This is a genomic window from Gilliamella sp. BG3, from assembly GCF_046635605.1.
In the GTDB taxonomy this organism is placed as follows: Bacteria; Pseudomonadota; Gammaproteobacteria; order Enterobacterales; family Orbaceae; genus Gilliamella; species Gilliamella bombi.
On the sequence record NZ_JBIDFE010000001.1, the window covers coordinates 115,343 to 173,013 of the forward strand.

47 protein-coding genes, 6 tRNA genes, 1 other RNA gene, 1 pseudogene and 1 riboswitch (2 of these 56 running past the window's edge) are annotated in these 57,671 nt (G+C 34.5%); of the genes and pseudogenes, 18 read left to right on the forward strand and 37 right to left on the reverse strand.

Annotated features, from left to right (window positions below; translation table 11 throughout):
• On the forward strand, positions 1-1,502 hold the 3' portion of the coding sequence (gene cydC, locus ACGH6S_RS00545; protein ID WP_411578157.1) for a heme ABC transporter ATP-binding protein/permease CydC. It extends 130 nt beyond the left edge of the window; 1,502 of the gene's 1,632 nt are visible here — the last part of the coding sequence; its start codon lies beyond the left edge, outside the window; its stop codon occupies positions 1,500-1,502.
• Between the two features lie 473 nt (positions 1,503-1,975).
• On the opposite strand, the gene ACGH6S_RS00550 is transcribed toward cydC, so the two are convergent.
• The 7 genes from ACGH6S_RS00550 to ACGH6S_RS00580 all read right to left on the reverse strand — a co-directional run bounded on the left by ACGH6S_RS00550 (position 1,976) and on the right by ACGH6S_RS00580 (position 4,363).
• Positions 1,976-2,050 (reverse strand) — tRNA-Gln (locus tag ACGH6S_RS00550).
• A 26-nt stretch (positions 2,051-2,076) separates the two neighbouring features.
• Positions 2,077-2,158 (reverse strand) — tRNA-Leu (locus ACGH6S_RS00555).
• A gap of 77 nt (positions 2,159-2,235) precedes the next feature.
• Positions 2,236-2,310, reverse strand: a tRNA-Gln gene (locus tag ACGH6S_RS00560).
• 25 nt (positions 2,311-2,335) lie between these two features.
• Positions 2,336-2,420: transfer RNA gene (locus tag ACGH6S_RS00565), tRNA-Leu, on the reverse strand.
• Positions 2,421-2,457: 37 nt separating this feature from the next.
• Positions 2,458-2,534, reverse strand: a tRNA-Met gene (locus tag ACGH6S_RS00570).
• A gap of 116 nt (positions 2,535-2,650) precedes the next feature.
• Positions 2,651-3,748, reverse strand: coding sequence for a multifunctional CCA addition/repair protein (locus ACGH6S_RS00575; RefSeq protein WP_174799479.1), 1,098 nt, complete (start codon positions 3,746-3,748; stop codon positions 2,651-2,653).
• Positions 3,749-4,363: a TIGR04211 family SH3 domain-containing protein gene (locus ACGH6S_RS00580; protein ID WP_174799480.1), complete on the reverse strand. Its 615-nt coding sequence runs from the start codon at positions 4,361-4,363 to the stop codon at positions 3,749-3,751.
• A 230-nt stretch (positions 4,364-4,593) separates the two neighbouring features.
• Between ACGH6S_RS00580 and ACGH6S_RS00585 the strand changes: the two are divergent.
• Together ACGH6S_RS00585 and ACGH6S_RS00590 are read left to right on the forward strand one after the other, a co-directional pair.
• Positions 4,594-6,719: pseudogene (locus tag ACGH6S_RS00585) on the forward strand (alpha-galactosidase).
• Positions 6,720-7,058: 339 nt separating this feature from the next.
• Complete coding sequence (locus tag ACGH6S_RS00590) at positions 7,059-8,066, forward strand: substrate-binding domain-containing protein (RefSeq protein WP_296302760.1); 1,008 nt, start codon at positions 7,059-7,061, stop codon at positions 8,064-8,066.
• A 101-nt stretch (positions 8,067-8,167) separates the two neighbouring features.
• Here ACGH6S_RS00590 and ACGH6S_RS00595 read toward each other — a convergent pair whose 3' ends face one another.
• Entirely contained in the window at positions 8,168-9,886 is a 1,719-nt protein-coding gene (locus tag ACGH6S_RS00595; RefSeq protein WP_411578158.1) for a carbohydrate porin, read from the reverse strand.
• 196 nt (positions 9,887-10,082) lie between these two features.
• On the opposite strand from ACGH6S_RS00595, the gene ACGH6S_RS00600 reads away from it, so the two are divergent.
• Entirely contained in the window at positions 10,083-10,556 is a 474-nt protein-coding gene (locus ACGH6S_RS00600) for a hypothetical protein (RefSeq protein WP_296317607.1), read from the forward strand.
• An 86-nt stretch (positions 10,557-10,642) separates the two neighbouring features.
• Here ACGH6S_RS00600 and recB read toward each other — a convergent pair whose 3' ends face one another.
• From recB to proQ, 15 genes are all read right to left on the reverse strand, one after another.
• The gene (gene recB / locus ACGH6S_RS00605; RefSeq protein WP_411578159.1) at positions 10,643-14,119 is read right to left on the reverse strand and encodes an exodeoxyribonuclease V subunit beta; all 3,477 of its coding nucleotides are present in this window, start codon (positions 14,117-14,119) and stop codon (positions 10,643-10,645) included.
• Positions 14,098-14,556 (reverse strand): phosphohistidine phosphatase SixA, encoded by a 459-nt coding sequence (gene sixA, locus ACGH6S_RS00610; RefSeq protein ID WP_411578160.1) that lies wholly within the window; start codon positions 14,554-14,556, stop codon positions 14,098-14,100. The genes recB and sixA overlap by 22 nt, the downstream gene beginning before the upstream one ends.
• Positions 14,557-14,566: 10 nt before the next feature.
• Positions 14,567-14,863 carry a YfcZ/YiiS family protein gene (locus ACGH6S_RS00615; protein ID WP_065560648.1) on the reverse strand — a complete coding sequence of 99 codons (297 nt, stop codon included), beginning with the start codon at positions 14,861-14,863 and terminating at the stop codon, positions 14,567-14,569.
• Positions 14,864-15,045: 182 nt separating this feature from the next.
• On the reverse strand, positions 15,046-16,812 hold the full coding sequence (locus tag ACGH6S_RS00620) for a DEAD/DEAH family ATP-dependent RNA helicase (RefSeq protein ID WP_174799485.1): 1,767 nt from the start codon (positions 16,810-16,812) through the stop codon (positions 15,046-15,048).
• Between the two features lie 346 nt (positions 16,813-17,158).
• On the reverse strand, positions 17,159-18,019 hold the full coding sequence (gene nlpI, locus ACGH6S_RS00625) for a lipoprotein NlpI (RefSeq protein ID WP_065589550.1): 861 nt from the start codon (positions 18,017-18,019) through the stop codon (positions 17,159-17,161).
• Positions 18,020-18,044: 25 nt separating this feature from the next.
• Complete coding sequence (gene pnp, locus ACGH6S_RS00630) at positions 18,045-20,159, reverse strand: polyribonucleotide nucleotidyltransferase (RefSeq protein WP_411578161.1); 2,115 nt, start codon at positions 20,157-20,159, stop codon at positions 18,045-18,047.
• Positions 20,160-20,466: 307 nt separating this feature from the next.
• Complete coding sequence (gene rpsO / locus ACGH6S_RS00635) at positions 20,467-20,736, reverse strand: 30S ribosomal protein S15 (protein ID WP_085164450.1); 270 nt, start codon at positions 20,734-20,736, stop codon at positions 20,467-20,469.
• Between the two features lie 149 nt (positions 20,737-20,885).
• Complete coding sequence (locus ACGH6S_RS00640; protein WP_085164482.1) at positions 20,886-21,809, reverse strand: LysR family transcriptional regulator; 924 nt, start codon at positions 21,807-21,809, stop codon at positions 20,886-20,888.
• Between the two features lie 242 nt (positions 21,810-22,051).
• A complete protein-coding gene (locus tag ACGH6S_RS00645; RefSeq protein ID WP_085164448.1) occupies positions 22,052-22,804 on the reverse strand; it encodes a TSUP family transporter in 753 nt (250 codons plus the stop codon).
• The gene (aroC, locus tag ACGH6S_RS00650; protein ID WP_065589546.1) at positions 22,801-23,874 is read right to left on the reverse strand and encodes a chorismate synthase; all 1,074 of its coding nucleotides are present in this window, start codon (positions 23,872-23,874) and stop codon (positions 22,801-22,803) included. Before aroC ends, ACGH6S_RS00645 begins: the two co-directional genes overlap by 4 nt.
• A gap of 30 nt (positions 23,875-23,904) precedes the next feature.
• Complete coding sequence (gene prmB / locus ACGH6S_RS00655) at positions 23,905-24,798, reverse strand: 50S ribosomal protein L3 N(5)-glutamine methyltransferase (RefSeq protein ID WP_174799487.1); 894 nt, start codon at positions 24,796-24,798, stop codon at positions 23,905-23,907.
• Between the two features lie 141 nt (positions 24,799-24,939).
• Positions 24,940-25,027 (reverse strand) — tRNA-Ser (locus ACGH6S_RS00660).
• A gap of 68 nt (positions 25,028-25,095) precedes the next feature.
• Positions 25,096-25,185, reverse strand: coding sequence for a YnhF family membrane protein (locus tag ACGH6S_RS00665; RefSeq protein WP_141672672.1), 90 nt, complete (start codon positions 25,183-25,185; stop codon positions 25,096-25,098).
• 14 nt (positions 25,186-25,199) lie between these two features.
• Complete coding sequence (gene prc, locus ACGH6S_RS00670; RefSeq protein WP_174799488.1) at positions 25,200-27,284, reverse strand: carboxy terminal-processing peptidase; 2,085 nt, start codon at positions 27,282-27,284, stop codon at positions 25,200-25,202.
• A gap of 9 nt (positions 27,285-27,293) precedes the next feature.
• Positions 27,294-27,842, reverse strand: coding sequence for an RNA chaperone ProQ (proQ, locus tag ACGH6S_RS00675; protein ID WP_065589543.1), 549 nt, complete (start codon positions 27,840-27,842; stop codon positions 27,294-27,296).
• Between the two features lie 479 nt (positions 27,843-28,321).
• On the opposite strand from proQ, the gene bamE reads away from it, so the two are divergent.
• Together bamE and rnpB are read left to right on the forward strand one after the other, a co-directional pair.
• Positions 28,322-28,684 carry an outer membrane protein assembly factor BamE gene (gene bamE / locus ACGH6S_RS00680; RefSeq protein ID WP_174799489.1) on the forward strand — a complete coding sequence of 121 codons (363 nt, stop codon included), beginning with the start codon at positions 28,322-28,324 and terminating at the stop codon, positions 28,682-28,684.
• Positions 28,685-28,846: 162 nt separating this feature from the next.
• Positions 28,847-29,229: RNase P RNA component class A (rnpB, locus tag ACGH6S_RS00685), an RNA gene on the forward strand.
• A 1-nt stretch (position 29,230) separates the two neighbouring features.
• Here rnpB and ACGH6S_RS00690 read toward each other — a convergent pair.
• The 6 genes from ACGH6S_RS00690 to ACGH6S_RS00715 all read right to left on the reverse strand — a co-directional run bounded on the left by ACGH6S_RS00690 (position 29,231) and on the right by ACGH6S_RS00715 (position 35,543).
• A complete protein-coding gene (locus tag ACGH6S_RS00690; protein ID WP_174799490.1) occupies positions 29,231-29,926 on the reverse strand; it encodes a DedA family protein in 696 nt (231 codons plus the stop codon).
• A 30-nt stretch (positions 29,927-29,956) separates the two neighbouring features.
• Complete coding sequence (gene tldD / locus ACGH6S_RS00695; protein ID WP_174799491.1) at positions 29,957-31,414, reverse strand: metalloprotease TldD; 1,458 nt, start codon at positions 31,412-31,414, stop codon at positions 29,957-29,959.
• A 138-nt stretch (positions 31,415-31,552) separates the two neighbouring features.
• Positions 31,553-33,028, reverse strand: a complete 1,476-nt coding sequence (gene rng, locus ACGH6S_RS00700; protein WP_034909694.1) for a ribonuclease G — start codon at positions 33,026-33,028, stop codon at positions 31,553-31,555.
• A gap of 10 nt (positions 33,029-33,038) precedes the next feature.
• On the reverse strand, positions 33,039-33,524 hold the full coding sequence (mreD, locus tag ACGH6S_RS00705; RefSeq protein ID WP_034909696.1) for a rod shape-determining protein MreD: 486 nt from the start codon (positions 33,522-33,524) through the stop codon (positions 33,039-33,041).
• On the reverse strand, positions 33,511-34,353 hold the full coding sequence (gene mreC, locus ACGH6S_RS00710) for a rod shape-determining protein MreC (protein WP_411578162.1): 843 nt from the start codon (positions 34,351-34,353) through the stop codon (positions 33,511-33,513). The genes mreD and mreC overlap by 14 nt, the downstream gene beginning before the upstream one ends.
• 143 nt (positions 34,354-34,496) lie before the next feature.
• On the reverse strand, positions 34,497-35,543 hold the full coding sequence (locus ACGH6S_RS00715) for a rod shape-determining protein (RefSeq protein WP_034909698.1): 1,047 nt from the start codon (positions 35,541-35,543) through the stop codon (positions 34,497-34,499).
• A 368-nt stretch (positions 35,544-35,911) separates the two neighbouring features.
• Between ACGH6S_RS00715 and accB the strand changes: the two genes are divergently transcribed.
• From accB to ACGH6S_RS00730, 3 genes are all read left to right on the forward strand, one after another.
• Positions 35,912-36,367 (forward strand): acetyl-CoA carboxylase biotin carboxyl carrier protein, encoded by a 456-nt coding sequence (gene accB, locus ACGH6S_RS00720; RefSeq protein ID WP_034909700.1) that lies wholly within the window; start codon positions 35,912-35,914, stop codon positions 36,365-36,367.
• Positions 36,368-36,406: 39 nt separating this feature from the next.
• Positions 36,407-37,753, forward strand: a complete 1,347-nt coding sequence (gene accC, locus ACGH6S_RS00725) for an acetyl-CoA carboxylase biotin carboxylase subunit (protein WP_174799493.1) — start codon at positions 36,407-36,409, stop codon at positions 37,751-37,753.
• A 65-nt stretch (positions 37,754-37,818) separates the two neighbouring features.
• Entirely contained in the window at positions 37,819-38,457 is a 639-nt protein-coding gene (locus ACGH6S_RS00730; RefSeq protein ID WP_296207069.1) for a bifunctional 4-hydroxy-2-oxoglutarate aldolase/2-dehydro-3-deoxy-phosphogluconate aldolase, read from the forward strand.
• A gap of 60 nt (positions 38,458-38,517) precedes the next feature.
• On the opposite strand, the gene ACGH6S_RS00735 is transcribed toward ACGH6S_RS00730, so the two are convergent.
• Together ACGH6S_RS00735 and ACGH6S_RS00740 are read right to left on the reverse strand one after the other, a co-directional pair.
• Positions 38,518-39,288, reverse strand: coding sequence for an ABC transporter permease (locus ACGH6S_RS00735; RefSeq protein ID WP_085164429.1), 771 nt, complete (start codon positions 39,286-39,288; stop codon positions 38,518-38,520).
• On the reverse strand, positions 39,281-40,225 hold the full coding sequence (locus ACGH6S_RS00740; protein WP_411578163.1) for an ABC transporter ATP-binding protein: 945 nt from the start codon (positions 40,223-40,225) through the stop codon (positions 39,281-39,283). The genes ACGH6S_RS00735 and ACGH6S_RS00740 overlap by 8 nt, the downstream gene beginning before the upstream one ends.
• Positions 40,226-40,445: 220 nt before the next feature.
• Between ACGH6S_RS00740 and mog the strand changes: the two genes are divergently transcribed.
• The 5 genes from mog (at position 40,446) to cysS (ending at position 45,565) form a co-directional block, all read left to right on the forward strand.
• Positions 40,446-41,024, forward strand: coding sequence for a molybdopterin adenylyltransferase (gene mog / locus ACGH6S_RS00745; RefSeq protein WP_065589534.1), 579 nt, complete (start codon positions 40,446-40,448; stop codon positions 41,022-41,024).
• Positions 41,025-41,187: 163 nt separating this feature from the next.
• Entirely contained in the window at positions 41,188-41,646 is a 459-nt protein-coding gene (argR, locus tag ACGH6S_RS00750; RefSeq protein WP_065560627.1) for a transcriptional regulator ArgR, read from the forward strand.
• 108 nt (positions 41,647-41,754) lie between these two features.
• Positions 41,755-41,928: riboswitch (Lysine riboswitch) on the forward strand.
• Between the two features lie 74 nt (positions 41,929-42,002).
• Positions 42,003-43,367, forward strand: a complete 1,365-nt coding sequence (lysC, locus tag ACGH6S_RS00755) for a lysine-sensitive aspartokinase 3 (protein ID WP_085164425.1) — start codon at positions 42,003-42,005, stop codon at positions 43,365-43,367.
• 305 nt (positions 43,368-43,672) lie between these two features.
• Entirely contained in the window at positions 43,673-43,918 is a 246-nt protein-coding gene (locus tag ACGH6S_RS00760) for a GlsB/YeaQ/YmgE family stress response membrane protein (RefSeq protein WP_065560625.1), read from the forward strand.
• 249 nt (positions 43,919-44,167) lie between these two features.
• Positions 44,168-45,565 carry a cysteine--tRNA ligase gene (gene cysS, locus ACGH6S_RS00765; RefSeq protein WP_411578164.1) on the forward strand — a complete coding sequence of 466 codons (1,398 nt, stop codon included), beginning with the start codon at positions 44,168-44,170 and terminating at the stop codon, positions 45,563-45,565.
• Positions 45,566-45,666: 101 nt separating this feature from the next.
• On the opposite strand, the gene trmJ is transcribed toward cysS, so the two are convergent.
• From trmJ to ACGH6S_RS00780, 3 genes are all read right to left on the reverse strand, one after another.
• A complete protein-coding gene (gene trmJ, locus ACGH6S_RS00770) occupies positions 45,667-46,356 on the reverse strand; it encodes a tRNA (cytosine(32)/uridine(32)-2'-O)-methyltransferase TrmJ (RefSeq protein ID WP_051634114.1) in 690 nt (229 codons plus the stop codon).
• A 533-nt stretch (positions 46,357-46,889) separates the two neighbouring features.
• On the reverse strand, positions 46,890-47,396 hold the full coding sequence (locus ACGH6S_RS00775) for a transposase (protein WP_411578165.1): 507 nt from the start codon (positions 47,394-47,396) through the stop codon (positions 46,890-46,892).
• Positions 47,397-47,677: 281 nt separating this feature from the next.
• Positions 47,678-49,240 carry a hypothetical protein gene (locus ACGH6S_RS00780; protein ID WP_411578166.1) on the reverse strand — a complete coding sequence of 521 codons (1,563 nt, stop codon included), beginning with the start codon at positions 49,238-49,240 and terminating at the stop codon, positions 47,678-47,680.
• Positions 49,241-49,478: 238 nt separating this feature from the next.
• On the opposite strand from ACGH6S_RS00780, the gene pheA reads away from it, so the two are divergent.
• Positions 49,479-50,630, forward strand: a complete 1,152-nt coding sequence (gene pheA, locus ACGH6S_RS00785) for a bifunctional chorismate mutase/prephenate dehydratase (protein ID WP_411578167.1) — start codon at positions 49,479-49,481, stop codon at positions 50,628-50,630.
• A 5-nt stretch (positions 50,631-50,635) separates the two neighbouring features.
• Positions 50,636-51,676 (forward strand): A/G-specific adenine glycosylase, encoded by a 1,041-nt coding sequence (gene mutY / locus ACGH6S_RS00790; protein ID WP_411578201.1) that lies wholly within the window; start codon positions 50,636-50,638, stop codon positions 51,674-51,676.
• A 241-nt stretch (positions 51,677-51,917) separates the two neighbouring features.
• Here the strand turns inward: mutY and ACGH6S_RS00795 are convergent, their stop codons facing one another.
• Positions 51,918-53,102, reverse strand: a complete 1,185-nt coding sequence (locus tag ACGH6S_RS00795; RefSeq protein WP_411578168.1) for an FAD-dependent monooxygenase — start codon at positions 53,100-53,102, stop codon at positions 51,918-51,920.
• A 15-nt stretch (positions 53,103-53,117) separates the two neighbouring features.
• Positions 53,118-53,297 carry a Sec-independent protein translocase subunit TatA gene (locus ACGH6S_RS00800; protein ID WP_034909727.1) on the reverse strand — a complete coding sequence of 60 codons (180 nt, stop codon included), beginning with the start codon at positions 53,295-53,297 and terminating at the stop codon, positions 53,118-53,120.
• A 619-nt stretch (positions 53,298-53,916) separates the two neighbouring features.
• Between ACGH6S_RS00800 and ACGH6S_RS00805 the strand changes: the two genes are divergently transcribed.
• Together ACGH6S_RS00805 and ACGH6S_RS00810 are read left to right on the forward strand one after the other, a co-directional pair.
• A complete protein-coding gene (locus tag ACGH6S_RS00805) occupies positions 53,917-54,606 on the forward strand; it encodes a helix-turn-helix transcriptional regulator (RefSeq protein WP_034909729.1) in 690 nt (229 codons plus the stop codon).
• 235 nt (positions 54,607-54,841) lie between these two features.
• The gene (locus tag ACGH6S_RS00810) at positions 54,842-56,677 is read left to right on the forward strand and encodes an ABC transporter ATP-binding protein (RefSeq protein ID WP_411578169.1); all 1,836 of its coding nucleotides are present in this window, start codon (positions 54,842-54,844) and stop codon (positions 56,675-56,677) included.
• Positions 56,678-56,738: 61 nt separating this feature from the next.
• On the opposite strand, the gene dacB is transcribed toward ACGH6S_RS00810, so the two are convergent.
• Positions 56,739-57,671, reverse strand: the 3' portion of a protein-coding gene (gene dacB, locus ACGH6S_RS00815) for a serine-type D-Ala-D-Ala carboxypeptidase (protein WP_065589526.1). It continues 504 nt past the right edge of the window; the window shows 933 of its 1,437 coding nt (coding positions 505-1,437); its start codon lies off the right edge, out of view; its stop codon occupies positions 56,739-56,741.

Below are 57,671 nucleotides of genomic sequence, written 5' to 3' on the forward strand. Positions count from 1 at the left end.
TGGCTTCTACCGCTTTTGTTGGCGTTGCAGGTTTGTATACTTTCAATTATATGTTGCCTGCTGCTGGTGTTCGTGCTGCGGCAATTATTCGAACCGCCGCTCGCTATATGGAGCGTTTAGTTGATCATAATACTACATTTAAAATCTTAGCTTATTTAAGAACGTTAGCTTTTCGTAAGATTTTGCCCTTAAGTGCCAATCAATTAGCCCACTATCAACGGGCTGACTTGCTTAATCGCTTTATTGTCGATATTGACGCACTTGATCACTTATACCTAAAACTTTTTTCACCTATTGTAACCGCACTTGTTACCATTGTTGTTTTGTTTGTTGGGTTAGCAAATATAAACTTACCTATTGCGTTAATTATTACTATTATCCTTACAACCACCTTACTTGTGGTTCCGGTCATTTTTTATCAAGCAGGAAAACAACTCGGCAAAACACTAGCTAAACAACAAAGTGAATATCGTTTATTATTAATTAATTATCTACAAGGACAAGCTGAACTTATCCTATTTAATGCACAACCACGCTATCGTGCTAAACTTGATGAGCTTGAATCAAACTGGCTTTATAACCAGCAACGTCAATCAACATTAATGGCACTATCAAGCGCATTGATTGTGCTGATTGCTGGTTTTTTAACGTTGCTTGTTCTGTGGCTAATTACCCAATACACCCTATCCCCTTTAGTGGCACTATTTGTATTTGTTAGTCTTGCAAGTGCTGAAATACTCATGCCAATTCCTGGCGCATTTATCTTTTTAGGGCAAGTACTTACTTCTGCCACACGCACAACGGCTATTTTTAATCAAACGCCCGACATTCAATTTGTTTCTAAAGGTAAAGCGATAGATTTAACTACAGCAAAATTAAAATTTGAACAAATTAATTTCAGCTACCCAAATCAACCTTTTGCGATATTAACTGATTTTTCCTTAACGGTTGAACAAGGTGAACATATTGGAATAATTGGTAAAACAGGTTGTGGTAAATCAACTTTATTAAGCCTAGTAAATCGGACTTGGGAGGCAAGCTCCGGCAATATTTATTTTAATGATACTCCAATAAATCAACTGGATGAAAAAACTTTGCGACAAGCCATTGCAATGGTTCCGCAAGTTATTACCATTTTTAGTGAGACTTTACGGCAAAATTTACTCATTGGTAATCCTAATGCAACTGATCAACAGCTTATTGAGGTTCTACATCAAGTTGAATTGGACAAATTACTAACTACAGAACAAGGTTTAAATATGCTAATTGGACAAGGTGGGCGTACTTTATCTGGCGGTGAAATTCGTCGTATAGGCATTGCAAGAGCATTACTGCATAATTCCCCTTTAATTTTAATGGACGAACCAACAGAAAGCCTTGATCAACGAACAGAACAACAAATTATCCAATTGATAAAGCAGACATGTAAAGGCAAAACACTAATCATGGTTACGCATCGTTTGACTGATAATCCGCTGTTTGATCGAATTATTTCACTTTGATTAATGGTTTAATTTATATGTCATTCATTGCTGATAAAGGGCAATATTAGCTTTCCGTAATTGTAAAAATTCGAAAGTTTTGCTTATAAAAACGTTCAGATAGACTATTGATTTTATTTGATTTTAAATTAGATAGTTATAAGAAAGTAGTTTGAATGTGGTCTCTTTTTGGGGTTAAGTTATGATATTTAAAGTAGTTACACGAAACCTTCCCAAAATTCGAGTAATCTATTAAAAAGACAATCAAAATTTTTCCTTTTTAAATCTAGCTATTTAAATTGACTTAAAAAATAGTATTTCAATATAGTAAATAGCTCAATTTTTCTTGTTTAAATCTACTTTAGTACTCATTACATGTAGGAAAACACAGAGCTGAACTATTTATAAGATGAACTACTATTCTACCGCCATCAAGCTAATAACAAGGGATATCTTCAAATAGTTTTAAATCATAATTAATTGTTTTATTTTATTGGCTGGGGTACCAGGATTCGAACCTGGGCGTGGCGGGATCAAAACCCGCTGCCTTACCGCTTGGCTATACCCCACTATAGAAAGTGAAAATCACTTTTGATACGAGCAGTGAGATTTGAACTCGCACATATTTCCAAGCTAGACCTTGAATCTAGCACATCTACCAATTCCATTATGCTCACATGAAAATAGTGAATAATTAACACATCAAACATTGATATAAATCAAGAATGAAATACCAAAATTATGCATATTGGAATGGCTGGGGTACCAGGATTCGAACCTGGGCGTGGCGGGATCAAAACCCGCTGCCTTACCGCTTGGCTATACCCCAATAAAGGATAGATATTAAGATAAAATGGTGCGGGTGGAGAGACTTGAACTCACACGCCTTGCGGCGCCAGAACCTAAATCTGGTGCGTCTACCAATTTCGCCACACCCGCACTGAACACTTTCGGTAAAAGTACTACCTAATCCTAATGGTGGCTACGACGGGATTCGAACCTGTGACCCCATCATTATGAGTGATGTGCTCTAACCAGCTGAGCTACGTAGCCATTCATTCGCAACGTCGTAACCAACACTGCGAGGCGCATTATGCTAGGGTTACGCCAAATCGTCAACTATTTTTTTAAGATATTTTGAAAAAAAATGACGATTGATTAAGATGCAATCAAATCCAGTTTAATAACGCTTCGATTCGCCTTTTTTGTAACTCAAAATGAATTTGTTTTCCTGTATAACCATCAGAAATAATTTGCTGCACATTGATGCCATTGGCGATTTTATAAGCTTCTTTTATATAATTTGCTTGTGCAAACGATGTTGTTTTAGTAAAAGCTTGGCTTGCAATAATTAATTGTTCAAGGTGCGAAGGGTTGCGCCATACATCAATGCTATTTAGCAAAGAAATAATTTGTTCAGCTGTCAGGGTTTGCACTTGTTCAAGATTATTTCGATTCTGCTGAACCATGACGGCAACTTTAGTATAGTTGTTAGGTACTTTAATTTTTGCACATAATGCTTCGACCGCTAATTTATTAGATAACTGTGCACACAGTACAGCAAAACGGATTGTTAAATCATTAGTTAATATAGCAGATTTTTTTAGTGCATCACTAATAGTGTCTGTTAAGTCTAATGATGAAAATAATAATGGAAGCGCTCCACATTGTTCTAGTACTTGAAAATAGATCTGTGGATTTGATGTCAACAATGCTTTTTCAGTTTCTTTCCACACACGTTCTGGTGTTAAGTAACTAACCTCACCGGCTAATACCATTTGTTTCATTAGATCTAGAGTTTGAGGAGCTACAGTAAAACCGAATTGATGAAAACGAGCTGCAAAACGAGCTACGCGCAAAATACGTAGAGGATCTTCTCGGAAGGCTGGCGATACATGGCGTAAGATTTTATGTTTGATGTCATCAACGCCATGATATGGATCAATTATATTGCCATCTTCGTCCATTGCAATGGCGTTAATGGTTAAATCACGGCGAATCAGATCTTGTTCTAATGTAATCTCTTTACCAAAATCACAGATAAATCCAGTATAACCTCTACCGGATTTACGCTCAGTGCGAGCCAACGCATATTCTTCTTTCGTATGAGGGTGTAAAAAAACTGGAAAGTCTTTACCGACTTGTTGATAACCTAATGCTAAAAGCTCGTCTGGCGTAGCGCCAACAACAACCCAGTCATGATCAGCAACAGGTTGGTGCAACAATTTATCGCGCACACTCCCTCCTACAAGATAGATTTTACTCATCTATCTCATCCAACGATCTTTTTTGCGTCGGTTTGGTATAATTCTTGGTAATATAAGCCCTAAAATAAGACCGCCTCCAGCAACAAGACCACCATAGGTAAACCAAGTTACAATAAGGTCACGGCGTTTATCATCAACTTGATTTAGCATTGATTCAATTCGTGAATTTTGCTCCTTAACTTGTTGTTCTAGTGCTTCATTTTTATTTTGAAGTGTTTCTATAGATTTTTCAGCCGTCTGCAACTTTTGGATATAGTCACTTAACAATTTTTGTTGATTTGCCTCAGCATTATCAACTTTATCTTGATATTCTGCTAGTTTTGCTTCTAGCACTGGAAAGCGTTCTTTATAACTAGGTTGTTCATTTAGTTTGCTTGTTTCAATCCAAGCGGTGCTACCATTATTAAGTTGAATGCGAGTAAATTTGCCATCTGCACTTTTTTCAAGCTCAACAACTTTTTCTCCAGCTTTAACTGCATTAGAATACGCATATTGCGAACCAGGACCTCTACGCAAATAAATATCGACATTATCAGTCACATATTTGTCTATAGCGTAACCATTAAAAGAAATCGCAAAAAACGAAAGTAGTGCAATAATATTCTGTTTTTTCATATATTTCCAATAAGCATCTATAAATAGTTTCATGATAACATAAAATAATAGCAAGTCGCATATTCATTTTATAATAAATAGTTTTAAAAACTAAAATAAATATAACCTTCAATAATGAAATCGTTTACATTTTTGTGAAATCTTAATCACAAAATATGAAATTAAAAATATTATTTTATATAAATAGCTATTATTTTATATAAGTGACATATTACAAACTTGGAGCCATTATGAATTATCGTCTTAGCAATAATAATATAGATATCCTTTTTCGCACTGAACCGTATGCCGAATTGTGTTATTTTGGTAAACGATTACAAAACTTTCAACCTGAAATGATTGACATGCTTTACCCTGCTGTACCCTGCTGTACCTAATTCTCGTATAGATGTCAACGTTCCATTTACTCTATGCCCAGAAGAAGGTTTAGGTAATTTTAGCACACCTGGACTTGAAGGACACCGAAATAGTAAAGATTGGTCTCCCGTTTTTACAACTAAAGAAGTTAATAAAACTGACAATAGCATTACCATTATTAGTGAAGATAACATTGCTAAACTTCGTTTAACCAGTTTTTTTATTTTAGATAAAAGTAGTGTATTGCAGTGTCAAAATACTTTAACCAATTTAGGTGATGAACCATATCAAGTTAATCGTTTTTCTATTACGTTACCTATCCCTGAACGGGCACAAGAATTAATGGCTTTTAGTGGTCGTTGGATTAAAGAATTTTTCCCTCATCGAACTAAAATATCACATTGTGGTTATTTACAAGAAAATCGACGAGGACGAACATCACACGAATATTTCCCTGGGATGATGGTTGGTACCGAAGGTTTTAAAGAACAAACTGGCGAAGTTTGGGGGATCCACTTGGGATGGAGTGGTAATCATCGCATTCAAGTTGCAGTTAAAAGTAACGGTAAACGTTTTATTCAAGCTGAAGCTCTGTATTATGCAGGAGAAATATCACTAGCTAAAGGTGAATCTTTAAGTACGCCTTGGTTATATGCTACCTATAGCGATGAAGGCTTAAATAAAATGAGTCAACATTTCCACCAGTTTCTACGCAGTAATATTATTAAATTCACCAAAAATAAAGCTCGTCCTGTTCATCTTAATACGTGGGAAGGTATCTTTTTTGACCATAATCCTGATTACATTATGAAAATGGCGACTAATGCGGCTCAAATTGGTGTTGAACGCTTTATCATTGATGACGGTTGGTTTGGTAAACGTGATGATGATTACCAAGGATTAGGTGATTGGTATTTAGATGAGCGAAAATATCCAATGGTTTAGAACCAGTTATTAAACATGTTAAAGATCTTGGTATGGAGTTTGGTATTTGGGTTGAGCCAGAAATGATTAATAAAAACTCAGATCTTTATCGTGCCCATCCAGATTGGTTACTTGAACTACCTGGTTATCAACAACCAGAAGGTCGCCATCAGTATTTACTTGATTTACAAAACCCAGCTGTTTTTGAATATCTACTTGAAAGACTAACTTGGTTACTCAGTAGTTATGACGTTGATTATATAAAATGGGATATGAATCGTGAAATTGTTCAACCTGGTCATGAAGGTAATCCTGCTATTGTTGGTCAAACTAAAGCACTTTACCGATTGCTTGATATTTTGCAAGAAAAATTCCCTACCGTTGAAATAGAATCTTGTTCATCAGGTGGAGGTCGAATTGATTATGAGATTTTAAAGCGTACACAACGTTTTGGACTTCAGATTCTAACGATGCATTAGATAGACAAATAATTCAACGCGGAATGAGTTATTTCTTCCCTCCTGAAGTGATGGGTGCTCATATTGGCGGTGCATTATGTCATACTACATTCCGTGAGCTACATATGAATTTACGCGGTCTAACTGCTTTATTTGGTCATATGGGAGTTGAACTCGATCCAGTAAAAGTATCTGAGCAAGAACAGAACGGTTTTGCATATTATATTAATTTACATAAACAATTGCGTCCTTTATTACATAGCGGTAACTTTGTAAGATTGGATGTTGATGATAACCCTGCTATGCAAAGTTATGGTGTTGTTAGCCAAGACCAAAAAGAAGCTGTGTTTATTATTGCTCAACTAACATTACCAACCTATGCGTTAAGCGGTAATTTACGATTGACAGGTTTGTTGGCCGATAAACAATACCAAATTGAAGTGCTAGATATGCCTGATAACATTGATCCTAAAATAAATGGTCATGTTATGAAAGCATTACCTCAATGGATGAAGAACAAAACGACTCTATCTGGTGATTGGTTAATGGATGTCGGATTACCTTTACCAGTACTTGACCCAGCAACGGCTATGTTAATAAAAGTAACCGCTAAATAATATTATTGATACTTTTAAATTAATTATTTAGCGACTATCAGGGGATTTGCTAATTGCTGTCCCCTTAATATTTAGTCTTTAATGAAACAATTCTAGTTTTTAATTCGCCAATAATATCATTGGCAAAGTTTTTATTTTACCTTATTATGATCAATTAATTCAGTCATATATCAAGAGTATTGCAAATAAATTAACTTCAAGACAGTAAAAAAGATAACCCTTTCACTTTCAGTACTTTTTGTCTTATATTATTGTTAATCTACAGAACTCTATATTGATAAGCATTAAATATTATAATTATCGATATTTTATGGATAGTAATTAATTAAAAGGTTTTTTATGGCGACAATAAAAGATGTTGCGCGTTTAGCTAAAGTTTCAGTTGCAACTGTATCTCGCGTAATTAATAACGCAAATAACGTTCGAGATAATACAAGAGATACCGTAAAAGAAGCTATGCAAAAATTAAACTACTATCCTGATGCTAATGCACGCGCTTTGTCACAACAAAATTCGAATACTATTGGTATTGTTGTAGCTGATGTATCGGATCCATTTTTTGGTGCCATGGTTAGTACCGTTGAAAAAGTTGCCTCACGAACAGGTCATTTTTTGTTGATCGGTAATGGCTATCATAATGAGCAACAAGAATATAATGCAATTACTCAATTAATTGAACATCGCTGTTCGTCGTTAGTTGTACATGCCAAAATGCTCTCTGATAGCGATCTAGAAAAATTGATGCAACAAGTACCCGGTATGGTTCTAATTAATCGTATCGTAAAAGGATTTGAAAAACGCTGTATTGCTCTTGATGACCGTTACGGCTCTTATCTTGCAGTCAAACATTTAATTCAACATGGGCATACTAGAATTGGTTATTTATGTTCAAATCATAATATTTCTGACTCATCTGATCGTTTACAAGGCTATAAAGACGCATTGTTAGAACATGGTATTGATGTTAATGAGAATCTGATTGCAATTGGTTTACCAAATGAAATAGGTGGCGAACAAGCAATGATGTCATTACTTGAACGTAACTGTCATATCTCTGCAATTGCTTGTTATAACGATTCAATGGCCGCCGGTGCAATGTCTGTGCTTTACGATAATGATATTAAAATTCCAAACGATATTTCGATCATTGGTTTTGATGATCTTATTTTATCACGTTATTTACATCCAAAATTAACTACCATTCGTTATCCTTTACAGACAATGGCTGAACAAGCTGCTGAATTAGCACTAAAACTTGCAAAAGGAGAAAGTATTCCAACAAATTTGATTAACGTCTATATACCAACCTTAACTAAACGTTATTCAGTAGCTTTTATCAATAGTTAAAAATAAAGTAGCTATACATCAAAAAAGTATCCATTTTTCATCTGAACCATATATTTTACATCTATAATATAGTTCAGATGATAAGTCTTATTTTATATCACTTAAAACCAAACTTCTGTTTGTACACCAAAACTAATTTGATGATCTTTACCATTAAAATCAAATTTACTAATATCATTTTGTAGTGCTTCTATATAAGAAACATAAAAACGAATATCAGGTCGTGAAGATAAAATACTTTTTCCGACTTTAAATGAATGGTAAAGTGTTGTTTTATATCCTTCTTCGACATAAGTTTTACTTTTAACTTTGTCTTTCTGACGAAAGTAACCTAGTTCAACACCGCTTTGATTATAAGTATCCCAGATATAAGCTGGTCTTATTGCTGATTTAAAACTTGTAAAATCGGTATGTGGAAGATTAAGATCATAAGAATAAACATCATTTCCTGAAGTTAAAGCCAAAGCATGGGCAACAATGATATTATCGCTTAAATAAGCTTCACCTTCCGATACAAAACGATAAGCTTTACCACCAGTATGTGTACCTATATAGTCATTATCCGAATTACTGGCAAACTCTGGGTTATTAGTATTAATGTTAGCCAGCTGTGATGCAACAGAATTGGTTGCTGTCTGTAATGTAAACTGATTAAATCCGCCAAAAAATTCATTTTGACGCAAAACAAGGCTACCAAGCCAAGCATTTTTAACAGATATACTATTTTGAATTTTAGATTTATTTGGTGCTGAATAACGAACATTCAAACCAAGCGTTGCATTTTGCCATAATGGGATATCACGATAGCGAATTTCTAGTTCGTTTAAATCAACTTCTTCCTTTTTATATTGTTCAATTTTATTTACTTTACTATCATCAGTACTAATTATTTCTTTTTTATTTTTCACATTTACATCTGCTCTAACTAATGATAAATCAAGAGCACCAACACCGACTTTAAGATTTTCAATACCAATACCTCCACCTGCTGGCGTTTTTTGTGTTTTCCAATCAAGCATTTGTATTTCATTATAAGGCAAAGAATGTTTACCCACCCATAATTTCGCATCAGGAAAACGTGGCACAAATCCTTTTGTTTCTAAATATATATCTGAAAATTGCATAATATTGTCATCTTGCGTATTAAATAAACCCGCAGCTTTATTTGTTGCCACGTTTCCATCAATCATAACAATTGCATCAACTCGCCTTCCATCTTGATCATAGACTTTTTGCTTAAAGATAAGATCATACCAACCACCATATTCATTACCAAATCGACCTAATGCACCTTCAGCATAATTTTTAGGTTTACCATTGCTTGAAGTTGACCAACCACCACGGAAGTAACCATTATAAGAAAATCCTATTTCTTCTTTAATATAATCTTTAAATTCAGCTAAAGTAAATGAAGTCTTTTCTGGATGATTGCTGTCTTGCATAGTATCGGTTTTTGGTGTACTAACTAGTAAAATTTGATTATTATTTGCTTGTACAGGATTAACTGGAGGCTGTTGCTTTGTAATTGCTACATTTTGACTATTTTTAAGCGCTTTTTTCTGATTATTTATAATAATTTGTTGTTTTTGAAGATTATTATTTAATTTAGCAAGTTGCTTATTAGAATCAATCACTTGCTTTTTCAAATCATTAGACTCTTGACTAAGAACTAATAACTTTTGCTCTAATAACGCAATTCTTGCTTCTAGCTCATCTTGAGTTGCTGCCATCGCATTGGGTAAATAACACAAACCTAGCATAGTCATTAAAACAACTCGTTTTGGTTTGATTTTATATACTATTTTTTTTGAAAATTTCATTTCTCCCCTCCCCTAAACTTATTATTAAAAAATATTTAAAAATCTTTTAAATTTGAGACAAAAAAAAACCTAAAAAATAGTCATAACTATTCTTTAGGTTTTGCCCGCTATAAATCGGTAACAATCCAATACCTTTTATTAGGTAGTTTAAATATAACCAATAAGAGCGACTATTCAAAAACTAAACACTAATATTGTGATAGATATCACATTAAAAATTATCATTTTATATACAGTATTAATCGGTTTATGTTATCAAATGAAACAGATTCCTAAAAAAGTAAAATGGCTTGGCTTAGGACCTCATGAAAATTATCCTGATCGAAAAACATCAGCTATTTTTGGTGATTGGTCGTTACCTTTTGCAGAACTTTATACACCTTATATTTATCCATGTGAAAATGGATTGCGTTGCGAGGTTAAAAGATTGCAACTTAATGAGATGATCATAACTGGACATCAGTTTAAATTTAACGTTAATCAATATGGGACAGAGCAATTAATAGAAAAAACTCATCGTCATTTATTGGAACCTAGGTCATGCGCTTATATAAGTATTGATGCTTATCATATGGGAATTGGTGGAGATGATTCTTGGACACCAAATGTACATCATAAATTTTTACTGACAGATAAACACTATAGCTATCAGCTTATGTTTAAATGTTAAATAAGCCATCTAAAAATAAGGCACCGTTTTGGGTGCCTTATTTTTATTCAATTGTATTTTTCGATATGGTTATTTCTTAATAATTGTTATATTCCATTTAACATTTCACCATCAAACAGCTTATCAAGTTCTTCGATAAATTCTTGCTGAGGTAGGTGATAAAAGATGCCTTGCTCGGGCATTCCTCGTAAAAAGAGATAGTATACCCCTCCAAAATGCGTTTGGTATTGGTAATTAGACAAACGTCCTTTTAAAAAACGATGCAATGCTAAACAGTAAAGTTGATATTGTAGGTCATAGCGATGATCGCACATCACTTTTTCAAGTGCTTCTTGGCTATAAGCATCAACACATTCACCTAACCAATTAGATTTATAATCAACCACATAATATTTCCCTTCAAATTTGAAGACTAAATCGATAAAGCCTCTTAGCATACCTTGTACCGACTCAAAATCTAATTCGGGACATAATCTTGATAAATGATCATATTGTTTACACAAACTATCTAATTGCTGACTAGTGACTGTTTTGCGTATAGGGAGATAGAATTGCAATTCGTTAATATGTTGCCCCATTAACGCTTGCGATAATATTAAATTTGGATCATGCAGTTTTGTAGTCAATATCTGTTGCATCCAATTTGTTACTACGCTATTCCACTCTGTTTCTAAATTGAGCTTTTTTACCATCTGATTACATAATTCAACAAGATTATCTGATGTGATATCTTCCATAATGCTGTGCATTAATGTACCGACATATGCTCCTTTAGGAAAATGGTGGATATCATATAGTGTGTCGTTTGATTGTACTCTATCGGATTCGTATGGGGACTCGTCCCAGTCATTAATAAGATCAGGCTTATAAGCCAATACATTATGATTATGCCTTTGTAATTCAGTATAACTTGTAACCCGCCAACTGTTTGAAATATTACGCGAAAATACGTTAGCCGATAATGATTGGTCTGGCAAAATTGCCGGAATATACTGTTCGCTCTCTATTGGTAATTGGACATCAATTAAATTAGCTATATTGGCAATTGATCTTAATTCACTTTTTAATAAATGATTAATAGCCGATTGGCTTTTTTTCAATGAAGCAAGTCCAATACTACAATGATAAACCGAGCGAGTCATTGCAACATATAATAGCCGCAAATCTTCAGCAAGTCGCTCTTTTTCTATCTGCTCTTTAATCTCATCAGACAGTAACCATGCATAAGTTGGCTGATACTCATTATCTTTATCATGATAAAATTGGCTATCGGATGCACGATATATTGAAATAAATGGTAACCAAACAATTGGAAACTCTAATCCCTTTGATTTATGAATAGTAATAATCTTGACAAGGTTTTCATCACTTTCAAGGCGTTGTTGATGATTTTCTAAATTTGGATCTGGGTTAACAATTTGTTTTGTCAACCACCGAATTAAGGCGTGTGGACCATCTAACTCATTTGATGTTTCTTGAAGTAATTCACCTAAATGCATTAAGTTAGTTAATGTTCGTTCACCACCTTGGCGAGCTAAGATGTTTTCAGCTAGATGCCGTTTTTTCATCATTCGGCGTAACATAACCAATACACCATAATATTGCCAAATTGCTTGATATTGTTTGAATTCTTCGACCAAACTTTCCCATTTATCTTGATCGTCAGTGATTTGTTCAAGGTCTGTCATGGTTTGACCTAATAGCGATGTCATTAATGCTAGCTTGAGCATTGTTTCGTTTTCTGGCATTAAAACAGCTTGCAATAGGCTCAATACATCTTTTGCTTCATTTGAAGAAAACACACTACTATTGTTTGACAAGTAGACACTCTTAACACCGCAATGAGTCAATTTTTGTTGAATAACTTCGGCTTCACGTCCATTACGCACTAAGATCGCAATATCTGCTGTAGTCACAGGACGTTGTTCGTTTTCGCTATCAATTAACATTGATGAATTAGACAGTAAAGTCACTATTTGGGTAGCACAACAACTAGCCATGTGTTCTTGATAATCAGAATTTGTTGCAATATCATCAGGTAGTAAGTAAGCAGCTAATGCCGATACTTCTTGGTTGTTAACTTGTAAAGACTTTTGCTGATTCCGTTTTGCCGCTTCCATGGGTAAAAAAGGAATATCATTAAATATAAATGGATTATCGCAATTAGAAAATAATTGGTTAACAGCTTTGACCATCGAAGCAGATGAACGATGGTTTACATCCATGGTAAAAGAATTTTCCCCTGTCGATTGTTTAGCTTTTAAGTAAGTGAATATATCTGCACCTCGAAAGCTGTAAATTGCTTGTTTTGGATCACCAATAAATAATAGACCTCGATCTAACTTGTTCCTGTCATAAATACGATCAAAAATTTGATACTGAGCAGGATCGGTATCCTGGAACTCATCAATTAAAGCAACACAATATTTTGAGGCTATACTTTGCGCCAATCGATCACCTGCTTGTGCTTTTAATGCACGATTTAGTTGCCAAATAAGATCGTCAAAGCTCATCTCGCCATTTTTGAGTTTTTCGTTATAGATCCCTTTCTGAATTACACTGACAATATCCATTAAGATTTGGCTTCGTAGATCAAAAGGTTGTTTATATAGATCGTCAATTTGTTCAAAAAACGAATGACATGGAACACTTTTTCCTTCTTTCGTCTTTTCGCTTAAAACTGATTGCTTAAATTTTTCAAGTTCGTTGGGTAATTCAAACGTTCGAGTTTCGCTGTTAGCCCATGCCGATACTTTAATTACCCAATTGGGTAGATTTCGACTACTATATGATTGTTTACTGACACCTGATTGTATAATGATTTCAACTAATTTTTCAGACAAAGCTAACCAAGATTTTTTAATATTTTCAATTTTTTCATAACTTTGTTGGTAAAACAACTTTATTGTTGTACTTATATCTAGGTTTACCTTGCCAGCATTGTTGAAATCTAACCCTAAATAAGGGGTGATGTCTTTTAGCAATGCCGTTGGATCTTGCCATGTAGCAAGCACTAAATAAGCAAGTGGTTTATCAAGCTGTGTAAAATAGTGACGCCAAAAATCTTGAGTTACTCTTAATTTTAACTCATATTCATCAGAGATTAGCTTTTGCTCAAATAAAACACCCGATTCAAATGCATGGCTAGTTAGTATTCGTTGGCAAAAACTATGTATAGTATAAATAGCCGCATCATCCATTGACTGTTGAGCAATAGTTAGTTGCTGTACTGCAAATTTTCTATCATCAATTAATTCAATGAGTTGTTGATAAATAGGATCTTTATGATGTCCTTGTAATAGCCCTATTCGCAGTTCTTGAATATTTTGCCTTATCCGCGATCGAAGTTCTTGAGTTGCCGCTTTGGTAAAAGTCACAACCAGAATTTCGTTAACATTTAAAGGTCTTGGGTAACTATTTTGACCAATACCCAATAATAATCTTAAGTAAATAAAGGCAAGAGAATAAGTTTTACCGGTTCCAGCCGATGCTTCAATTAAAGTTCGACCAGTTAGAGGTAAATCAAAAAGATTAAGTTTTTTTACTCCGCTTGATGAAACCATTCAAGATTTCCTGCAGAGTTTGGTAATAAACTAATACAAGCAATTGCGGCAGTAGAAAACATAGGAGGAGCAACTTGCGGACATAGTTCATTAACTAAATATCCCACCAATGGCAAATGAGATACAATAATCACATTTTCAACCCCATCATTTAACAATATTACTAATACGTCAGCAATATGAGATGAGCTACCACCAGGCACTAAAAACTGATTAGTTTCAACTTTTGCAACACTAACGTGTGATGATAATTCTGTTAGTGTTTGTTGAGCTCGCAAATAAGGACTAACCAAACCAATTTCAAATTGAAAATTTTGCTGTTTAAGCCATTTACCAGCTTGATTTGACTGATTAATGCCATAATTTGTTAATGTTCTACTGGAATCCGATGAAGCAGAAAACCCTGCTTCACCATGTCTCATAATACAAACTTTCATCAATATTCAATTAACGTAATTTTAATTGGAAAATCATGCATTCTGCACCACAACAAAAGGTGAATTTTGTTGATAGTTTAAAGCCATTACTTATTTTATCAATATTGCTATTAATTTCACACGGCTCTGTTGCGACATCATTTGCAGCTTGAGTTAAAGATGCTAACTTAGCTTGAGCTTCTGATTCTGTCGCAAAGATGTGTTCATACTCAGCGCTACAGTCTTCGTTATCAATTATTGTACCAACATCCACACAACAACATGCTGGAGTTTCGTTTGCTTTGCATTTGTTTAAAGAATCTGCCATGCTTACCTCTAATTAACTGTTAATATTTTTAATAGTATACTCTCAATCATAACTTAGGGTAAAGCGCTAACTCTGTTTTGTTATCTAGCTGAATATGATGCAGTATGTGGCTACTAAACTATGTTGTTAGTTGAGATAAAAAGAATTAAAGATACCTCTGCCAAATGACAGAGGTCAATACATTAGAATTTAGGTGCTGTTGGGCGACCACGCTTTTTTGCAAACGGTTTATCAGATGTATCTGATTTACTGTTTTTACGAGCTCGTTTAGTATCAGACGCTACTCCACTGATTAAGCTCATTTTCATTGGTTGATTAAGTACTCTTACTTTTTCAAAATGTTTTAGTATGTCTTTTGGCATACCTTTTGGTAATTCAACTGTCGAATAAGTATCATAAAGCTTGATATTACCAATGTAACGACTGCTAATATCAGCTTCGTTAGCAATTGCCCCCACAATATGACGAACTTCAATACCGTTCTCTTTACCAACTTCAATACGATACATATCCATATCACCAACATCGCGTCGTTCTCGACGTTTTGGGGATTCACGATTATCACCTCGTAAACGGCGTTCACCGCCACGATTATCCCGATCTCGCATTTCACGCGATGGTTTAAACACTGGGTCTGGTGGTAAAATTAAAGGGCGTTCCCCTTGTGCTAATTTTAATAAAGCGGTTGCAATCGTTTCAAGATCGGCTCCACTATCCGCTTGTATTTTTGCTAATAACTTTTGGTACTCATCTAAATCACTACTCTCAAGTTGTTTCTGGACTTGCGCAGTAAATTTAGCTAAACGACGCTGTTCAAGTAGCTCTTTTGATGGCAACCCAACTTCTGGAATTGGTTTTTTGATAGTTTGCTCGATATTCTTAAGTAAACGACGTTCACGGCTATCAACAAATAAAATAGCACGGCCAGCACGTCCAGCACGACCAGTTCGTCCAATACGGTGAACATAAGATTCAGAATCTAACGTGATATCATAATTTATAACTAAGCTAATACGCTCAACATCTAAACCACGAGCAGCAACATCAGTTGCAATTAATATATCTAAACGACCATTACGTAAACGATCTAATGTTTGTTCACGCAATTGTTGTGTCATATCACCATTTAATGCAGCACAACTATAACCGTGCTTTTCAAGCACTTCCGCCACATCTAAAGTAGCTGATTTTGTTCGAACAAAAATAATAGCCGCATCAAAATCTTCTGCTTCTAGAAAGCGAACGATAGCTTCGTTTTTACGCATACCTCTAACAAGCCAATAACTTTGGTCAATATCAGGGGCAGTTTGATTGGTACCTTTGATCTGAACTTCTTTAGGATTTTGCATAAATCGTTTAGTAATACGACGAATTGGTGCTGGCATTGTTGCCGAAAATAAAGCTGTTTGATGATCATCTGGAATCGTTGTCATAATGCTTTCAACATCATCAATAAAGCCCATTCTTAACATTTCATCTGCTTCATCAAGTACTAATCCCTTAAGATTAGAGAGATCTAAGGTTTTACGATTTAAGTGATCTAGCAAACGTCCTGGTGTACCAACTACAATTTGAGGACCTTGTTTTAAGGCTCGTAATTGAACGTCATAACGCTGTCCACCATATAAAGCGAGTACTTTTACCCCTTTCATATATTTTGAATATTCAGAGCAAGCATCAGCAACTTGTATAGCCAATTCCCGTGTAGGAGCTAATACTAAAAGTTGTGGTGCTTTTAAGTTTGCGTCAATATTCATTAAGAAAGGAATTGAAAATGCAGCGGTTTTGCCACTACCTGTCTGTGCCATACCCAATACATCATTACCCTCTAATAATAGAGGAATACATTCAGATTGGATTGGTGATGGTTTGCTAAAACCAAGATCATTTAATGCGTTAAGAATATCCTCGGATAAACCAAGATCAATAAAAGAAACTTCTTTTGTCATGTAAACTCGCTTATAAATTTTGAATATATAAACTTACTTATTTAGTAAAAATCCTGATAATTATTAACTAATATCATATAAGTTTTATCTTATTTTTTTAAACCAAATAAAGAAAGCAGATATAAATTTATGCCAGCTCACTAAATTGAAAATTTACAACTCACCCCAATAACTAACTGCCTATGTTAACTCAACAAATCGAATCTAAAAAATAAACTAAGGTTGATTGATATTGATATATCTAAGATAAAGCTAACCGCATTATCTAATGTTAAGAACATATTATTTGGCAAATCAGAACTACGCTATAACAATATTTTCACTTTTAAAACTGGCATGACCCTTGTTACTCTTCTTTTTCTTCAAGTAACTTCATTTCATAAAGTGCCTGTTGATGTTCAACATAGTTATAAATATTATTGGCTAAAGCATATTTAAATAACATTTTGGCACGTTCGTTGTCACCTTTACTTTGATAATATTTACCTAAGTAAAAGTAGGCTTCACAAAGGCGTTCGGCTAATTGTCGATTATTCTCTACACCTTGTTGAAGGTTCTGCATTAATTTAGTTTCGCTAATTTTACCTAAATAAAATGCAATAATATTGCCACTATAACTCGTTTTATCATTAATCAGATCATAACGTTTTTGTAGCTCAATTTTGGCGGCTTTATTATCATTTTCCTTTTCAATCAAATAAAGCCATAGAATCCTAATAGGTTCATTCATATCATATTGATAAAACCTTAATGCATCACGCTCTGCGGCTTGATAATGGCCTGTACGATACAACGTAATAGCACGATTTAAATACGCATAAGTATAAGCGGGATCAAGCTCTAATGTAGTATTAAACGACATTAAAGCTGTATCAAAATCGCCATCTCTTAATGCATAGGTTCCTAGAAAGTTGTAAATGTCAGGAACTTCAGGATTTAAGCTCAACAAATAGGAAAAATCGCTTTGAGCAAAGGCTTTAAAACCCAATGAATCATAGGCAATACCTCGCTCAAATATGAGTTGCATTCGCGTTCCAGTATCAAGGCCTTTTTGAGACAGCTGTTGGCTGAGCTGAGCAATTTTTAACTCATCATCATATGAAACTTGCTCAGGAACAGCTAACAAAGGTTGAGAATTAGAACAACCTGACAAAAGAATAACAGCTAGCAAAATGCAGCATACAGTTCTCAGGTTGAATAATCCCATTTTTATCCCCTAATGAATAATAATTTTATTCTGCTGTTGAAACAACGTCTGCTGTCGGTTCGACAGCATCTTTCATACTCAAACGGATTCTGCCTTGGCGGTCAATTTCTAGCACTTTAACATTCACTTCTTGACCAACTTTTAGATAATCAGCCACTTTTTCTACTCGATGATCGGCAATTTGAGATACATGAACAAGTCCCTCTTTACCACCAATAACCGATACAAAAGCACCAAAATCAACGATTCTTGTTACTTTACCTGTATAAATTTTACCAATTTCGACATCAGCAACTAAGTTAGTAATACGTGCCATGGCATCTTTGGCTTTATTACCATCTGAAGCGGCAATCTTAACGGTACCATCATCAGTGATTTCAATAGTTGTTCCTGTTTCTTCAGTTAAAGCCCGAATTGTTGCGCCACCTTTACCGATAATATCGCGAATTTTGTCAGGATTTACATTCATTGTATAAATACGTGGTGCAAACTCTGAAATTTCTTGGCGAGGCTTATTAATTGCTTGTTCCATTACACCTAAAATGTGTAAACGAGCACCTTTAGCTTGATTAAGTGCTACTTGCATAATTTCTTTGGTAATACCTTCAATTTTGATATCCATTTGCAATGCACTTACACCTTCGCGTGTACCTGCTACTTTAAAGTCCATATCACCAAGGTGGTCTTCGTCACCAAGAATATCTGATAATACGACAAACTGATCACCTTCTTTTACTAATCCCATTGCAATACCAGCAACAGATGATTTGATTGGTACCCCTGCATCCATAAGAGCAAGTGAAGCACCACAAACAGAAGCCATTGAAGATGAACCATTTGACTCAGTAATTTCAGACACTACTCGAACAGTATATGGAAATTCTTCACGGCTTGGCATTACAGCCGCAACACCTCGTTTAGCTAGGCGACCATGACCAATTTCTCGGCGTTTTGGTGAGCCAACCATGCCTGTTTCGCCAACAGAGTATGGAGGAAAATTGTAATGAAGTAAGAACCGTTCGGTATATTCACCAGTTAACTCATCAATGATTTGTGCGTCACGCTCTGTACCTAATGTTGCAGTAACTAGTGCCTGAGTTTCACCACGTGTAAACAGTGCACTACCATGAGTTCTTGGTAAGACATTAGTACGGATATCAAGTGCACGAATCATATCTTTTTCACGACCATCAATACGCGGTTCACCAGCAATAACACGCTTACGAACAATTTGACTTTCCAACTCAACAATAATATTAATCACTTCGTTTTCATCGAGTTCGTCATTTTGTTCTTTTAGTACAGCTAAAACTTCTTCTTTAATTAAATCGATTTGTGCATAACGTGCTTGTTTTTCAGTAATACGATAAGCTTCGCCCAAACGATCTTTAGCTAATTCAACAATGGCATTATATAGCACCTCATTTTTAGCCGGTGCTACCCAATCCCATTTTTCACAATTGGCTTTTTCTACAAATTCGTTAATATTATCAATAACAACTTGTTGTTGTTCATGACCAAATACTACCGCTGCTAACATTTGATCTTCAGTGAGTAAATCAGCTTCAGATTCAACCATTAATACTGCACTTTTTGTACCCGCAACAACTAAATCTAGACGACTGGCTGCAAGCTCTTTTACTGATGGATTTAATACAAATTCATCATTAATAAAGCCAACACGTGCAGCACCAATAGGGCCGTGGAATGGAACACCAGATAAGCAAAGTGCAGCAGAAGCACCAATCATTGCAACTAGGTCAGGGCTCACCTCGGGATTAACCGAAACAACTGTTGCAATAATTTGGATTTCATTAACAAATCCTTCAGGAAATAATGGACGAAGCGGGCGGTCGATTAAACGTGCAATTAGAGTTTCACCTTCACTTGGACGACCTTCACGTTTAAAAAATCCACCAGGAATACGCCCTGCAGCATAGGTGCGTTCTTGGTAATTAACTGTTAATGGGAAGAAGTCTTGACCTTCTTTTACTTTTTTATTTGCAACAACCGTGACAAATACAGCAGTATCATCCATATTAACCATAACAGCTGCGGTTGCTTGACGAGCCATAATACCAGTTTCTAAAGTCACGGTATGACGACCATATTGAAATTTTTGACATGTCGGATTAAACAAAATAGTGTCCTCTTGTTATTTGTTATGTTGAAGTTTGATATTTCGACAGGACGCAACATTACGCTACGCTTATTGATACTCTCTTCAACAATGTGGGGATATATACAACAAAAAGATTATTTCACTGTCACGACTAATGACAAATCTATAAATTATAGAGCTCTCATTAGTCGCGCGAAACATGAGATATAACCTTTACTTTGTTGGCTTACATAAAATAATAATTTTTAACGCTCAATATTATATCAGAGCACCGATTTTTCACAACGAAAAAGAGGCCTAAGCCTCTTTTCAAGTAGATTGTCAATTAGCGACGTAAACCTAATTTTTTAATCAATTGGTTATAACGTTCAATATCTTTACGACGTAAATAATCTAATAATTTACGACGGCTAGACACCATACGTAATAGACCACGACGGCTATGGTGATCTTTTTTATGCTCAGAAAAATGACCTTGTAAATCATTAATACGTGCAGTTAAAAGAGCAACTTGAACCTCTGTTGAACCAGTGTCGTTAGTGCCACGACCATATTCGGCAACGATTTTCGCTTTAGTTTCTACAGTTAGAGACATAATAAACCTCTTAAAATAAACATAAAAAATGGAATGACCGATCTCTAATTCAGACATTCCTCGGTATCCATATAGTGAATATATGAGTTACGTAATTATACTGAAATTTATAAAAATAGCAATTTGATTTATTTAGTTAGCAGCAGTATTTACTTAAGCTCGAAACCATACTCTTCTTGAATTAGTTTTTTTAGCGCCTCAATATAATTTTGAGCTGATAAGCTTAGTTGAGCCTTTTGTGATGTGATCCAGCCAATTAGGATTTTTTCTTCTACATCTAACGGTATTGATAAAATATCAGATCCGTTTAAGTCAGCACTTAAAACCCCTGTGCTAATGGTATAACCATTGAGTCCATGCAATAAGTTAAATAAGGTTGCTCTATCACTGACGTGTATACTCTTTTTATGATAAACCGTACTTAAAATTTCTTCGGAAAAATAAAATGAGTTATATTCGCCCTGCTCAAAAGAAAGATAAGGGTAATCCTCTAAATCATCTAAAGTTAATAACTTCATGGATGATAATGGATGATGAGTACTAATAAATACATGAGGATTAGCTTCAAAAAGTGGATTAAAGGTTAATCTATGTTCTTTCAGTAACCGTAAAATCACTTTTTGATTAAAATCATTCAAATACAAAATACCAACTTCACTACGTAAATTAGCTACATCGGTGATAATATCATATGTTTTTGTTTCCCTAAGCGTAAACTCATACTCATCTGTTTGATTTTTTTTAATTAAGTTAACAAAGGCATTAACCGCAAAAGCATAATGCTGAGTAGATATGCTGCATAACTGCTTAGAGGGTTCTTTTTTGGAGTAGTGCTGTTCCAATAGTTCAGCTTGATCTAAAACTTGTTTGGCATAACCTAAAAACTCAACACCATCAGGTGAAAGTGAAACTCCTTTAGAACTGCGAACAAAAATCTCAATACCAAATTCAGCTTCTAGATCTTTCACCGCTGTTGATAAGCTTGGCTGAGTAATATATAAATTCTTAGCGGCTTCATTTATTGAGCCAGAACGTGCTATTTCTATAATATAGCGTAATTGTTGAAGTTTCATAATATTGGGACGTGTTAACACAAACTATCTTATATAACACAAATATATACTAAATAATATTTAAGTGAAATAAATACTTGTTGCTATTTTATACTCAAACATATAGTTACCTGAAAGTTTTTGACAAAAATTTTAATATAAATGAATTATGAAAGGTAAAAATGAGAAGCAGTAAAATTGATAATAAAATTACTTTAGATATTTTAGGTAGAGAAAATGTAAATTACTTAACTTATAAGTAATTAAAAAAAGTTTTCGTAAATTAATTTTATACTCATAAGGGTCGAAACTGTAATTAACATTGGTCGAATTAATTTACGACCTTTGGCGATGACCATTTTAGCACCAAGCCTCGCTCCTATAAATTGACCAACTAACATAACCAATCCAATTGACCAGATTACTTCTCCCCCTATAATAAAAAACAGCAAGCCGGCCAAATTTGAGGTGAAGTTTAGTACTTTGGTATGTGCAGTCGCTTTGGTTAAATTAAAACCAGCTAACGTGATATAAGCTAACGCATAAAATGAACCAGCACCAGGGCCAAAAAATCCATCATAAAAACCTATACCAAAGGCAGGAATTAATGCGAATTGAATAAGTGAAAGGCGACTGTTACGGTCGTTTTCTCCAATAGTTGGAGAAAGTAGAAAATAGAGCCCAACGCTAATAGTTAAAATTGGTAATAATAATTTTAAAAAATCAGCTTGGATACGCATCACAGATAATGTTCCAATTGCTGAACCAACAAAAGCAAAAACGATTGCCCATTTTTGTTGTTTCAAATCCACCATATGCTGCCGGATAAAATATAGGCTAGCAGAAAACGAACCACCGCAACTTTGCAATTTATTGGTTGCCAATGCACTAGCTGGTGGCAGTCCAACAGCAAGTAATGCAGGGACAGTTAATAAACCACCTCCGCCAGCAATAGAATCAATAAAACCGGCCAAAGCAGCAATCAGAAAAAGTAAAATAAGCAGATCATAACTCATAATTTATTTACATCACCACATTGAGCCCGATAACGAAGGTAATGATCCATTAGCACAATAGCAACCATTGCTTCAGCAATTGGTACAGCTCGAATGCCAACACATGGATCATGTCGACCATGTGTAGATACTTCAACGCTTTCACCCAAAATATTAACTGATTTACCTGGAATTTCTATACTAGGCGTGGGTTTAAGTGCTATGCTGGCTGATATGGTTTGTCCTGAACTAATACCACCTAAAATCCCACCGGCATGATTAGATAAAAAGCCTTTAGGTGTTATTTCATCACGATTTTCGCTACCACGTTTATTCACAACAGCAAAACCATCGCCAATTTCTACACCTTTCACGGCATTAATACTCATTAGTGCATGCGCAAGATCAGCATCTAGTTTATCAAATACAGGTTCGCCAAGTCCTACTGGAATATTTTCAGCAACAATGCAAACTTTCGCACCTATTGAGTCACCCTCTTTTTTTAATGACCGAAGCAGCTGTTCAAGTGCATCTAATTTACTCTCATCTGCGCAAAAAAATGGATTGTGTTCAACTTGTTGCCAGTCTTTCAATTCACATTTTACATCACCCATCTGAGCCAAATAACCACGAATAGTAATGCCAAGCTTTTCTTGTAGATATTTTTTTGCAATAGCGCCGGCAGCAACTCTCATAGCCGTTTCACGAGCAGAGGAGCGACCGCCACCGCGATAATCGCGTATGCCATATTTATTTTGATAAGTGTAATCTGCATGGCTTGGTCTGAAGATATCTTTAATTTTACTATAATCTTGAGAACGTTGATCGGTATTTTCAATAAGTAAACCAATACTCGTTCCAGTTGTAACACCTTCAAATACGCCTGACAAAATTTTGACTTGATCTGCTTCTCGGCGTTGAGTTGTATAACGAGATGAGCCAGGTCTACGACGATCAAGATCATTTTGCATGTCTGATTCTGTTAACGCAAGTCCAGGAGGAACACCATCGACAACACACCCTAATGCCACACCGTGCGATTCACCGAATGTGGTTACTTTGAATAATTTTCCGATTGAGTTTCCAGCCATAATAAATTTATTCCAATGATTAATAACAGTTTATTTAAAACAGTAATGATATTGAATCAGTTCTTCACGTGTGATAGAAAATACACCCAACCCACCACGTTCAAATTCTATCCAATTAAAAGGGACATCGGGATATTGTTGTTGTAAGCTAACCCAACTATTGCCGACTTCACAAACTAATACACCTGCTGGTGTTAAATAATTTATCGCATCTCGTAAAATTTTTTTTACCAGATCTAAACCATCAAAGCCCGCTTCTAATGCTAATTTAGGTTCATATAAAAACTCATCTGGCAAATCACTCATATCTTCACTATCAACATAAGGCGGATTAGTGACAATCAGATCGTATTGTTTTTCAGGCACATCATCAAATAGATCTGACAAAATAGGAGTAACTTGAAAATCCATTTCGTGCATCTCAATATTTGTTTGGGCGATATCTAATGCTTCTAATGAAATATCAGTTATATCAACTTGAGCATCAGCAAACTCATAAGCGCAAGCAATCCCTATACAGCCACTACCAGTACATAGATCTAGAATATTTTTAGGTTCAGTTAATATTATTTGCTCAAAATGGTTATCAATTAGTTCACCAATAGGAGAACGAGGAATTAATACACGCTCATCCACATAAAAAGCATGTCCACAAAACCAAGCTTGGTTAGTTAAATAAGGGGTTGGTACACGATCTTTTATTCGCTTTTGAATAATGTCAATAATTTGATTTTTTTCATCATTAGTTAGATTAGCGGAATAAAATTCTTCAGGAATAAACAACGATAATCCTAACGTTGTTAAAATTAATTGTTTAGACTCATCAATAGGATTATCTGTACCATGACCTAAAAAGACATCTGATAGACTAAGTTGTGATGCTGTCCAACGTATAAAGTCTTGAACTGTGCGTAAGTTTTCCATAATAACTCCAAATGATTTAGGAGAGGAAGGTATTGTTTGTCATTTTAAATAACAACTATAAACTACGAACTATTAAAATAATCTAGATAGCTAGTTTTATAGCGTTATGAACTAATGATTCCATCTTTTAATGACTCAATATGGCGGTGAGGAAGGGATTCGAACCCTTGATACGTTGCCGTATACACACTTTCCAGGCGTGCTCCTTCAACCACTCGGACACCTCACCTCATTAGAACCCGCTTTTCAAAAGCAGGTTGCATACTATAATGATCACCAACTAATTAATCAAGCTTTTTAATTCATACAAACAATAAAACCAAATGTTGCCAAAACAGCTAACACAGCAATAGTTGTGATTAAAGCATATTTTAAATTTGAATCCATTATGTTATCTCCAATTATTTATTAGCTTTCTCGATTGGTAAATCAAACGTAATAACCTCTTTAATAGAGTTATTGCCTTTGATTTTGGGATACTTAGGTGCAAAATCAAGAAGTATCTCGATAGATTCATCTAAGTAAGGATCAGGTTTTTTATAATTTTTTGGTAAATCATCTAATTTAGTAATTGATGGTAAACCTACCTTATTTAAACGTGCATTAGTTCTTTTTAAATCACGTTCCTCATTATTTTTTTGTTCTACTTCTCGTTTTTTCTTATTAAGTGAAACAATATATTGACGATCTTTTTTATCATTAAATCGTTTGATATCTTCATCAATATACATAAATTCAGGATTATGTGAAATTCTGGCTAAATGTTGTGATTCTAAATCAGGCAACAATGGCTTAATATTGGCAAGAGTCAAATAATCAGCTGATGGTATTTTATCCCACGGTAGTGCGTTATCTAAAAAACGTTCTCCCGTTTCATCAACATACTTAACTTTATTCATTTCAATATCTGGCTCAACGCCTTTTAATTGTGTGCTACCGCCATTGATACGATAAAACTTCTGAATAGTATATTGAGCCCCTCCAAGTTCAGGCCAACTTGGATGTAGTCTTGCATCAACTGGATAAGAGATGTTACGAGAAGTTTGGACGGTTCCCTTACCATAAGTGGTTTCACCAACTATTAATGCTCGCCCATAATCTTGCATAGCCGCAGAAAATATTTCTGATGCTGATGCACTATAACGATTAATCATAACAACAAGTGGCCCGGTGTATTCGATACCTTTATTCTTATCATTGTAAGTGATGACTTTTTGTAAATTATCACGTACTTGAACAACTGGTCCAGTATCAATGAATAAGCCAGTTAAATTGATAACTTCGGTTAACGAACCACCGCCATTATCACGTAAATCAATAACTAAACCTTGCAAATTTTCTTTATTTGCTTTTGATAAGAGTCCTTCAACTTTTTCCGTTAATCCCATATAGAAACTTGGTATTTCAATAACGCCAACTTTACCACGTGGATTATCGATAATATTTAATTTCGCTTCTCTATCTTCAAAATGAATCTTATCACGAGTGAGCTCAATTACTTTTGCCTTACTATTATTACCAGCAGGTAAAATTTCCAATCTTACAACAGTACCTTTAGGTCCACGAATTTTATCGACAATATCATCCAAGCGCCACCCAATAACATCTTCAATCGCTGAATTACTTTGACCTACTCCAATAATCCTATCCCCGATGGTAAGTAACTTACTCTTTTCAGCAGGTCCGCCTGTTACAAAAGACATAATCACCGTATAGTCATCTTGCTGGCTTAATGTTGCACCGATACCTTCAAATGATAAACTCATTTCGGAATCAAAATCTCGTTTTTTACGTGGTGCCAAATAACTAGTGTGAGGATCAATTTCTCTGGCAAATGCATTCATAAATACTTGAAAGGCATCTTCATTATTTGATTGCATTATCGTTTTTAAAACGCGATTGTAACGTTTACTTAAAACTTTACGGATCTCTTTTTCATTTTTTCCCGATAAGGATAAACTCAATTCATCATATTTAACACGCTTATCCCAATAAACATTAAGTTCGTTTTCTGATGTCGGCCAAGCAATTTCTTCACGATTAAAATCAATTTCATCATTGGCAGAAAAATCCATAGGCCGTTGTAAAACCTCAAGAGCATATTGATAACGGTCATAACGTTTTTTCAAAAAAAGATTGTAAATATCATAAGCCGTCTTTAAATTACCATCGATTAATTCTTGACCTAAAGACTCTTGTCTATTTCGAAAACCATCAACATCACTTTGAATAAAAATGGATTTACTACCATCCAATAATTTGAAATAGCGATCAAAAATCTGAGCTGAAAAAGCACCATCCAAGGAAAAATTACGATAATGTGATTGAGTAAAAAAATTCGTTACACGCTTAGCAACAACTTGGTGGATATCATCTTGCTTTAGAACTGGTATTTGTTCATTAGCTTGCGGTTTTGCCTGAACATTTTGGCTAAAAATACCCAAAATAAGGCTAAGTGTAATAATACCATTGAGTAATTTATTCATTCAAACTCTCTACTTATTGATAATATGTTCAGGTTTGACCGTTAACTCCATACCTGCACCAACCTTTACCTTAATATGCTCTTTTTCAATATTAATGACTTGTACTTTTATAGGTTTATTACCTACTATAACTTTAACAAAATCACCAATTTTTAAAGCTTTAGCTTTTTTAGGAAGCATCCGAGTAGCTTTACGTTTTTCTTTTTCACGTTCTTTAAAACGCTCTTTAGCTTTTTCTTTGCTCTCTTTCAACTGTTGTAGCGCATGATCTATCTGTTCTTGGCTAATAACCTCAGTAGGATTACCATCTAAATCAACACGATTGGCTCCTTCTTTTATACTATATAAGTAACGCCAACTCATTGTGTATGAGCGCAGTGCGGCACGGAGTTTAGTTTTACTAAGTTCGTCATTACCATCTAAACGAGAAATAATATCTTGAAAAATTCCAATCTTTAATGGCTTTGCCTCACCTTCAAGGGTAAAACAATTTGGGAATTGTTGAGCTAAATAAGCAATAATCTCTTTACTATTTGTTAATTGAAACTGTTTTTCCATTGGTTATTCCATAGCAACTAAATTTTACTAGCGTTAAAGTATATCGCAGCTTATATAATAACACTAACTATCTTTTTCGGTTTATTAATAAATTGTTATAAAATCTTTAATATCTGTATGTATTTGGCATAAAAGCCAAACAGCTTATTCATTAGTTGATAGCTAATTAAATGCTACCACTCAAAATCGATTAAAATAAATACTAAAACAAATTAAACTATCAAATTTTCTCTTGTATTGGGTAGAAAAGAATAACATAGATACTTATGGTTATAAACTAAGATAAATTAAAAAATGGAAATAAAATTTAGTGAATGGTATAGAAAAGAAAATCTGATTACATTAAAAAAGTACAGCACTAACGAATTAAATTTTTTAATTATACCTTCAGTTGCCCTATCTTGAACGTTATAAAACATATGCTATTATCAATTCACATTTCATATCAACTACAAATTAACACAATAGGCAACTATATCATGAAAAATATTAAAAAATTTCTGCTCATCCTTTGTTCTATACTTGCTTTATCAGCATGTACACAAAAAAATCTTGTTGAGCAAGGCACACCGCTTAATAACGCAAAAGTAAGCAAAATTGTTGAAGGGTCATCAACTGAAGCTCAGATTTTGTCCCTATTTGGTGAGCCAACAACAAAAACCGCTATCAATAGCAACGAAACACAGTGGACATATCAATACACTAAAAAGAGCTCAACAAGTCATATGTTAATTGGCGAAACGCAATACAATATTATTGAAGGAAAGCTTGATATTATTATGTCTAAAGGGGTAGTAACATGGTTCAATTATGATGAAAACCAACGACAGAAAAAATGGTAATAAATTATCTTGTTTTATAGCACATCAACAAGATGTGCTAAGAATTTGTTATTTCAATCCTATGGAATTACATTACTTTACTCATGTTTAAATTTCAGTCATCTATTTCCTAAAGAAAAGACATCTCTGGACAATATTGCGCTTTAGGTTATACTCATTAACGAAATTAACCAGACAATCGCTGCTTTGTTGTTTTTATAAAGAAATAAACAAAGGGGAGGAAAGTCCGGGCTCCATAGGGCAGAGTGCCAGGTAACGCCTGGGGGATTTTTGCGAGAGTGAAAATTCACGACAAGTGCAACAGAGAGAAAACCGCCGATGGCTTATTTTATAAGATCAGGTAAGGGTGAAAGGGTGTGGTAAGAGCACACCGCGCAACTGGTAACAGTTGTGGCACGGTAAACTCCACTCGGAGCAAGGTCAAATAGGGATTCATTGGCGTGGCCCGCGTTGAATCCGGGTAGACTGCTTGAGCTAATGCGTGAGTATTAGCCTAGAGGAATGATTGTCCACGACAGAACCCGGCTTATCGGTTAATTTCACTTTCTACTTCTTGTTATCGTTTAATCCAATTTTAGATTGCTTTTTATTGCTTAAAGAGCGCTTAACAGCGAGAAAAATTGAAAAAATTAACCCTAACACCAACAACAAAACAGGTATTAGCATTAATAAAGACATGATCTGCTTTTCATACTCTTTGAAAACTGGTGATAATCCAAATAGGTAACCTAATGTTACAATCAAGAAAATCCATAATGTAGCACTGATTATATTATAAATATGGAATTTTCGACTGTGTAGTCCTGATAATCCAGCCATCATCGGTAATAATGTACGTACAAAAGCAATAAATCTCCCAATAAATAGCGCTTGTAATCCGTACTTATGGAATAATACTTCAGATTTATGATGATATTTTTCAGGTATATGTGCCATCCAACCTTGGACAAGCTTAGTATTACCAAGCCAAAGTCCTTGAGCATAACCTAACCAAGTACCTAAAGCAGCGCCAGCAATTAAAACAAAATTAATTAAACCAAAATGGAATACATTTTGGCTAATTAACACACCAGTTAAGAATAATAGACTGTCTCCAGGTAAAAAAGCCGCTGGTAAAACGCCATTTTCTAAAAGAATAATGACAAACAACATCCCATATAGTGTCCATAGCACATTAGGGTTTGAAAGCGTTGCAATGTCCAAATTAACAAACGCATGATAAAGTGTAATTATTGTTTCCATCTATTTTTAAATCCCATTGATGTATTATTATTAGTGGTTAATGGTACCACCAACGGTTAAATTATCCACTTTTAAAGTGGGTTGCCCAACCCCAACAGGTACGCTCTGCCCTGCTTTACCACAAACACCTACACCAGAATCTAATGCTAAATCATTACCTACCATAGATATTTGCTGCATAGTTTCTATACCTGAACCGATTAATGTGGCACCTTTAACTGGAGTTGTTATTTTTCCCTTTTCAATTAAGTAAGCTTCTGAAGTTGAAAACACAAACTTACCAGAGGTGATATCTACTTGTCCACCAGCAAAATTAGGTGCATAAAGACCATAATCGACGCTACTAATGATATCGTCAAAAGAAGAATTTCCTGCCAACATATAGGTATTGGTCATTCTTGGCATAGGTAAGTATGCATATCCTTCACGACGACCATTACCAGTTGAACATGTATTCATCAATTTTGCGTTAATCTTATCAAACATATAGCCTTTTAAAATACCATTTTCAATAAGCACTGTTTTTTGGCTTGGAGTACCTTCGTCATCAATAGATAGTGAGCCTCGACGGTTTTCAATTGTACCATCATCAACAATAGTGCAAACTTCTGAGGTGACTTGTTCACCAATTTTCCCAGAAAAAACTGAACTATTTTTACGATTGAAATCGCCTTCTAAGCCATGGCCTACAGCCTCATGTAACAAAACGCCAGGCCAACCAGCACCTAAAACAACAGGCATTGTTCCTGCTGGCGCAGCTTTAGCAGAAAGAGAAACGAATGCTTGACGCACGGCTTCTCGGGCATAGCTGTCAGCATAACTTTCTGATGTTTTTGGGTTGATTGTTAAAAAATATTCATACCCAAATCGACCACCGCCACCACTACTTCCTCGCTCACGTCTACCCTCTTTTTCAACCAAAACTGAAACGGATAAACGCACCAAAGGACGAATGTCAGCTTTTAATGTACCATCAGTTGCTGCTATTAAAATATCTTCATAACTTCCAGTCAAACTGGCTGAAACTTCAATAACTCTAGGATCGATTGAGCGTGCTAAGTGGTCAATTTGTTGCAACAATTCAATTTTCTGTTCTTTAGAAAAAGAATTGATCGGGTTGATTGACGAGTATATAGATACTGTTTGAGCAGATTTAAATGGCGTCACTTTGATAGGTGTTTGTATTTTAGTGATTGAATTCGCTGCAAATATGCTTTGTTCTAACCGCGCTAATGAAAGCTGATCAGTATAAGCAAACCCTGTTTTTTCGCCAACAACGGCTCTAACACCAACTCCTTGGTCACGATGAAATGAGGCATTTTTTATAATACCATCTTCAAGTAACCAGTTTTCATAATAACCAGATAGAAAATACAAATCACCAAAATCAATTTCCCTTGAGCTCAACATATCAAGCAAATGCGAAAGATCTTGTTGGTTTAGATTATTTGGGTTGAGTAGTCGTTCACTCACTTGAGTTACTATCATAAATTCCTTAAATTCTAATTGTGAATGAAAGTACTTTGATAATCGATTATAACTAGTTGATCATAACGATTATTTAACTTTCATCATTTTTATACTGAAACGTATAGTTACCTGAAACTTTTTTACAAGATATTGCTTCTACATTAATACAACATCATATTGTTCTTGAATATAAAGTGGTTCAACTTTTACTTCAACACGTTTACCCACAAACACCTCAACTTCAGCTAAAGCATGGGACTCATCATTAGTTAAAGCATTAGCCACAGCAGCCGAGGCATAAACCAAAAAGTATTCTGAATGATGCGCTTTATAAACACGAACTATATCACGTAATATTTCGTTGCAAACTGTTTCTACCGATTTGACCATACCACGACCTTTACATGCTGGACATTCTTCACACAGAATATGCCCTATACTTTCACGTGTTCGCTTGCGAGTCATTTCGACTAATCCTAAACTCGAAAATAAATTAACAGTTGTTCTAGCTCTATCTTTAGATAAAGAATCATGCAGCGATTGTAACACCCGTTCACGATGCAAATCTTCTTGCATATCAATAAAATCAATAATAATAATGCCCCCCAAATTACGCAAACGTAATTGGCGGGCAATTGCTATTGTTGCCTCAATATTAGTATTAAAAATCGTTTCTTCTAAATTTCGATGACCTACAAATGCACCAGTATTGATATCAATAGTAGTCATGGCTTCGGTTTGATCAATAATTAAATACCCACCAGACTTTAATTTCACTTTACGATCTAATGCTCTTTGAATCTCATTTTCGGTATCATAAAGATCGAAAATAGGAATATTACCACGATAAAGAGATAGTTTATTGGTTACTTCAGGCATAAATTCTTTTGTAAATTCAACCAATAAATCATAAGTTAATTTTGAATCTACTAAAATTCGTTCAATTGGATCACCAACAAAATCGCGCAATACTCGTTGGGATAATGCCAATTCCCCATAAACTAGATTCTTACTTACTGGGCGAGCCATGCGTTCTTGAATTTTAGTCCAAAGTCGTTTTAAAAAATTGGCATCTTGTTCTAACTCATGCGCACTTGCACCTTCTGCGGCTGTTCTAACAATAAAACCAGCTTCTGTTGTCACATATTGCTCAACAATATTTTTTAACCTTTCACGTTCTTGTTCACTTTCTATGCGTTGTGATGTGGCAACATGCGCAGAATTTGATCCAGGCATTAATACCAAATAACGTGATGGCAAAGTAATATCGGTTGTAAGCCTAGCTCCTTTAGTTCCCAATGGATCTTTAACCACTTGTACCATTAAGTCCTGTCCTTGGCGAACAAGTTCAGAGATATCTTTTACTTGAAATTGTTCTTGCTCTGTATCTGATACGCACTCAGTATGAGGCATAATATCTGATGCATGCAAAAAGGCAGCTTTATCAAGACCAATATCTACAAAAGCGGCTTGCATGCCAGGCAAAATACGAATGATCTTACCTTTATAAATATTTCCAACAATACCGCGTCTAGACTCACGATCAACATGGATTTCTTGCAATACACCATCTTCGATATAAGCAACTCGAGTTTCAGATGGCGTTACATTCATTAATAATTCAACAGACATAGATTTCCTTTTAATTGATAGCAAAGCTTCGTCTTATTAGTCGTAAAAATAAATAGATACCAATCCATAATAGACTATCTATACAGCTTGATATAAAAATCAATGGCGATATTGTTATAGTATGATAAATACAGACTTGAAATAAAAATACCAGTAAATTATAACATATCGATATCCCAAAGATGATAAACGACTGTTGCCATAACGCTAAATTACGTATCAATTGGAATTTAAAAACAAATAAATAAGCAATAAATGAATAAATAAAGGCATGGATTCCTAAAATAGAACCAGTACATAGATCCATTATAGTTCCAAAAACAAATGCAGTACCAATCCCAACTCGATGAGGAAGCGCTATCAACCAATAAGCAAAAATTAAGATCAGTATATGTGGTTTAAATATACTATATGATGGAGACCACGGAATGATTTGTAAACATAAGCCTATTAATAGCGTTATCCAAATAATTATTATTCGATTACGACCCCTCATGTTTTACTCCTTGATTTCCCCACAATAACAATAAATAACGTAAACGCTTCAAATCCGCTGTTGGTGTTGCTGAAATAATTGGGGTTGAATCTGTAATATCAAGTTTTACTGAACTAACTACGGCTACCGGATATCCTTCTGGAAAACGGCCATCAAGCCCTGAAGTAACTAAAACATCGCCGACTTTTACATCAACGTTATTAGGCATAAATTCTAATGTTAAGTCATTACTACACCCGTTTCCCACAGCAATCATACCAATGTCGTTTCTTAATACTTGTACGGGTATCGCATGTTGATAATCGCACAATAAAATTGCACGACTAGTAGATTGGGCTGTTTCATAAATTTGCCCTACAATCCCTTTTTCATCAACAACAGGTTGCCCAACATAAACACCATCTTGTTTACCTTTATTTACAACAAATTGATAGATATAAGGATCAGTGTCTATAAGCAATACTTGTGCAGCCATCTTTTGTTCATCATGCCTTAAAGGTGAACCTAACAATTCGCGAAGTCTATCATTTTCATGTTTTAGATGCTCAAGTAACAATAGATCGTTTTTTTGTTGTAATAAATCTGCATGCAAATTTGCATTTTCATTTATTAATGTTTCTCGTGTTTTGGACATCTCGTAGAGAGAATTAAACGACGACTTTGGTGCATTTGAAACATAATATAGAGGAGAAATAAGGGTATCTAAATAATAACGAATTTCTTTAAATGGACGATAATTGATATCTAATACAATTAGAACCAAGGCTAACGCCAGAGAAGTAAATAATTGTACACTAAGAGGGGAGCGTTTAGAAAAAAGTAATTTCATTGCCGGTACTTACCTGTTTAAAGCTCAAGATCTAATTATTTCAAAATATGACTCCACCGACACGATTGTCGGCGGGAAAAATGTGAGATTCATGCTTAGTTATTGTTTTATCAACATAAAAATAATTAACAATAACTTATTAATTACTCTTCACTAAATAGATCACCACCATGCATATCAACCATATCTAGCGCCTTGCCGCCACCTCTGGCAACGCACGTTAATGGATCTTCAGCCACTACTACATGAATACCTGTTTCAGCCGATAATAACTTATCAATATTACGTAATAGAGCACCACCACCGGTTAAAACCATACCATGTTCTGAAATATCAGAAGCAAGCTCAGGAGGGCACTGCTCTAATGCAACTTTTACCGCACTAACAATACCGCTTAATGGCTCTTGTAATGCTTCTAAAATTTCATTAGAGTTTAAGGTAAAGCTACGCGGCACACCTTCAGCAAGATTGCGCCCACGCACTTCAATTTCAAGAACTTCATCGCCAGGATAAGCACTGCCAATAAAATGTTTGATTTTTTCGGCAGTTGCCTCGCCAATTAAAGCACCATAATTGCGACGAACGTAGTTAATAATCGCTTCATCAAATCGGTCACCACCAATACGAGCAGATGCAGAATAAACAACACCATTTAGCGAAATGACAGCCACTTCGGTAGTTCCACCACCAATATCAACAACCATTGAACCAGTAGGCGCAGATACAGGTAAATCAGCACCAATAGCAGCTGCCATTGGTTCTTCAATTAAATACACTTCACGAGCCCCTGCGCCTAAGGCTGACTCTCGGATAGCTCTGCGTTCAACTTGCGTAGCACCTACAGGAACACAAACAAGTACGCGAGGACTTGGTCTTAAAAAACTATGGCTATGAACTTGACGGATAAAGTGCTGTAACATTTTTTCAGTAACAGAAAAATCAGCAATAACGCCATCTTTCATCGGTCTAATGGCTGCTATATTACCTGGTGTTCGCCCTAACATTAGTTTCGCAGCATGCCCAACAGCAGCAACACTTTTTGGAGTACCTGTGCGGTGATCTTGGCGAATCGCTACAACAGAAGGTTCGTTTAATACTATACCTTGCCCTTTTACATAAATAAGTGTATTCGCTGTACCTAAATCGATTGATAAATCATTTGAAAACAAGCCACGAACTTTTTTGAACATAATAAAAACTCTTCCTAGAATTAATCTTGTTTAAGTATATTTCAGTATTAAAAACCACCATGGAATCAAAAAATAAATATTTCAAATTTATCAAGGCTAAATGGAGTATTATTTAATCCTTTCAAACCATAGCAAATCTCAATAGTAATTAACGGTCGATATTGTATCGCAATTATAAAATAATACCTAGAAAATAGTATAACAAGTGATTGTAAAGGAGATATATAATGACAAAATCTGTTTTACAGTGTATTCTTCCGCGTTAATGTTGAGTTACAACTTTATTACCGACTAAAAAACAGCTTTAGTCGATAATAAGGATGCATTTAAATAATTGTTACTTATATCAAATAAACACGGTGTAATTCATGGATATACGCAAAATTAAAAAGTTAATTGAATTAGTTGAAGAGTCAGGTATTTCAGAGCTTGAAATTTCTGAAGGTGAGGAATCAGTTCGAATTAGTCGAGCAGCTCCTACTACAAACTATTCGGCGCCAGTACAAAATATTCAAATTCCTCAACCAGCTCCTGTTGTAGTTGCTCCAACCGTTCAAACAGAAGTTGTAACTGATAATGTGGTAACTGATGGTACAACAATTAAATCCCCAATGGTTGGAACTTTTTATCGTACACCGAGCCCTGAATCAAAAGCTTTTGTTGAAATTGGCCAAACAGTAAATGTTGGCGATGTGCTTTGCATCGTTGAAGCGATGAAAATGATGAACCAAATTGAGTCAGAAAAAGCTGGTACAATAAAAGCCATATTGGTTGAAAATGGTCAACCAGTTGAATTTGATCAGCCACTATTCATTATTGAATAATCTGAATTTATTATTGACAATACGATTAAGAGATTGAATATGCTTGATAAAATTCTTATTGCGAATCGTGGAGAAATAGCTCTACGTATCTTACGAGCATGTAAAGAACTTGGAATAAAAACTGTCGCCGTTCATTCTACGGCAGATAAAGATTTAAAACATGTATTACTTGCAGACGAAACCGTCTGTATTGGCTCAGCAGCTTCGGTAAAAAGTTACCTTAACGTTCCTGCATTAATTTCAGCTGCGGAAGTAACTGGAGCAGCTGCTATTCATCCAGGTTATGGTTTCTTATCTGAAAATGCAGATTTTGCTGAACAAGTTGAGCGATCTGGATTTATTTTTGTTGGCCCTAAACCGGATACTATTCGCCTTATGGGTGATAAAGTATCAGCAATTCACGCCATGAAAAAAGCAGGTGTTCCTTGTGTACCTGGTTCAGATGGCCCTCTAAGTAGTGATATTGAAATTAATAAACAAATTGCCAAGCAAATTGGCTATCCTGTTATTATTAAAGCTTCTGGTGGCGGTGGCGGACGAGGCATGCGTATTGTTCGTGAAGAAAATGATCTTGAACAATCTATCAAAATGACCAAGTTAGAGGCCAAAACTGCTTTCAATAATGATATGGTTTACATGGAAAAATTCCTTGAAAATCCACGTCATATTGAAATTCAGGTACTTTCTGATGGTCAAGGAAATGCTGTGTATTTGGGTGAACGAGACTGCTCAATGCAAAGACGACATCAGAAAGTTGTTGAAGAGGCACCAGCTATTGGTATTACGCCAAAAATGCGCAAATTCATCGGTGAACGTTGCGTTAATGCATGTATCGAGATTGGCTACCGAGGAGCTGGCACATTCGAATTTTTATTTGAAAATGGCGAGTTTTATTTCATTGAAATGAATACCCGTATTCAAGTAGAACATCCTGTTACTGAAATGATAACCGGTGTTGATCTAATTAGGGAACAAATTTTAATTGCAGCCGGCAAACCACTTTCAATTAAACAAAGTGATATTGAAATTAAAGGTCATGCGATTGAATGTAGAATTAATGCTGAAGATCCCAAATCGTTTATGCCATCACCAGGGAAAATCACTCGCTTCCATGCACCAGGTGGCTTTGGCATTCGTTGGGAATCACATATTTATGCTGGTTATAGTGTCCCACCTTACTATGACTCAATGATTGGTAAATTAATTGCTTATGGTGAAACACGTGAGGTTGCTATAGCACGTATGAAAAATGCGTTAGCCGAACTGGTTATTGATGGGATCAAAACCAATATTGATCTTCATATTGATATTATGAACGATAAGGGCTTCCAAAAAGGTGGCACAAATATCCATTATTTAGAAAAGAAATTAGGTATTTATGAATAACAAAATAATCCCTATTTATTAGGGATTATTGCTTTATAGTATCAATAAGGTATGGGTAGAAACAAATGAAAAAATGGAAACGAAGTGCTGAAGAAATTTTAACTATGGGACCAGTGGTTCCGGTTATCGTTATTGAACGAATTGAGGATGCTGTACCACTAGCTAAAGCTCTTATTGCTGGTGGAGTGAAGGTACTAGAAGTAACGTTAAGAACAGCTTGTGCGATTGAAGCAATTAAGAAAATCATCAAAGAGGTTCCTGAAGCAATTGTAGGAGCAGGAACAGTAACTAGTGTTGAACAACTAAAACAAGTTACTGAAGCTGGTGTAGAGTTTGTTATTACACCAGGAATTACCGATGCTATTTTAGAAGCTGCAGTTGCAGGCCCTATCCCTGTTATTCCTGGTATTGCAACTATTTCTGAATTATTAAAAGCCCAAGAATATGGTTTAACGGCATTAAAATTCTTCCCAGCTGAAATCAATGGTGGAGTTGCTGCATTAAAGGCATTTTCTGGCCCTTGTGGATACATGAAGTTTTGCCCTACAGGCGGTGTGAATCCTAAAAACTACCGTGATTATTTGGCACTTAATAATGTACTATGTGTTGGTGGAACTTGGTTTATTCCAACGGATGCCATAGCAAAAGGTGATTTTACTAAAATCACTGAGATGGCTAAGGAAGCTGTTGCTGGTGCACAGTAGCTAATTATTATTCCGCCAATACAATACGGCGGAATAATAATTACTATTTCCTAGCTTTAATTAACTTCTCAATCCTAGTCCACTATCAATCAATCGCCATGCAATTACATAAAGTACAGTTACAAATAAAATAAGCATTGAAAATGTGATCCATAATGGCACATCTGACACTCCCAAAAATCCATAACGAAAACCATTAATCATATAAACAATGGGATTAATTTTCGATACCCATTGCCAAAATGTTGGTAGCATTGTAATTGAATAAAAAACACCGCCTAGATAAGTTAATGGTGTTAACACAAATGTTGGAATAATGCTTATATCATCAAACGTCTTGGCAAATACTGCATTGAGTAGACCAGCTAATGAAAATAAAATTGAGGTCAATAGCAATGTAAAAATAACAAACAACCAAGAATGTACATCGAAGCGAACAAAGAATAGCGATACAACAGTAACCAAAATACCCGTTAAAATACCGCGCATAACACCACCACCGACATATCCTAGAATAAGAATATTTGTTGGTACTGGTGCCACCAATATTTCTTCAATGTTACGTTGAAATTTAGCACTAAAAAAGGATGAACAAACATTGGTATAGGAATTAGTAATTACTGACATCATTATTAAGCCTGGAACAATAAATTCCATATAGCTAAAACCGCCCATATCGCCAACACGAGAGCCAATTAAATTACCAAAGATAATAAAATAAAGCGACATGGTAATAACAGGTGGAATTAAGGTTTGAATCCAAATTCTTAAAAATCGGGTTACTTCTTTACGCCAAATACTTTTTAAGGCAATCCAATATAAATTATTCATTAATGCCACCTTTTTGTTTAGTATCACTATGCAACAGCTCAACAAATAACTCTTCTAATCGATTCGCTTTATTTCGTACGCTGATAACTTTAATATTTTGTTTATTTAATTGTTCAAATAATTGATTTAATCCATTTTGTTTATCTACTTTCACTTCCAACATCCCAGGCTCAACATCGAAATAATTATAGCCATTTAACTCAATCGGCTTAGGCGTTGCCACATAATCAATAACAATTGTTTCAGATTGGCTTTTCGCCAATAGCTCACGCATTGATGAGTTTGCTATCAATTTGCCGCTTTGAATAATACCAATATTTCTACAGAGCATTTCTGCCTCTTCTAAATAATGTGTAGTTAAAATAATTGTGATACCTTGACGATTGATTTCACGTAAAAAATCCCACATAGAACGGCGTAATTCAATATCAACGCCTGCAGTCGGCTCATCAAGAATTAATAATTTAGGTTCATGCACGAGAGCTCTGGCTATCATTAATCGCCTTTTCATTCCACCTGATAGCATGTTAGCTCGACTATGACGTTTATCCCACAAATCTAAAACTCGCAAATATTTTTCGGCTCGCTCTAATGCGATTTTTCGGGGCAATCCATAATAACCACCTTGATTAGTGACTATTTGTAACACTTCTTCAAATTGGTTAAAATTGAATTCTTGCGGTACAATCCCTAATTGTCTTTTAGCATTTACAATATCGGCATCTAAGTCGTAACCAAAGATTTTTACTTGCCCGCAAGTTTTAGTCACTAATGAACTAATAATACCTATTGTTGTTGATTTACCAGCGCCATTTGGTCCCAGCAAAGCATAAAAATCGCCTGCTTGTACAGTTAAATCGATACCTTTTAATGCTTCTACACCGTTTTTATAGATTTTCTTGAGTGAGATTAACTCAAGTGCAGGAATTGATAGCATGAATATATCCTAAGTGAATCAATTATTATTTTAATAATATGATATCATGTTTAATGAATCGACAATATAATCAATCATTGTAAAGAGCTTTTTAGTTTTATTTATATCAATATAAATAAATTATAATTTCTAAAATAAAACACATATTATTAATTAAATACTAATAACGTATCTTTAATTATCATTCTGCGTCTAAGTTATTGCTTAAGGAATAAGTATCATGTTTAAGATTGGATTAGTTTCAGTGTCAGATAGAGCATCAAGTGGCATTTATCAAGATGAAGGCATACCATCATTAATATCATGGTTGCAAACAGCACTGAAAACACCATTTACAACCGAAAACCATATTATTCCAGATGAACAAGTTGTTATTGAACAAACATTATGTGAACTTGTTGATAGTCAACATTGCCATTTAATTTTAACTACTGGTGGCACAGGCCCTGCGACTAGAGACGTAACGCCTGATGCAACATTAGCAATCGCTGATCGTGTAATGCCAGGTTATGGCGAACAGATGCGTCAGATCAGTTTACATTTTGTACCAACTGCTATTTTATCTAGGCAAGTTGGTGTTATTCGCAAAAAATGTCTAATCATCAACCTACCTGGTAGACCAAAATCAATTAAAGAAACACTTGAGGGTGTTAAAGATGATCAAGGTAATGTTATTGTGAGTGGCATATTTGCTAGTATCCCTTATTGTATACAACTACTAGAAGGACCTTATATTGAAACCTATGACCAAATAGTGAAATCTTATAGACCGAAGGATGCTATTAAATCAACACTTTAATTTTATGCATATTTAACGCATAATTATGTATATAATAATTGCTACTGATACATTAAAATTGGTCGTAGTTATTTTGATTTAATTATCAATTAGACTTTATTATGAGTCTTATAACGACATTTATTAGTAGTAAAGAGTAACAAATTAGAAGCCAAGGAACATTATGAAACAAGCTAATCTCACAAAAACATTTAAAGAGATGCTTCGTCAAGAGAAGTTTAGTTCACAAGTAGAAATCGTACAAGCGTTACAAGAACAAGGATTTGATAACATTAATCAATCAAAAGTTTCACGTATGCTAACCAAATTTGGTGCGGTAAGAACCAGAAATGCAAAATCCGAAATGGTCTATTGTTTACCTGCAGAAATAAGCGTACCAACAACTAGTAGCCCATTAAAAAACTTAGTGATTGATATTGATTTCAATAGCTCAATGGTGGTGATACGTACTAGCCCAGGCGCAGCTCAACTCATTGCTCGATTACTAGACTCAATTGGTAAATCGGAAGGTATTTTAGGTTCAATTGCTGGTGATGATACAATCTTTAGTACACCAACTAAAGAATGTACTGTAAAAAAATTATATCAAACTATTATTGAATTGTTTGAACGAGAGCTATAGATCTTTCCATTTTGCCATATTACAACTAAATAATTTTTAACTTTTAACCTATTGACACAATTAATAAAATCGTTAATCCTATATAGTGCTGATTTCGTAACAGAAGTTGCAAAACGAAGAGGCGCATTACTCAGGTAAGTCATTTTAGGGACTGGAACCACTAATAAATGATCGAGGGGACGTAATGCCGAGGTTTGATTACTCATCCAGAAGTAATTAAATCGACTGCAAGGGCTGAATCCCTTGGGTTGTCACCTTAACAGGTGGAGCGCTTCATGGTTTGTACTTTTTAATTGTAAATAGAACATGCCCGCTCTAACTCTGTTAAAAATAAAAATTTTTAATATGAGGAATCCATGGAAACATCATTTATAATAGCTAAATTTGGTGGTACTAGTGTTGCCGATTATCCAGCAATGGTTAATAGTGCCAATATTGTAATAGCTAACCCTAACGTAAAGGTTGTTGTATTATCAGCCTCCGCTGGCGTAACAAATTTGTTAGTTGCATTAGCAGAAGGACGTGACGCTGAAGTAAGATCTCAACATATTGCGAAAATTCAATCTATCCAATACAACATTCTAGAACAATTACCTGAAAATCCAAAACTACGTGCTGAAATTGACCAAATCATTGCCAATATAGCCTCATTGTCAGAAGCGGCAAGCTTAGCAACATCACCTGCGTTAACCGATGAGCTTGTTAGCCACGGTGAAATTATGTCTTCAAAACTGTTTGTCGAAATATTAAAAGAAAAACAGAAAAAAGCCATGTGGTTTGACGTACGAAAAGTTATGCGCACCAATAATAACTTTGGTAAAGCAACACCTAAAATTGAAGATATTAAACAGCTTTGTTGTGCCCATTTAAAGTCACTAGACAATAGTTGTGTCATTGTAACACAAGGGTTTATTGGCAGTGAAAGTTCTGGAAAAACCACTACTTTAGGACGAGGTGGAAGTGACTATACAGCAGCTTTACTAGGTGAAGCATTGGGTGCAACTCAAATTGATATTTGGACTGATGTTGCTGGAATTTATACTAACGACCCTCGCATTACTCCAGCAGCTAAACGCATTGATGAAATATCTTTTGCGGAGGCGACCGAAATGGCAACGTTTGGAGCAAAAGTACTACACCCAGCAACGCTAGTCCCAGCTGTACGTAGCAATATACCAGTCTTTGTTGGTTCAAGTAAAGCGCCACAAGATGGAGGAACTATTGTTTATAGCACTAATAGCATCACATCTAAATTACCTGTTTTCAGAGCATTGGCGTTACGTCGTAAACAAACCTTACTAACACTAACCAGTTTAAATATGCTACATGCACAAGGCTTTCTTGCAAATGTGTTTACGATATTAGCTAAGCATAACATTTCGGTTGATTTAGTAACTACATCAGAAGTAAGTATTGCACTAACCATCGACACTACAGGTACCAATACCAACGGAAACAGTTTATTAACAAAAGAATTATTTGATGAATTATCAACCGTTTGTCATGTCGATATTGAGGAAGATTTAGCTCTCATTGCTATTATTGGTAATAACCTAACCTCAACCAGAGGCATTGCAAAAGAAGTGTTTGGTGTATTAGATGAATTTATTATTAGGCTTTGCTGTTATGGGGCAAGTACTCACAATCTTTGTTTATTAGCAAAAAGCAATGATGCCGAGTCAATTATTAAAATTCTACATAAAACAATTTTCGAACAATAATATATAAAGGGAGATTAAACCTCCCTTTTAATTACGTTTAGTTATCTTCCTATATTCATCAAGTATATGTCCAGAGTTGGAAACATGGTCAAATACTTTAATTTTAATTAAAAAAATCATAAGATAACAAATTACCAACAGCATTTACCTACCAAATCCTTATTCATTGATTATTAAAAAATTTACCGTCATTTATTATTTTTAATCAATTGATTAAAACTATTACATTGAGCATCAACATCTGTTAGATTTTTTTATTTATTTGAGTAAACTAAAATTAATTTCAATAAAAGAAGGAAATTATCATGGGTATTATAAGTTGGGTTATTCTAGGATTAATTGCCGGCTGGATTGCAAAGTTTTTTATGCCACTAGGACGTGTAGGGGTTTTTAAAACTATTTTATTAGGCATAGCAGGAGCCTTAGTGGGTGGGTATATTAGCACCTTCTTTGGTTGGGGTAGTGTAACTGGATTTAATTTCCCTAGTTTGTTAATTTCAGTACTTGGATCGATTATACTCATTTATATCTATCGCCATTTAAAACAATAAGTTATTTTAATTTAAATTGGCGGGTAAACCGCCAATTTAAATAAGATTAAGGTTTGTATTTATAGTACATCATATTTCTTATCATCAACCTTAAAAACATCTATACAAACTCAACAAATTTAATTCAGTTATATTGTTATACGCATTTTCTCAATTTTGCTTACAAAGTTCTTAATAAGTAATTTCGTCATATCCAGAATTTTGTTATATTATCTAACAAAATCCATCAATTTTACCCTGTAGATTATAATGTTAAAAATATTCAATACATTAACACGAGAAAAAGAAATATTTCAACCAATTACCCCTAATAAAGTTGGACTCTATGTTTGTGGAGTGACAATTTACGATCTTTGTCATATTGGTCACGGACGTACTTTCGTTGCTTTCGATGTTGTCGCACGTTATTTACGTTTTTTAGGTTACGATTTAACTTATGTTCGTAATATTACTGATGTTGATGACAAAATAATTAGACGTGCGTTCGAAAATGGTGAAACCTGTGATCAACTTACAGATAGAATGCTACAAGAAATGTATACCGATTTTGATGCACTAAATATTCGTCGGCCTGATATAGAGCCTCGTGCAACTCATCATATGTCACAAATCATCAAATTAGTTGAAGAGCTTCTCGAAAAAAAACATGCATATATTGCCAATAATGGTGATGTCATGTTTTCGGTAGACAGCGATCCGAATTACGGTATTTTATCTCGCCAAAATTTAGAACAATTACAAGCTGGTGCTCGAGTTGAAGTTGTTGATGTTAAACAAAATCCAATGGATTTTGTATTATGGAAAATGTCAAAACCTAACGAACCAAGTTGGGATTCACCATGGGGTAAAGGTCGCCCTGGTTGGCACATTGAATGTTCAGCAATGAACAGCTATCAATTAGGCAATCACTTTGATATTCACGGTGGTGGTTCAGATTTAATGTTTCCGCATCATGAAAACGAAATTGCCCAATCAACTTGTGCGCATAACGGTCAATATGTAAATTACTGGATGCACTCTGGTATGGTAATGATCGACCAAGAAAAAATGTCAAAATCACTCAATAATTTTTTCACTATTCGCGATGTATTAAAGCATTATGATGCTGAAACAGTACGTTATTTCTTACTATCTGGTCATTATCGTAGTCAGTTAAATTATAGTGAAGATAATTTAAAACAAGCAAGAATGGCACTTGAGCGACTATATACAGCCTTGCGTGATACTGATGCGAATCATCCATATACGACACCTGACAGTAATTATTATCGCCAGTTTTGTAACGCCATGGATGATGACTTTAATACACCAGAAGCTTATTCAACGCTTTTTGACTTGGCTCGTGAAATAAACAAAGCCAAAGCCGATAATAATATGCAACTTGCTAATGAATTAGCAGCTGAGTTACGTTATTTATCAGCAGTACTTGGATTATTAGAGCAAGATCCTGTTAAATTTTTACAAGGTGATAAGCAAGATGATGTTGATGTAGCATTAGTCGAAGCATTAATAAAACAACGTAACGAAGCAAGAGCAAGCAAAAATTGGTCTCAGGCCGATGAAGCTCGTGACAAACTAAATGCAATGAATATTGTTCTTGAAGATAGTGAAAACGGCACAACATGGCGCAAAAAAGCTAAAAGCTAACATACTTAGAATTGATATTTTGATTAATAGATAAGATACTACATTAAACAGTATCAACCTTAAAATAGCACCCACAAATCTGTGGGTGTTTCTATTTGACATCAATGTAAAATTTTATTAATCGAAGTTAAAATGCCACGCAAAATATTTAGTTCCTGTTGTTCAATACGTGCACGTGTAAATAATCGACGCAAACGCCCCATAATTTGTCCTGGATGATTGGCATTAATAAACCCTGTCTGTAACAAAGTTTGTTCTAAATGCTGGTAAAATCGCTCTATATCAGCATCTATAGGAAACTCAGTTTCAGCCATATTCTCATTTTCCTTTTCAGATTGCTGATCTTCAAGATTGAGCATTGACATGCGAATTTCATAACACAAAACCTGTACCGACATGGCAAGATTTAAAGAACTATAACTAGGGTTAGCTGGAATTCCAACATGATAATGGCACTTTTGCAATTCTTCATTAGTTAAACCAACACGCTCACGCCCAAATACCAAAGCGACTTGAGTATGGAGATTTGAGGCTTCTTGAATAATCTTATCGCCACACTTTTTGGGAGTTAAATATGGCCACTGTAAACTACGAGAACGCGCACTAGTACCAATCACTAAAGTACAATCAGCAATGGCTTGTTCAAGTGAAGAAAAGATTTGTGCATTTTTTATAATATCACTGGCACCTGCAGCTAACGAAATCGATTGAGAATCAGGCTTGATGATCGGATTAACTAAACAAAGGTTAGTTAATCCCATGGTTTTCATTGCTCTCGCAGCAGAGCCCATATTGCCTGTATGAGATGTTTCAACCAAAACAATCTTCACATTATCTAAATAACTCACATTGTCCTCATTAGAATATTATCTAAACCAAAAATAAAAAAACTTAAAAATTCAGTATGTACTAAAATAACATTAAGACGCATAATATTGATTATTATTGATACAATAAAAAGTATTAATAAAATTACTTTGTTTTTATTACAAAATAATTAACAACAAAACAAATTATTTGCTCAAATATCATTAATGGTGTAAATTAATATAAAATCTGAATTTTAGATAGAAACCACAAAAATAAGATTAATAACAAAATTATATTGATTAACCCAACATAATTTGACACTAAAGAATCATAAAACAACAGTATTCACCATCCTTTCAAAAAATTAATTATGATCTGAATATCACCAATAAACAAGTGATATTACTCTGGTTATGCGTTATGACTTAGAAGAAAAATGCGTTAAACTAAATAAATGGAAAGCACAATTAATAAACTAATTAGGGACTGTTGATCTTTGCTGTACATAAATTACTCAACAATACATTGGCAGCCACATTAACATAAATGCCAGTGATACCATACTGGCATAATTCCTTTCTAACTTATCGTATCTAGTTGATATTGAACGATATTGCTTGATTCTAGCAAAGGCATTCTCGACTAAATGACGATAGCGATAAAGGCACCTATCCATACTGCTTTTATCTATATCCTTACCATAATTACGTTTAGCAATCACCGTTCGTCCGCCTTTTTGACGAACAAAGCACCGAAAAGGCTCGCTGTCAGCTAGTTGTGATAAATGTTTGAAAATATCAACTAATATTCCTTTTTTAGACCACAAATTAAATCGCCTATAGACGGTGCTCCATCCACCAAACTCTTCTGGCAAATCTCGCCAAGGAATACCGGTTCTCATTCGGAAAAGGATCCCTTCAAACGTCATCCGATGCTCGGATTTATTATAAACTCGGCCGGTATTTTTCATTATTTGTAGTAGCTTTTCCCACCGTTTATCTGTTAGCATTGTTCTTGGCATGATGAATCGAGTTATGGTTGTTTTTGACAGAATTATTATAACTCACATCATGCCGTCTAAAAAATAATCACGAAAGATCAACACGCCCTAGCAAACTCGAAAACAACGCAATAAAATTTAACATAAGTGCAAAGTTCGTCACACATTTGATAAACCAAATAATGAAGCCACAACCGAAAGGGTAATAACTTTTCCTATAATTTAATAAAGCTAAATTACCATAAATTGAATTTTTTGATTACTGCATTGTGCGCTATTTCATAAAATGGGTAAAAAACCGATCAATGCACACATAATGCTCCATTGTTACCATCAGAAGAAGCATAATAGGCGCTACCATAAGCTGAACTAATACGATACTGCCAACCAAGCGACAAAGGGTAAGGCTCTGTTGACCAATAGTATGATTCAGTAAAATCACTATTATGATAATAATTTTTACGAGTACTCCCCCATTCTGCAAATAAACTGCCACCAATTCGACGCTGATAATTATTAGGTTGTCCTGGTAAACCACCACTCCAAAATCGATTATTGCCATTAGTCATATCAATAGTATTTGCGACATGGTAACCGGCCTTTTCCAAAGTCATACAAAATTCTTTAGCATCAAGATAACTCATTTCTTCAGAATTTGCTATAAACCATTTATCTATCTTAAAACTGTATATTTTGTTCTTTTTTGCTTTATCCGCATAAATAATAAATGTAGTAGGAACCGCTGTTGCTGCTTGTTCTACTGTTGAAGTATAGCTTGGCCCCATTAAATCAATTCTAGCAATATTGGCCAGCTTTCCTTTTTCGTGAGTAACATTAATATTAATGCCTGAATCCACTGGTAATTTAGTGTAAGTAAACTCACGGGCAAGCCCTCCGGCTGTCATTAAATAAAAATGTAACCCATTCGCCGCTGTATTTGGAAAGTTCATAAATGGTTGTTGGATATTTTGTGGTTTAAACCCATGATATCTATCCCATTGCTCAGCAGGACCAAGATGCGTACCATAGCTATGGTTCAAATTAGGCTGAGAAAAACAAGTATAAGGATCATTAACTTTAGGGGAAATATAATAGGTAACACTACTACCAATAAATTTACCTGATGAAGCAGGGATACCATATCGCGTGGATAATGTTGCATCATCACTTTTTAAGTAAATGCTATAAGGCGCATAACAAGGATCTAATATTTGAGCATAATTTCTAATTTGTTTACCATCAACATTTCTAATATCTATAGTCAATTCACCACCAGTTACAGTAATTTCATCACCATCATCATCTCTTGCTAGCCCAAAACTTAATAGAACATCATTTAATTTAGCCTTTTTAGTATGATCCATTGGATTTTCCTTATGCTTTTTGGGAAGAAACATCTTAATATCATTTACGCTTTGATTTTCCTCTGGCAGTATAATTGGGCTACTTTTTGATGAACGGTGATTACTTTTATCATATTTTCTACCATCAGACAGTGTAATACTTAATACTCCACTCATGCTATTTGCTTTGCTCTTGTTGTCATCGAAAGTTAAATACGGTGCACTACCGTGGATTACATTTGTCGTAGTAGCCGACAATACAGCTATAGCATTACCTGATAGAATTGTCTCACATAAGAATATCGTCATCAATTGCAACGCATAATGCTTAACGTTCGATTTTAATAAAATTCTTTGTAAGGCGGCATGGGAAGTAATTTTTGCTATTAGTATTCGTTTTGACTTTTTTAGCAAACTTATTAACTTCAATAATTGCATTAAATATAACTTATTAAGCAATAAGCAAACAGTAACAAGAAGAATACAAACTTTTCTGCCTATTCCAAATGGGTATTTAATCATTTTACTACCAACCATTCCATGGATTATTATTTTATAAATGATTTTAAAACAACTTTTGAGATCCATTCACAAAAAAAGAAAAGAGCAACTTATCGGTTATTATAAACACACCAGCTCTATCTATTGCCGTATACTACCATAAAAATTCAATTATTTACAAACAAAGGATACTTTGATAGTGCCTTTATTTTTTTGCTTGTTATAATACAAACTATCTTTTTTAAATAACTAATAAAAAATGGCTACAAATCCTTTATTATCTTTGCGAAATAAAATTAATAAATTAGATAAAACATTGTTAGAGCTTATTGCCCATAGGCGCCAACTTTCAACGCAAGTAATTCATACGAAAATTGAAGCAAACATTCCTGTGCGCGACATTGATCGTGAGCGTTCACTTATCAGAGCCTTAATCAATGAAGGCAAAGACTATCATCTTGATGATATTTTCATTAAACGCTTATATCAATTAATTATTGAAGATTCTGTACTATTACAACAAAAAATCTTGCAAGAAAAACTTAATCTCAGCACAATCACCACAGCCAAAGTTGCCTTTTTAGGCCCCAAAGGATCTTATTCGCATTCTGCTGCTCGCCGCTATGCTAGCACTCACTTAGATGAAATGATTGAATTAAGCTGTTCAACCTTTAAAGAGATTTTTGAACAAGTCGAAAATAATGCCGTAGATTATGGAATTTTACCAATAGAAAATTCAAGTTCTGGCTCAATTAATGAAGTTTATGATTTATTGCAAAAAACTAATCTACATATTATTGGTGAGCTCTCTTTACCTATTGATCATTGTGTTCTTGCTATACAAAATTCACAGCTAGAGCAAATCGATACTATTTATAGCCATCCACAACCATTCCAGCAATGTAGTAACTTCTTAGAGAACTATCCTCATTGGAAAATCATATACTGCGATAGTACTTCATCAGCAATGGAAACTGTAGCTAAATTGAATCAACCTAATGTTGCAGCTATGGGAAATAAAGATGGTGGTGAATTATATGGGCTACAAGTCCTTGAACATAATTTTGCCAATCAAAAAGAAAACATTACTCGTTTTATTGTGTTAGCTCGTCAGCCAATAGAAGTATCTGATCAAATCCCGGCTAAAACCACAATTCTCATGAAAACAGGTCAGCAAGCAGGTGCTTTAGTTGATGCGCTATCGGTATTACGTAACCATAACATTGTTATGACTAAACTTGAATCACGACCAATTCATGGTACGCCTTGGGAAGAGATGTTTTATATCGATTTGCAAGGTAACATTCATTCTTATGAAATGCAAACAGCTCTCAAAGAATTGGCATCAATGACTTTATATACTAAGGTACTAGGGTGCTATCCTAGTGATTCTATTGTTGCTGCAATGTAATGGCTATGACAATACAATACTTTTCGCAAGCTGTCCTGACGTGGTATGAACAATATGGCAGAAAATCGCTACCATGGCAGGTCGAAAAAAGCTCTTATCATGTTTGGTTGTCTGAAGTGATGCTACAGCAAACCCAAGTTGCAACGGTTATTCCTTACTTTAATCGTTTTATTGAGCACTTCCCACAAATAACAGATTTAGCAAAAGCGCCAATTGATGATGTATTGCATCTTTGGACAGGACTTGGTTATTATGCAAGAGCACGTAATTTACATAAAGCAGCACAATTAATTGTGGATAAATTTAATGGCATGTTCCCTACAAAGTTCGATGATGTCGTCGCACTTCCAGGCATAGGACGCTCAACAGCTGGTGCAATTTTATCTCTTGCACAAAATCAACATTATCCAATTTTAGATGGCAACGTAAAACGTGTTTTAACCCGATATTTTGCTGTTGAAGGTTGGCCTGGTATTAAAACTGTCGAAAATAAACTTTGGCAATTAAGTGAACAAGTCACACCAAAACATAAGGTAGCAAAATTTAATCAAGCTATGATGGATATTGGGGCTATGGTTTGCACACGCACTAAACCTAAATGCTCCTTATGCCCATTGCAAACCCATTGTCTAGCATATAAAACCGAAAGCTGGCAACTCTATCCCACAAAAAAAACTAAAAATGCCATTCCCCAAAAGACAGCCTATTTTTTAATGCTAGAATATGATCATACAATTTGGCTTGAAAAAAGGCCTCCGTCTGGTATTTGGGGAGGATTATATTGTTTTCCTCAATTTTCAAGTAAACAAGCAATAACTGACTGGTTAAAAAAACAAGGTATCGAAACAACAGCACCAAAGCAACTTGTTGCATTTCGCCACACATTTAGTCATTTTCACTTAGATATTTTTCCTATTTATTGTGTCATTACCAAGTATACAAAATGTTTTAATGAACATAGTGGCTATTGGTATAAACTAAAATCTAACAACGCAAAAATAGGTCTTGCTACCCCTGTTTATAACTTATTAAAACAAACAGTTTAATCACGATTTATTATCAATATTGGTGCACTTTTTAGTGCATCATTATTATTCTTGTTTAACTATAATTTGCTAAGCGCATTAGATCATGCGGCTTTAGTTCAGTTTACTTATTTTATGGTTGGATTGTTATTTCTGAAATAGATTCTTAATCTATTAAGTATCATAATTTATTTTTATACTGAAACACATACTTACCTGAAAGTTTTTGACAGCCACAATAATAACTAGATATAAGTTTAAATTAAATATGCATAGCATATTTGATCAGTTGCTTTTTTAATAGCTGACTATTATCAATAACATTCATACCAATTGTTCTTAACGTCTTTTTCAACAAATTATCACCATTAAACATATCTTGAATAGTTTGCATGGCCGTGAGCATAACTAACGCATCTTTGCGACGATTAAACTCAAATGATTTTAAATTTTTTACAAGCCCAATATCTTTATTAGTTTCAGTTAATTGTTTAATGGTTGAAACTAATAAAGCAGAATCTTGAAAACCTAAATTTACCCCTTGCCCCGCTAAAGGGTGAATAGTATGAGCTGCATCGCCAATAAGTACTAACCGATGCTTAATAAATTGTTTAGCAAACCGCGCTTTTAATGGGAATACCATTCTAGAGTTAATTAACTGACATTTACCGACTTTATCACCAGTCAACCGAAATAATTCGTTCGAAAATTCTGATTCAGAAAGTGAAGTTAAAGTAGACGCATTATCTGGTTTTGTCGACCAAACTAAACAACTTTTATTTACATTCCAAAGAGGAAGAAAAGCAATAATTCCATTGGGATAAAACACTTGCCTAGCACAGGATTGATGAGGATATTCAGTTTGAACAGTTGTAATCACAGCATGATGAAGATAATCACGCTCAAGAACAGAAATATTTTCACTCCTACGCACCCAAGAATGAGCACCATCAGCCCCTATCATTAATTTAGCTTGTAAAACAGCTTTATTTGCAAGTGTCAAAAAGACAAAATCATCATTAAATGTACAATCAACTGCTTCATGGCTATAAATTTTAATATTCGAACAGTTTAAGGCAAACTGGTAAAGATAATGAGAAATGACATTATTTTCAATTATGTATCCAAGATTAGAATAACCGTAATCTTTGGCTTGGGCAGACAAATGAGCTTGACCATTTTTTTCCCATACACCTATCTCAGTAAATTCCTGTACACGCTTGCTATTGCATAAATCATCCCATATACCAATTTTTGAAAAGTAGCGCTGGCTAGCGCCATTAATAGCAGAAGCTCTAATACTTATTTCAGCATGAGGCAAGAATTCATGCTGACAAAGTTTAGTATCTATAATCGCAATGTTTAAATCACATTGGCTAAGTGCACAAGCAGTGGCTAAACCAACTAATCCACCACCAACAATTACTACGTCAAATTGTAAATTCATACTAAATAAATGCAACTATTTATTATCATCTAACTTATTATCACTTTTTGATTCAACTTCGTCATCATTCATCGCTTTTTTAAAGCCTTTCAACGCTAAACCAAGATCCGAACCTAAATTACGTAACTTCTTAGTGCCAAATAATAAAATCACCACGGCAAGAAACACTAAAAGATGTGGAATGCTAAAAGACATGATCAAATCCTCTCAATAAATACAACGCTCTGTTAGGATAAGCTTTAAAACAGATTATATAGGAAACTGATTATACTCTTTTTGTGAAGGGATTTCATGAATAGTTCAAAAATAAAAAAAGACCTGTATAAAACTATACAGGCCAACATGAAATATAAGGAATATAAGGAAAGAAAACAATGAAAAATCCTTACCCTGCTTATTATCCATTTTTTTTCGCTTTCGTCAACGTTTTTATTTATTTTTTCAATTTAAATTATTTCTACATAGAAAATATAAATCAAATAAAATCATAATAATATAAAAAAGCCACCATTAAGATACCTTTGATAAATATCAAATAAACAATAAAAAAACTTTAATTAACACAGCAATAAATATTTTTACACAAAAATACGCATTTTCGAGCAGAAAAAAAATAAATAACTTTTTTTCCCAAAAAAATCAACAGTCATAAAAAAAATGAAAAAACAAGATAAAAAAACAAGATATAAAATAAAAAAACAAATTAGCATAGGAATAAAACCAAACTAATAGATTTTCAATGTTATTAACGTATACAAAAACAAAAAAAATACATTATAATTAATAAACTTATGCAAGAAATAATGGTTCAAAGATGAATACAATTAAAAATAATAATATTAAAACTTTTAAAGATAGACTATATAGCTCAATGCAAGGTTTATCTGTATCAGCCTTCGCTAAAAAATGTGATATGTCAGAAACAGTAATCCGAGATTATTTATCTGGTAAAACATATCCATCACTTACACGTTTAGAAGTTATTGCTGAAAAATGTAATGTTTCCTTTAATTGGCTTGCTACTGGACATAAATTAGAAGTATTAGATCCTAAAGACAGTGAAGAAGTCTATAACGAAAATATTTATCGTATCCCCGTATATAAAAAACAGTTACCAACAAAAGAAGAAGCACAAAAAGAGCGTTTTGTTAGAGAAACGCCTCCAGTAATGAATTATCCTATTGTTGAAGGTTGGGTTAAGCATCGAGGTTTGGATGCTAAAAAATTAATTATATACTGGGCTAAAGGCGATTTAATGTCACCAGAAATAAAGAATAATAACGGGTTGATTCTTAATACAGAAATAAATGAGATTATTGATGGTGCAATCTATTTAATTGAATATGAAGATATTACCTTTTTGAGAAAGATTCGTTTAACTCTCAATGGATGGTTGTTAATCTGCAATAATAGCCAATATCCGACTATTGAAGTACCTAAAGTAGACTTTCATAAATATCATATTGTTGGACGCGTTGTACTTATTATAAAAGATATATTTTAAGACCATTAGTGGCTATATATTGACGCTCAATATATAATCATAATATGAGGGAATATAAAACATCATATTTCCTCATCAGCTTTTTAATATTTATAATATTATAAATCGCAGATATATCTAAAATTTCATGTAACAATTTAATGCATAGATAATTTACATATATTTGCGCTATCCTCGTTTTTTATATCATTGATTGTATTATCAATGGAAAACTCTATTATTTGTCAGGCCGAATATGTATCGATTTTTTGAAAAATTAGTATCACCTTATCCAAAAGTTGAATATCAATGTATGCCTAAAAATTTTTTTAATTTCATATGGCAATCAACTAAAGGAACTCGCTTATTTCTACTATTATTAATTATTCTTAGTGCATTCGCTGGTGCTTTTGAAGCCTTTTTATATGCAACTCTTGGTAGGGTTATTGATTGGCTTGCAGCTGTTGAACCTAGCAAATTTTGGCAACAAGAAAAAACAACATTAGTAATATTAGCTTTAATCATCATAGCAAGTACAATTATTATTGGATTACAAACTATTATTAAACATCAATGCTTAGCCGGCAATTTCCCAATGCGAATGCGCTGGAACCTTCATCGGTTGGTACTCAATCAAAGCATGCGTTTTTTCCAAGATGAATTTGCTGGTAGAATATCCGCCAAAGTCATGCAAACAGCGCTTGCAGTTCGTGATACTTGCTTTTTAGTGACGGAGATTTTTATCTATGTCTTTATTTCGTTTATTACTATGGCAACAATCATCGGGCAATTAGATCTTTGGCTATTAATTCCATTTATAGGCTGGTGTCTAATTTATGGTATTGCTATGTATTATTTTATTCCTCGTCTAAGTAAAGTTGCTAGCATGCAAGCAGATGCTCGTTCTACGATGACAGGAAGAGTTACCGATGCCTATACCAACATCATGACAGTAAAACTTTTTTCTCATGCTGGCAATGAGGCAAAATACGCTAAAGAATCAATGGATGATTTTTTAGTCACTGTCAATAAACAAATGCGCTTAGTCAGTAGCTTTGAAATTGTTAATCATTTAATGTCTATTTTGTTGATACTAAGCACTACAGGTATTGCCTTATGGCTATGGAGTAATCAATTAATTGGTGTTGGTGCAATTGCAACAACAACCGCTGTAGCGCTTCGATTAAACGGTTTTTCACATTGGATTATGTGGGAATTGGCAGCACTATTTGAAAATATTGGTATAGTCAAAGATGGAATTAACACTTTTTCAGCCGCTAAAACAGTTATTGATCAACCTAATGCAACATCACTTCATGTTACCCAAGGGAAAATCGAATTTAAGCACATCCATTTTGCTTATGATAAAAAACAACACAATTCAATTATTGAAGATTTAAATTTAACAATCAAACCCGGTGAAAAGATTGGTTTGGTCGGTCGTTCTGGAGCTGGAAAATCAACGCTTATTAATTTATTACTTCGTTTTTACGATTTACAAAGTGGTAATATTTTTATTGATGGTCAAGATATTACTGCCGTTAGTCAAGAAAGCTTACGTTCTAAAATCGGTATGGTGACACAAGATACTTCGTTATTACATCGCTCAGTACGAGAAAACTTACTTTACGGTAACAAAAATGCTTCTGAAAAGGAGATGAGAGAAGCAGCCAAAAAGGCTCATGCAGATAAATTTATTCAAACACTCGTTGATACAAGAGGTAAAACAGGATACGACGCATTTGTTGGTGAACGGGGCATCAAATTATCAGGAGGACAAAGGCAACGTATTGCCATTGCTCGCGTCATTTTAAAAAATGCCCCTATTTTATTATTAGATGAAGCAACAAGTGCATTAGACTCTGAAATTGAGCAAGCAATTCAAGAAAGTCTATACACTTTAATGGAAGGCAAAACCGTTATTGCTATTGCCCATCGATTATCTACAATTGCGGCAATGGATAGACTGATCGTACTTGATCAAGGTAAAATCATCGAACAAGGAACCCATCAAGAGTTATTAAACAAGAATGGTTTATACGCACAGCTTTGGAAACATCAGAGCTGTGGTTTTTTAGCCGATAACATTTAATTTACAAAGAAGGTCAGGACTTATACTAAATATAAAATATATGTGTCCTGACTACACTTTATTAATTAATAAAATTTTTATAGAATTCCGATTCAAATCGCATGACTGCACTATTTTTGGGTTCTCCTTTATTATCAGCTTGGTATCCTGATAATAGCTGCACAAATGCAACATATTCCCCTTCAGACTTTTGGATAAATCCAGCTAAGTTATAGCAACCTTGAATATAACCTGTTTTGGCTCGTATTGTTTCTTTAAAAGGTGCTTGATTAAGACTTTTTCGATTCTGCAAAGTACCATCAACTCCAGCAATTGGTAACATTTCAATAATTCTTAATTTTGTATTATTAGCTGCAATATATTGTAGAATTTCCATTAACTTATCGGCGCTAACCAAGTTTAATCTAGATAATCCAGAACCATCAGCAATAACTAAATTTTCTAGATTTATACCCGCTTTTTTACGTAAAATTTGCTTAACAGCATCACCGCCATTACGCCATGTACCTTGAACATTATAATAATGGGCACCTAAAGTCCTAAATATAGCATCTGCATACAAATTATTTGATTTTTTAAGCATAACTGTCAACAATTCAGAAAGTTGAGCTGATTGGCTAGAGGCTAATAATGACAACTGAGCATTAGTCCTTTGATTACGTTCAATAATAGTTCCTGTATACGTTATTTTTTTTTGTTTAAGCTCATTTTTTAAAATTTTCGAAAAATATTCAACACTATCAATTACTGCAAATTTTAACGGTATTTTATCTGAACTTACAGCAATGCATCCTGATAAATGGTAATGGTTTTTATCTGAGTAGTTTACATCTAATTCACAATATTTATCATTTAAATCCTTACTATTAGCAGCAATAGTTCTGACATCACCAGTAAGAATAATAGGAGTATTGGAAGATACCGTAACAGAGGCTTTGGAACCGACCTTACCCGGAATAATGGTTGCATTAAAACAGTTATTATCAATAATAGC

What these genes read in the sequence shown, in the direction of transcription:
- ACGH6S_RS00575 (WP_174799479.1), bottom strand. Translation starts at nt 3,748, where the DNA reads ATGAGTAAAATCTATCTTGTAGGAGGGAGTGTGCGCGATAAATTGTTG.
- ACGH6S_RS00580 (WP_174799480.1), bottom strand. Translation starts at nt 4,363, where the DNA reads ATGAAAAAACAGAATATTATTGCACTACTTTCGTTTTTTGCGATTTCT.
- ACGH6S_RS00590 (WP_296302760.1), top strand. Translation starts at nt 7,059, where the DNA reads ATGGCGACAATAAAAGATGTTGCGCGTTTAGCTAAAGTTTCAGTTGCA.
- ACGH6S_RS00595 (WP_411578158.1), bottom strand. Translation starts at nt 9,886, where the DNA reads ATGAAATTTTCAAAAAAAATAGTATATAAAATCAAACCAAAACGAGTT.
- recB (WP_411578159.1), bottom strand. Translation starts at nt 14,119, where the DNA reads ATGGTTTCATCAAGCGGAGTAAAAAAACTTAATCTTTTTGATTTACCT.
- sixA (WP_411578160.1), bottom strand. Translation starts at nt 14,556, where the DNA reads ATGAAAGTTTGTATTATGAGACATGGTGAAGCAGGGTTTTCTGCTTCA.
- ACGH6S_RS00615 (WP_065560648.1), bottom strand. Translation starts at nt 14,863, where the DNA reads ATGGCAGATTCTTTAAACAAATGCAAAGCAAACGAAACTCCAGCATGT.
- ACGH6S_RS00620 (WP_174799485.1), bottom strand. Translation starts at nt 16,812, where the DNA reads ATGACAAAAGAAGTTTCTTTTATTGATCTTGGTTTATCCGAGGATATT.
- nlpI (WP_065589550.1), bottom strand. Translation starts at nt 18,019, where the DNA reads ATGGGATTATTCAACCTGAGAACTGTATGCTGCATTTTGCTAGCTGTT.
- rpsO (WP_085164450.1), bottom strand. Translation starts at nt 20,736, where the DNA reads ATGTCTCTAACTGTAGAAACTAAAGCGAAAATCGTTGCCGAATATGGT.
- ACGH6S_RS00640 (WP_085164482.1), bottom strand. Translation starts at nt 21,809, where the DNA reads ATGAAACTTCAACAATTACGCTATATTATAGAAATAGCACGTTCTGGC.
- ACGH6S_RS00645 (WP_085164448.1), bottom strand. Translation starts at nt 22,804, where the DNA reads ATGAGTTATGATCTGCTTATTTTACTTTTTCTGATTGCTGCTTTGGCC.
- aroC (WP_065589546.1), bottom strand. Translation starts at nt 23,874, where the DNA reads ATGGCTGGAAACTCAATCGGAAAATTATTCAAAGTAACCACATTCGGT.
- prmB (WP_174799487.1), bottom strand. Translation starts at nt 24,798, where the DNA reads ATGGAAAACTTACGCACAGTTCAAGACTTTATACGTTGGACAGCATCA.
- ACGH6S_RS00665 (WP_141672672.1), bottom strand. Translation starts at nt 25,185, where the DNA reads ATGGATTCAAATTTAAAATATGCTTTAATCACAACTATTGCTGTGTTA.
- prc (WP_174799488.1), bottom strand. Translation starts at nt 27,284, where the DNA reads ATGAATAAATTACTCAATGGTATTATTACACTTAGCCTTATTTTGGGT.
- proQ (WP_065589543.1), bottom strand. Translation starts at nt 27,842, where the DNA reads ATGGAAAAACAGTTTCAATTAACAAATAGTAAAGAGATTATTGCTTAT.
- bamE (WP_174799489.1), top strand. Translation starts at nt 28,322, where the DNA reads ATGAAAAATATTAAAAAATTTCTGCTCATCCTTTGTTCTATACTTGCT.
- ACGH6S_RS00690 (WP_174799490.1), bottom strand. Translation starts at nt 29,926, where the DNA reads ATGGAAACAATAATTACACTTTATCATGCGTTTGTTAATTTGGACATT.
- tldD (WP_174799491.1), bottom strand. Translation starts at nt 31,414, where the DNA reads ATGATAGTAACTCAAGTGAGTGAACGACTACTCAACCCAAATAATCTA.
- rng (WP_034909694.1), bottom strand. Translation starts at nt 33,028, where the DNA reads ATGTCTGTTGAATTATTAATGAATGTAACGCCATCTGAAACTCGAGTT.
- mreD (WP_034909696.1), bottom strand. Translation starts at nt 33,524, where the DNA reads ATGAGGGGTCGTAATCGAATAATAATTATTTGGATAACGCTATTAATA.
- mreC (WP_411578162.1), bottom strand. Translation starts at nt 34,353, where the DNA reads ATGAAATTACTTTTTTCTAAACGCTCCCCTCTTAGTGTACAATTATTT.
- ACGH6S_RS00715 (WP_034909698.1), bottom strand. Translation starts at nt 35,543, where the DNA reads ATGTTCAAAAAAGTTCGTGGCTTGTTTTCAAATGATTTATCAATCGAT.
- accB (WP_034909700.1), top strand. Translation starts at nt 35,912, where the DNA reads ATGGATATACGCAAAATTAAAAAGTTAATTGAATTAGTTGAAGAGTCA.
- accC (WP_174799493.1), top strand. Translation starts at nt 36,407, where the DNA reads ATGCTTGATAAAATTCTTATTGCGAATCGTGGAGAAATAGCTCTACGT.
- ACGH6S_RS00730 (WP_296207069.1), top strand. Translation starts at nt 37,819, where the DNA reads ATGAAAAAATGGAAACGAAGTGCTGAAGAAATTTTAACTATGGGACCA.
- ACGH6S_RS00735 (WP_085164429.1), bottom strand. Translation starts at nt 39,288, where the DNA reads ATGAATAATTTATATTGGATTGCCTTAAAAAGTATTTGGCGTAAAGAA.
- ACGH6S_RS00740 (WP_411578163.1), bottom strand. Translation starts at nt 40,225, where the DNA reads ATGCTATCAATTCCTGCACTTGAGTTAATCTCACTCAAGAAAATCTAT.
- mog (WP_065589534.1), top strand. Translation starts at nt 40,446, where the DNA reads ATGTTTAAGATTGGATTAGTTTCAGTGTCAGATAGAGCATCAAGTGGC.
- argR (WP_065560627.1), top strand. Translation starts at nt 41,188, where the DNA reads ATGAAACAAGCTAATCTCACAAAAACATTTAAAGAGATGCTTCGTCAA.
- lysC (WP_085164425.1), top strand. Translation starts at nt 42,003, where the DNA reads ATGGAAACATCATTTATAATAGCTAAATTTGGTGGTACTAGTGTTGCC.
- ACGH6S_RS00760 (WP_065560625.1), top strand. Translation starts at nt 43,673, where the DNA reads ATGGGTATTATAAGTTGGGTTATTCTAGGATTAATTGCCGGCTGGATT.
- cysS (WP_411578164.1), top strand. Translation starts at nt 44,168, where the DNA reads ATGTTAAAAATATTCAATACATTAACACGAGAAAAAGAAATATTTCAA.
- trmJ (WP_051634114.1), bottom strand. Translation starts at nt 46,356, where the DNA reads ATGGGCTCTGCTGCGAGAGCAATGAAAACCATGGGATTAACTAACCTT.
- ACGH6S_RS00775 (WP_411578165.1), bottom strand. Translation starts at nt 47,396, where the DNA reads ATGCCAAGAACAATGCTAACAGATAAACGGTGGGAAAAGCTACTACAA.
- ACGH6S_RS00780 (WP_411578166.1), bottom strand. Translation starts at nt 49,240, where the DNA reads ATGATTAAATACCCATTTGGAATAGGCAGAAAAGTTTGTATTCTTCTT.
- pheA (WP_411578167.1), top strand. Translation starts at nt 49,479, where the DNA reads ATGGCTACAAATCCTTTATTATCTTTGCGAAATAAAATTAATAAATTA.
- mutY (WP_411578201.1), top strand. Translation starts at nt 50,636, where the DNA reads ATGACAATACAATACTTTTCGCAAGCTGTCCTGACGTGGTATGAACAA.
- ACGH6S_RS00795 (WP_411578168.1), bottom strand. Translation starts at nt 53,102, where the DNA reads ATGAATTTACAATTTGACGTAGTAATTGTTGGTGGTGGATTAGTTGGT.
- ACGH6S_RS00800 (WP_034909727.1), bottom strand. Translation starts at nt 53,297, where the DNA reads ATGTCTTTTAGCATTCCACATCTTTTAGTGTTTCTTGCCGTGGTGATT.
- ACGH6S_RS00805 (WP_034909729.1), top strand. Translation starts at nt 53,917, where the DNA reads ATGAATACAATTAAAAATAATAATATTAAAACTTTTAAAGATAGACTA.
- ACGH6S_RS00810 (WP_411578169.1), top strand. Translation starts at nt 54,842, where the DNA reads ATGTATCGATTTTTTGAAAAATTAGTATCACCTTATCCAAAAGTTGAA.